Raw genomic sequence first — 48,613 nt, 5'->3', positions numbered from 1 at the left:
CGGCCAGTCACTGGCCGGGCGCCCCTTCCGTGTGCGTACGCGCAACCGCTACGCGGACTTCTCGTGGCGGCCGCCGTCGTTCTTGCCGATCGTGCGCGGCTCGCGCGGGACCAGCGTCGGGTTGACGTTGTTGCGGACCACATCCGCCGTGATGACGACGCGGGCCACGTCCTTGCGGGACGGCACCTCGTACATCACGGACTGGAGGACCTCTTCCATGATGGCGCGCAGACCGCGCGCGCCGGTGCCGCGCAGGATCGCCTGGTCGGCGATGGCCTCCAGCGCCGGGCGGTCGAAGTCCAGCTCCACACCATCGAGTTCGAAGAGGCGCTGGTACTGCTTCACCAGCGCGTTGCGCGGCTCGACGAGGATCTGCAGCAGCGCCTCGCGGTCCAGGTTGTGCACCGAGGTCAGCACGGGGAGGCGGCCGATGAACTCGGGAATCATCCCGAACTTCACCAGATCCTCCGGCATGACCTCCTGGAACTGGTCGCTTGCCTCGATCTCGCGCTTGGAACGGATCGTCGCGCCGAAGCCGATGCCCTTGGCGCCCGCCCGCGATTCGATGATCCGCTCCAGACCGGCAAAGGCGCCGCCCACGATGAACAGCACGTTCGTCGTGTCGATCTGGATGAACTCCTGGTGCGGGTGCTTCCTGCCGCCCTGCGGCGGTACGGAGGCGGTGGTGCCCTCCAGGATCTTCAGCAGGGCCTGCTGGACACCCTCGCCCGAGACATCGCGGGTGATCGACGGGTTCTCGCTCTTGCGGGCGACCTTGTCGATCTCGTCGATGTAGATGATCCCGGTCTCGGCCTTCTTGACGTCGTAGTCCGCGGCCTGGATCAGCTTCAGCAGAATGTTCTCGACGTCCTCGCCGACATACCCGGCCTCCGTCAGCGCCGTCGCGTCGGCGATGGCGAACGGAACGTTGAGCATGCGGGCCAGCGTCTGCGCGAGGAGCGTCTTGCCGGAGCCCGTGGGGCCCAGCAGCAGGATGTTGGACTTGGCCAGCTCGATGGCGTCGTCGCGGCCCTGCGCGCCGCCGTTCTCGCCCGCCTGGACCCGCTTGTAGTGGTTGTACACAGCGACCGAGAGGGCCTTCTTCGCGGGCTCCTGCCCGACGACGTACCCCTCGAGGAACTCGTAGATCTCGCGCGGCTTGGGGAGTTCCTCCCACCGCACCTCGGAGGTCTCCGCGAGCTCCTCCTCGATGATCTCGTTGCAGAGATCGATGCACTCGTCGCAGATGTACACACCGGGTCCCGCAATGAGCTTCTTCACCTGCTTCTGGCTCTTTCCGCAGAACGAGCACTTGAGCAGGTCGCCGCCATCACCGATGCGTGCCACGAGGTGCTTCCCCTTCGCCTGGGAGCAGCTTGGTGCAGCGGCTCCTGGTGCCTCTATCCGACGGTACCTTGCCTGGCCCCCCGTTCGGGCCCCCCTTGGCACGGTTCACACGGCCACGACCGCGTGAAACCACCGCACCAAGGGGTAAAGGCCGACGTCAGGCCATCGCTCCGGCCGCACTCTTGCGAGTGGAGACGATCTGGTCGACGAGACCGTAGGCGAGGGCGTCCTCGGCGGTCAGGATCTTGTCGCGCTCGATGTCGTCGCGGATCTTCTCCAGCGGCGTGGTGGAGTGCTTGGCCAGCATCTCCTCCAGCTGGGTGCGCATCCGCAGGATCTCGTTGGCCGCGATCTCCAGGTCGGAGAGCTGCTCACGGCCGGTCTGCGAGGACGGCTGGTGGATCAGCACACGGGCGTTGGGCAGAGCCATGCGCTTGCCGGGCGTGCCGGCGGCGAGCAGGACCGCGGCGGCGGAGGCCGCCTGGCCCATGCAGACCGTCTGGATGTCCGGCTTCACGAACTGCATCGTGTCGTAGATCGCGGTGAGCGCGGTGAACGAGCCGCCGGGGCTGTTGATGTAGATCGAGATGTCACGGTCCGGGTCCATCGACTCCAGGCACAGCAGCTGCGCCATGACGTCGTTGGCGGACGCGTCGTCGATCTGCACGCCGAGGAAGATCACGCGCTCCTCGAAGAGCTTCGCATACGGGTCGTACTCCCGCACACCCTGCGAGGTGCGCTCCACGAAGCGCGGAACGATGTAGCGGTTGTCCACCTGCGGGCCGGTGTAGAGGCCGCTGGCGGATGCGCCGGGGAGGCCGGGGTAGTTGCTCATGTCGGTGTTCACCATCCTGGTGGCGTTCTGAGGGCTGAGGGCTGTGGGCTGGGCGGGCAGAGGGGCTCAGGCCCCGGTGCCGCCGCCACCCGGAACGCCCGATGCGGCGGAGATGATCTCGTCGATCAGCCCGTACTCCACGGCCTCCTCCGCCGTGTACCAGCGGTCGCGGTCGCCGTCGCGGATGATCGTCTCCACGGTCTGACCGGAGTGACGGGCGGTGATCTCCGCCATCCGCTGCTTCGTACGGAGCAGGTACTGCGCCTGGATCTTGATGTCCGAGGCGGTGCCGCCGAGGCCGGCCGAACCCTGGTGCATGAGGATGTCGGTGTTCGGGAGCGCGAAGCGCTTGCCCGCGGTGCCACCGGTCAGCAGGAACTGGCCCATCGAGGCCGCCATGCCCATACCGATGGTGACCACGTCGTTCGGGATGTACTGCATGGTGTCGTAGACCGCCATGCCTGCCGTCACCGAGCCGCCGGGGCTGTTGATGTAGAGGTAGATGTCCTTGTCGGGTTCGGCGGCAAGGAGAAGCAGCTGCGCCGTGATCTTGTTGGCGATGTCATCGTCGACCTGCTGACCGAGGAAGATGATGCGCTCGCCGAGCAGTCGGCTGTAGACCTGGTCGCCGAGGCCACCACCGAGGGACGGCTCTCCGGCGACGTAAGGCATCAGATTCGTCACGTATCCACCTGCTCGTCTCTGACGGCTCCGGCCGTCTCAGCGTCTTCGTACCGGGCGGGCGGGGACTCCCCTGCCCTTCCTATTCATGGACCCTAACGCGCAGGTAGGACAACGCCATCCCGCTTCCGCAACTGTTCGCTGGGAGCGCAAGCTGGGCAGTGCGCACAAGGGTTCCGCGGCACCGGGCGGGGACTCGGGGCCGGCTGCGCGGGACTCTGCCGCGAGACGACGACGGGCTCCGGACGCTCAGCGTCCGGAGCCCGTCGCACGGGTTCAGTGCGAGGCTCAGGCCTCGTTCTTCTCCTCGGCAGCGGCCTCGGTGGTGCCCTCGGTGGCCTCGACCGTCTCGATGGCCTCCTCGAGCTCCTCCTCGTCCTCCAGCTCGACGACCTCACCGTTGGTGTCGACGACCTTGGCGGCCTCGACGACCACGGCCAGCGCCTTGCCGCGGGCGACCTCGCCGACGAGCATCGGCACCTGGCCGCCCTCGACGACGGCCTGGGCGAACTGGTCGGGGCTCATGCCGGAGGAAGCAGCACGCCGCATGAGGTGCTCGGTGAGCTCCTCCTGGTTGACGTTCAGCTTCTCCTTGTTGACGAGCTCGTCAAGGATGAACTGGGTCTTGATGCCCTTGATGGCCTGCTCGGAGGTCTCGGCCTCGAACTCCTCGACCGTCTTGCCCTGGATCTCCAGGTACTTCTCCAGGGTCAGACCCATCTGACCGAGCTGGTGGTGCTCCAGGTTGTGCTTGCGGGTCTGGACCTCGTCCGCGAGCAGCTTCTCGGGGATCGGGACCTCGGCGAGCTTCAGCAGCTCCTCGAGGACGCGCTCCTGGGCCTGGGTGGCCTGGTCGTACTGCTTGGTGTTCTCCAGGCGCGTACGGCTGTCCGCCTTGAGCTCGTCGAGCGTGTCGAACTCGCTCGCCATCTGGGCGAACTCGTCGTCCAGCTCCGGGAGCTCACGGGCGGCGACCGCGGTGACCTTGACGGTGACCTCGGCCTCCTTGCCCTCGGCCGAGCCGCCCTTCAGCTCGGAGGTGAAGGTGGCCTCGCCACCCGCCTCCAGGCCGGTGACAGCAGCGTCGATGCCGTCGAGGAGCTCACCGGAACCGATGGTGTACGAGACACCCTCGGCCACGCCGTCCTCCAGAACCTCGCCGTCGACCTTGGCCTGCAGGTCGATCGTGACGACGTCGCCCTCGGCGGCGGCGCGCTCGACCGGGTTGGTGGAGGCGAAGCGCTCGCGGAGCTGCTCGACGGCCTTCTCGACCTCTTCGTCGGTGACCTCGAGGGCGTCCACGGTGACCTCGATGCCGGAGTAGTCCGGGATCTCGATCGTGGGGCGCACGTCGACCTCGGCGGTGAAGGCCAGCAGCTCGCCGTCCTTCAGCTCGGTGATGTCGACCTCGGGCTGGCCCAGGACGTTGAGCTCACCCTCGTTGACAGCCTCGGTGTAGAACTTCGGGAGGGCGTCGTTGACGGCCTCCTCCAGCACAGCACCACGGCCGAACCGCTGGTCGATGACCCGGTTGGGGATCTTGCCCTTACGGAAGCCCTTCACCGTGACCTGCTGGTTGATCTTCTTGTACGCCGCGTCGAGGCTGTCCTTGAGCTCCTCGAAGGGCACCTCGATGCTGAGCCGAACCCGAGTCGGGTTCAGGGTCTCCACGGCGCTCTTCACGGTTCGGTCTCCTTGGTGGCTGACTTCTTGGGGTTCTGCTCGGCCACCGGACAGCGGCTCCGCGGATCGAGCCCGGTACATCAGACACACGGGCACGCATTTTGCATAGTAACGGCAAGGGGGATGACTCCCACAATGCGATCTTGCTGGTGGTCGGGGTGGCCGGATTCGAACCGACGACCTTCCGCTCCCAAAGCGGACGCGCTACCAAGCTGCGCCACACCCCGTCGGTGCGACACGTAGGGTACATGCCGACAGGCGGTGCACAGGCCCTTTTCGGGGGAGGCGCGGATCGCGGCACCCGGTGCCGCAACCATGTGTGCGCAGACCGTCCGCGACCCGCTACGATGCTCTTCGTGCCGCGGTCCCCGTGACCTGTGGTGCGGCGTTTGCGGGCGTAGCTCAATGGTAGAGCCCTAGTCTTCCAAACTAGCTACGCGGGTTCGATTCCCGTCGCCCGCTCCATGCCACTCAGGGCCAGGTCAGAGGTTCATCCTCCAGCCTGGCCCTGATGCGTTTCCGATCTTCGTTCCGACCTATGTGCCCGCTGCGTGCCCGTTCGGGTTGGGATCTTGCTTTCGAGCCTGCTCGACGACCGCACTCACTGCCTGACCGATCAGCCGTTCCCGCTCGGCCGTGGCGTGCTGGTAGATCAACGCGGCACGGGCGGTGCTGTGGCCCATCCTGGTCATCAACTCACGAGTGCTGGCACCGGTCGCGGCGGCGAGAGTGTTTCCGGTATGGCGAAGATCATGAAAATGCAGGCCCTTGATCCCGACCTGATCGCACGCCTTGCGCCACAGCTCGCCGAAATGGTTCCGGCGAGGTGTCGCCTTCTTGGCCCCGATGAAGACCCGGCCGTCCGGCCCCAGCTCGGCGAACACGGCGAGATGCGTGGCCAGATCGCTGACGATCACGGCTGGGATCGCGACCGTGCGCTTGCCTGCCGTGCTCTTGGGCTCCTTCACCAGCTGCTTGCCGCTGTGAAGTTCGGCCACATTCCGGCGCACCCGAAGGGTTCCCGAGTTGAGGTCGATGTCACGGCGGGACAGCCCGATCAGCTCGCCCCAGCGAAGCCCTGTGAAGGCCGCCAGGAGGACGAGGGCGCGGTAGCGAGGCTGGATCGCCCCCGCAAGGTCATAGACCTCCTGGACGGTCGCTGTGGGCCGCTCAGGGGTGGGGGCGACGCTCGCTCCCCTGACGCGGCAGGGGTTGCGTCGGATGAGTCGGTCTTCCACGGCGGTCATGAGCACGGCCCGCAGGAGCGCGTACGACTTGGCCACCGAGGAAGCGCCAGCACCTGCGTCCAGTCGAGCGACGCGCCAGGCCCGGACCATTGCGGGAGTGATGTCGGCCAACGCGACACGGTCGAAAGTCGGCGCGAGGTGGTTCCGGAGGAGCGACCGATACAGGTCAGTGGTCGACGCACTGATGCCCCGCTCTGTGATCCAGGTCGAGGCGTACGAGCCGAAGGGCACCCTGGAGGCGTCCGGGTCGGTCCAGTCCCCCGCACGCAGCTCAGCTTGGCGCTCGGCGAGCCAGTCATCTGCATCACGCTTTGTGCGGAAGGTGTGCGGCGCCGGGCGATCGATGCCGTCCGTTGCCAGGTATCGAGCTTGGTAGCGGCCCGAAGGCAGCTTGCGGACACGGCCGAAGGACCGCTTCTTGGCTGCCATCAGGCCACGCTCCGCAGCTGTCGGGCGGACGGCGCAACGGTGTTGGCCTCGACGTACTCCACGATCGCCCTCTCGGGGATGCGGACGTGTCGGCCTATCTTCACGAAGGTGATTCGGCGTTCCTCGATGAGCCGCCGGGGGAACCGGACGGTGGTGCCGAGAAGTTCGGCGACCTGGTCAACAGTGAGCAGCCGTTCCATGGTCACCACTCCCCCACGGTGTCGAAGGCTTCCAGTTCGGTGCGGTTCTCTCGGGCGAGTTCGCGGTTTTGCCTGATCTCGTTGGCGATGGACTGGGCGAGCCAGGATTCGCCGGGGGTGTGGCCCTGTCCGGCGTACTCCCAGTGGGCGATGACCAGCGTCGTGTCCTCTCCCGAGCCCTCTGTCTGGTCGTCGTCCTGGTCGAGGGGTTCGAGGCCGCGCTCCCGGCGTTCTTGCTGGGCCCGCCAGTCGGCCCGTGCGCCACGCAGGGCCCCGAGGGTCGTCGAGTAGCGGGGTGTCTTGGTGGAGAAGTGACCGCGGAAGCCGAGCATGTGGGACCAGTGGGCGAGCAGCCGTTCCGGGTAGGCGGCGTCCAGCTCCCAGCAGGCCTCGATGAGGCGTCGGGTGTGGTCGGGCAGGCCGGGGTGGAGGTCGAGTTCGCGGAGTTCGCCGATGCGGCGGTCGAGGGTGCCGGTGGTCTCTGCCGCCTTGGTGGCGTACTTGGCGACGTAGGCGCCCACGGCCTGTTCGCTGACGTCGGTCTGGCCTTCAAGGGCGCCGATGGGCTGCACGTCGATCTGTGTTCCCCAGCACAGCGTTCGGGCGGGGAATCGGCCGGCAGAAGGGACGGGAACCGTGGCGCGTGCTGCGGCTGCCCGGATCGCGCCGTCGAGGAGTTCGACGGTGGCCCAGGCCGGGGCCGGGGTGTCGGGCCCGTCCGGTCCGTCGATGCGGATGACCGCGTGGAAGTGGACCGCGCCGCGCTTTTGGAACTCGGCGACCTTCCCGAACGAGACCCTCGCCTCTTCCTTGCAGGCCGCCTGCGTCAGACCGGCCCGGGCGGCGACCTCACGGCGGAGGTAGATGGTGAAGCGCTGCCACAGCTGCCCCGCGTGGTTGTTCCACAGCACAGCCCCGGCGTAGTCGTAGCGCTCCGGATTGATGGCGGTACCGAGGGCGGGATCGTCCACGGCGTGGGCGGCGCCGCAGCGGCAGCGGCCGGAGTCGGGGCGGTTGTGGACCGGGCCGAAGGACGGGGCGGTGAGGGTGGCGAAGACACGGGGGCGTTCGGCCACGGTGTCGGGGATGCCCTTTCCGCCGACCAGTCCGGCCATGATCAGGTGGTAGGTGTCCCCCGCGTAGGTCCATGCGCAGGACGGGCAGCGCGAGGCACGGCGGTTGCCGCAGGCGATCCGCAGCCGTCCGCCCGGTTCGCTGCTGGTCGAGTACTCGAAGAACTCGCCCGTGCGCGTGTCCACGGTTTGGGAGTGGCCGCTCAGGTGGATGGGTTGGGCGCAGCCGCCGGTCCGCCGCACCTGTTCTTTCCAGCGTTCGAAGCGCGGGGAGTTGGCGACGCGCAGCATGTCGACCAAGGTCATGGGATCAACGCCCACGGCAGCCGCGGTGTCAGCCACGGCCGCCGAGGACAGCACGGGGAGGGTCACGCAGCCACCGCCCCGAGTCGCTCGGTGAGGCCCTCGATCACCGATTCCAGAGCCGCCAGCCGCTCATTGAGCGTGGACACGGCGGCGGGGCGGGTGAAGCCCAGCTCGGCCGGGGTGGCACGGAAGATCGCGCAGAGCAGGACCTGATACGTCTGCCCCGGGCGGTGGGTGTCGTTCTCCCAGCGGGAGACGAAGACCTTGAGCGAGTTCTCGGCCGCGATGTCCCAGCCCCAGTGTTCAGCCAGGAGCATCAGCGCCCGCACCACCTTGACCTGCGACCAGCCCCGAGCCAGCCGGGCACGGCCCAACGGCGTATCCGGAGCCCGCAACGCAGGCGGCTGAACCGGACGCCCGGACGGCTGAACCGGAGCCGGACCGGCGACGAGAGGAACGATCGAGGCGTTCACGCTGCCACCGCCTCAGCCGGTGCGGTGAGCGGCTTGCCGGTCTCCCAGTTGAAGGGCACGGCCACCGGGCAGAGCTCCCGGCCACGGGCGTTGTGGACCAGGACGCCGGTGCCGTCCACCTTGATCCAGTGCGCACCACCAGCAACCCCGCACGCCTGACACGGCGACGGGACGACCTGAGCGTCCTCGGTGCGGGACAGCGGAGCGGTTAACGGTGCAGGGTGCAAGACGACGAGCGTCGCGGGCATGATGGAAGCTCCCTTCAAGGGACGAAGGAGGGCGGCGAATCTGCTTGGCGGTAGGAGCGCCGTCCTCCGGTTCGTATTGCGTGTCCTAGGTGTCACAGTACACCTCTGTTAGCTAGTAGCAAGAGTCTTGGGTGCCCTAGGACGGAAATCGGCGATAGTCTCGGAGAATGAGCCTGAGCCCCGACGATTCCGAGCCCGCTTCCCGCCAGGTAGCCAGCGCCATCCGGGCCGAGATCAACTCCGGAGAGTTGGGCGCAGGCGCGAAGATTCCGTCTGTACGGAAACTCGCGGAGCGCTTCGGCGTCGCAGTGATGACCGCTCAGAGTGCGGTCGAGATCCTTCGTTCGGAGGGACTGATCTACACGAGCCCCGGCCGCGGAAGCTTCGTTCGCTCGGGATCCCCCGCCCAAGAGCCCGAGGGATCAGCGGAGTTCGTTGAGATCACGAAGCACCTCAGCGCCTTGCAGGCCACTGTCAAGGATCTGGCGGATCGCGTCGCTCAGCTTGAGGAAGCGGCCGGTCGCCAGTCGTCGTAGTCAGCGCATCCACCCTCTGACTCAATTCGGCGACGTCTGCTACAAGGTTCGCCAACGTCCTTACGACCTTGGCTAGTTCGTCCGGAGTCACTTCGCCGACCGCCTTTCGTTCCGGTAGCTTCCGTCCTGGTGAAGCCAGCAAAACGCAGGTCATGACGTTGATTACAGGCTGAGAGTCGATCACTCACAGATCACTCACAGGCACAGCCAGCGGAGGCGAGATGTCCCAGGAGAAGCCGGGAGCTGAGCCGTTCATCGCAGAGCTCAAGCGATGGCGAGACGTCCGGGGGGTTTCGCAGTCCGCCTTGGCGAAGGCCGTCGGCTACACACCCTCTTACGTGTCCAAGGTCGAGGGCGGACAGCAAAGGCCGGCGCGAGGATTCGCCGAGCAGGCCGACCGCGTCCTTCATGCTGGTGGAGCACTCCGGCGGACGTTCAACGAGATCGAGCCCCAGGCCCGCGGCGAGGCAATTCCACACCAGCAGGCTCCCGACAGTTCCGGCGCGGACAGCCAACCGGCGAGTGTGATCGTCCAACACGACGACGCCGAGCTGTACTACGACGGCACGACCTATCGAGCAACGCAGCGTCGACAGCTCTACAACGCCAGCCCGGACCCCATCGCGCGCTACCTGATCCGAATCTCCGTTGATCGCTACCCCGGCAGCCCGGAGCAGTCGAACCGGCTCTACCGCGAAAACCCGCTCACGTGGGAAGAGATCAGCCTCACGGCGAAGGTGGGAAACGAGCCGATCGGATGGCGAGTTCAGCACGACCGGGACGCGTTCAAGGAACTGTGGCTCCTCTTCGAGAACGACTACGGCCGCTACCCGCTCTACCCGGGCGAGACGACATGGATCGAGTACTCCTACACGGTGCAGGACGACAAGTGGGGCACCTGGTTCCAGCGCGCAGTGCGGCTCCCTACCGAGCGGCTGAGCGTCCGCCTGAACTTCCCCGCCGAATTGGACCCCGCTGTCTGGGGGACAGAGACCACGATGACCGCGGCCGCCTTTCCCTTCCGCACCGCGATCCATCAAGATGCGTCCGACAACCGGCGCATCTACTCGTGGACCACGGACGATCCGCCGCTTCATGCCCGGTACCGGTTGGAGTGGAAGTTCCGCGCCCGACCTGAGCACGAGGAGACCGCCCCGACCATGCCCACCAGCGCCAGCGACAAGATGCGGTCCATCGGGGTCGTCCAGGCGGGCGACCCGATCCTCACCGGAACGGCGCGAGCGTTCGATCTGCCCAGCGAGGCCGAGGACGCACGGCGAGTCGTGGCAGAGCTGAACTCAGCAGCCGAGCGGGCAGCAGGCATCCACCAGTTCAGCAAGGGCATGGGAGTCGCCGCACCTCAGCTCGGCATCGACCGAGCAGCGGCCATCGTCCGCACTGCCCAGGGGGAAATGATCACCCTCCTAAACCCCAGGGTCATCGAGCAGTCCAGCGAGACCGACGAGCAATACGAGGGATGCTGGAGCTTCTTCGACGTACGAGGCATGGTGCCCCGACCGCTCAGCATCAGCGTGGAGCACCAGGACATCGACGGGAATCGCGGCATCACGATCTTCGAATATGCAGTCGCCCGACTCGTAGCCCATGAAATCGACCACCTGGAGGGCGTTCTCTACACGTCCCGCATGCGTCCCGACGCCGAGCCCATCCCAGTCTCTGAGTACCGCGGCACTGGACACACCTGGGCCTATCAATCGAACGGGGCGAAGCCCTGACGTCTGTCAGCGCAGCCCAGCTCGGCCCCTAGAAGGCGTCCTACGGGCGCCATTCCTGGTTGTATGCGGGGTGTGCCGCGTACGCCTGAGCAAGGACGCGAAGGGCGTGTGTGAGGCCATGCGTGCGTCCGTCCCAGGGATCCGGCATCCTTCTGTAATCGTTCGCCAGCACCTCAATCGAGTCGAGTAGGGAGAGGTAGCCAGCAAGAAGGGCTTCGCTGCCGATGATGTCGGCTACGCGGTGTCTGTCCTCGCTGATGCATGCGGCAAGGAACTTCAGTAGATCGTCCATGCGCTCATCGTCGCGCGCCGCCTGAGAGACATTGCCTAGTCCATAGGGCCTGTTACAGGTTTCTCTACCTCATCAAGGCACCCGGCTGCGCTCTGCTCCGCCGGGCGCGCTTTCCGGCTCCGCTCCGCGCAACGCTCCTGCCTTCGGCCCGCTCTGCGCGCGCTGCGCCGACGCGCGCCCACAGTGGATAGGCCCGGGGGCATAAGACGAGAACCAAGCCCGCGGCTTCAAGACACGCCTCCGGCGGGGGCGCTCAGACTCCGGGATGGACGGGGCGCCGTTCGCGGGTGCCGGCCGGATCGTGGCGAGCGTCGTGGGGCTCCCATCCCGACCACCTTCGACCCAGGCAGAGCCGAGCAGTCGCGGCCCAGGGCGTCAAGGTCGTTCGTACAGTGGCGCGCTCCACCTTGACGCCCTGAACCACGCCCGCTCCACCGTGTGTGGGCCGAAGGCGGACGGGATGGAAGCTGGGGACGGTGGTAGGCAAGGTGAAGAGGGTACGCGCGGCTTGATCGAGCTAGTGGGTGAACAGCCACGTAACGAACGAGCCCATACCCGCGAGGAGGAAGATCAATGGAAGCTTCCGTCTCCACCGTCGCTCCGCCTCACGCAGCTCGGCTTCATCGTCCACCGCTCCTCCAACAGGTCGAAGATGAATCCCCCAGCCATGTGGCTGGGCCGTCGCTGGGCCGTGCAAGGGCACTCAACAATGACAGACCACGACAGCGGCTAACAGGTGACCCACAGTTCAGCGTGTTGGCTACTCTGCGGTAATGGCGAAGAAGACGGAGACGGAGTTGGTCGTTGACGGACTGGTCGTGCATCAACTGCCCTGAGAACGTTCGTCGCGTGCGCCCTGTGCCAGGCGAACCGTCAAGTGATGCACTGATGTCTGACATCAACGGCTGACAGCAACAGCGGTGGACAAAGGCGTATCCACGCGGACCTCGGCGACCGGTCCTATGCCGTACATCAGCTGGCTTCCAGTGCCGGGAGTCCGCAATGATCGACCTGATAAGGCCGAGCTCACAGATCAAAGCGTGCCTTGGCAGCGAGGGCCCCTCATTCGGATCAAGGGGTGGGAGCCAGGTCGATGGACAAGGAGGGAGCGTCTGACTGCAGATTGATCTCGCCCCAGTCGCCCAAGATCTGATAACTGTCATCGCCTCTGGTCATGGAGTCGACTGATCCGAAATCGAGAGTGCCGCTCGCGTCGATCGCGGGCTTGATGACGTTCTGGCCCGTCCAGTGCAGGTCACATACGGATGAGAAGACGACAGTGGCCGGCCGGAAGCAGGCACGTTCCCCCGGTAGCGGAGCCCGGTGTTCAGGGTGACCCGGCAAGAGCAGCAGATCGAGCTTGATGACCAGGACAGCAGGATGGACCTCGATGTCCAGTACGTAGCTGTCCTCCAAACTGACCTCTTCGAACCCAGGGAAACTCAGGTAGTTGTCGCGCATGGCTTACCCCTCAAACTGGTCGCAAGATGCTGATCACGATGCTGACCAGAGGAAGATGCCAGCGACGGATGCCTCGTCGTCACCGGCCAGCAGCCGCACCAACAGATGCCGTTCCATAGTCACCCGCGCCGGGATCCTGCTGTACAGCAGCGAAGTACCGCAACCGCAGCAACCGTCCCCGTCCGGTAGCGCTCCTCCAGGACCGTATAGCGACCGGAATGGCCCTCGCTGACCGACCCGGCTAGAGCTACGGATCAGAAGATGCCCGTGCCCCTGTCGTGCCCGATAGAACGGGAAGTGACGGGGAACCACAGCGATTGACGGGCAGCGTGCACGAGAACGGCCCCCGACCGATTCACCCGGTCAGGGGCCGTTCAACTGCGGTGGGTGTGGGATTTGAACCCACGGTGACGTCGCCGCCACGACGGTTTTCAAGGTCGTGGACTAGGTCTGGGGCGGAGCTGGACGCTCATACCCGAGGATGTCGTGAACCCAACGATCGAAGTACCGGGCCTCGGCCCCTCGGTCACCCTCGATGGCCAGCCACTCACGGGCAGCAGTGATCATGTTTGTCTCGGCCTGTTCTGTTTCCGCAGGCCGCACCTCGACCCAATCGGTCAGCGCGCCCCAGATGAGCTGGAGCGAACAACACGTTTCGTCCCCGTCATCCTCTGGCCACTCACCACTAGCGAGGCCCCAGATGTCCAACGCCGCGTCGTACGGCGAAGCATCGCCACTCAGCATGGCCGCTGTATGCGCTCTGACCGCTGCGCGGAAGTCCGCCGAGTCCTCCATGATCTAGAGAATAGGCGACGCGATCCGCATAGCTCGGGTCATGGCGTGGGGCTTCCGTACGGATAGCGGCGTGCCACAGCCGTGCCAGATCGAGCGGGGAATCACGGGGAACACCGAGGATCAGCAGGCACCGCCGAGCAGATCAGCGCAGAGCGGGAACCGGCAGTTCAGCCGCCACATGATGCAACCTCGCTCCTAAAGCGGTGATGACTCGCCCGCCTGCCGTACGCCAGCGCAGGCCACCAGTACGCTGCCGTCTTCGGTGGGTTGAGGTGGGGGGAGGTGTGGGGCGTCCACACCCACAAGTGCGCTACGATCCCACCTAGTTTGAAACTCAACCCAAATATGCCGTGCGGGCACTCTCCGGCAAGAGAACGCGTGCCCCACGGCATCCGAGTGAAGGAGCCTCATGCCAGATGAGGAGCAGTCACCCATAACCCATGGCGTGCACAATGGGTTATGGGAAGCACGGTACACCAGTGATATCACTCAGCACAACGAGCAGCGAGCCCTGACCGTCACCAACATCACATCCCTGGTCACGGCCGCAGCTAGCGTCATCACAGCCCTCACGCCCCTGATCATCAAGCTGATGTAAGCGTGCCCGCCGCGTGCCCGAACCAGAGGAACGCAGCGGGGAACCACGGGGACTTGCGGGGGCCTGGCAACTCAGCCGCAGGTCAGCGTCTCCGCAGGTCAGGCCGCGTCCGCATACGGGGTCTTCCAAACTAGCTACGCGGGTTCGATTCCCGTCGCCCGCTCCATGCCACTCAGGGCCAGGTCGGAGGACATCCTCCGACCTGGCCCTGATGCGTTCGGGGACCCGCCCCCACGGGGGCGGCCGACGGCGCGTCAGAAGGAGATGTTGCCGATCGTCTCCGCTATCGAATTCATGAACCTTTGGATCGACGGCGCCATGCCGGTCGATGCCAGGAAGAAGCCGAAGAGCACCGCGACGACCGCGGGTCCGGCCTTGATGGAGCCGCTGCGGATCAGGACCACCAGGATGATCGCCAACATCAGCACCACAGACAGTGAAATGGCCACGACTGATCACACCCTTGGTCGGTCCGCCTTGCCGGCCCGGAGGCGTACGTCCCCGCACTCCTCCGTTACGCCCATCGTGCCACCAACTCCCCCGTGGTTGCTGCCAGGTGACGCATCGGACTGTCCGGATCTCGCCATCCTCACGCCCCGCGTGCGCGAGGGGCGCACAACCCTCACGGCGCACCTGCCGGCGCTCCACCGGAACCGCACCGGGGCCGCACCGGGGCCGTGCGGGGACCGACTCGAATGGCGCGCGGATGTGACGATTTCCATATCCACACACATCATTCACATGCATTTCATCGACCTTGATGCGATGAAATTCACTCCCCGCAACTGCCTGCCGATATGCCCCGTTTAAGGCGGATCAATCAGGTCATAGCAGGCATTTTTCGGGTGGTTTCACTTTCGAATGGGTGGGAACACGCGATATCCGATGGCCGTTTTACGAATTGCATTCGAGACGTCTAAGGTGCTTTAGATGTTCCACGCTCCGAACGTATTTCAGAGGGACCCGATCTCCCCGGCGACCCGGGAGCCGGAGCCCAGACCGGACGGAGGCAGGACCACCACCGCGACAGCCCCCGCACCGGTGGCGAACAAGCCTCCTGCGGCCGAGCCCGCGAAGCGGCGTGACGCCTACTTCGACAACGTCAAATACCTGGCGATCGTGCTGGTCGCCGTGGCGCACGCATGGGAACCCGTGATGGACGGGAGCCGGACCACCCGTGCGCTGTACATGGTCGCGTACACCTTTCACATGCCGGCCTTCATCATCGTCTCCGGCTATTTCTCCCGCTCGTTCGACCTGAGCGCCAAGAAGGTGAAGCGCCTGGTCACCGGCGTCGCCGTGCCCTATGTGGTGTTCGAGACGGCGTACTCGCTCTTCAAGCGGTACGCGGACGACTCGCCGGACCATCCGATCAGCCTGCTCGACCCCTGGTATCTCACCTGGTTCCTGTGCGCGCTGTTCATCTGGCGGATCACCACGCCCCTGTGGCAGGCGCTGCGCCATCCGCTGCCCGTCGCGCTCGTCATCGCCGTACTCGCCTCGTTCTCCCCCACGATCGGCAACGATCTCGATCTCCAGCGGGTCCTGCAGTTCCTGCCGTTCTTCGTGCTCGGCCTCCAACTGAAGCCCGAACACTTCCAGTTGGTGCGCCGACGTGAGGTGCGACTGCTGGCGCTGCCGCTGTTCGCGGGGGCGATCCTGTTCGCGTACTGGGCGGCGCCGCGGATGCAGTTGGGCTGGTTCTACCGCAGCAACAGCGCCCCGGAGATGGGCGCTCCGTGGTGGTCGGGTGCGGTGATGACGCTGGCGATGTTCGGGTGTGCGCTGCTGCTCACCATCGGGTTCCTGGCCTGGGTGCCGCGCCGCCGCATGTGGTTCACGGTGCTGGGCGCCGGAACGATCTGCGGCTATCTGCTGCACGGGTTCCTGATCAAGGGCGTCGGCTACGCCGGGGTGTTCGACCGGTACACGTGGCTCTCCGAGCCGGCCGGCCTGGTCCTCGTCTCCCTGGCCGCGGCCGCCGCGGTGACGCTGATGTGTACGCCGCCCGTACGGCGGGTGCTGCGTTTCGCGACCGAACCGGACATGCACTGGGCCTTCCGGCGGGACGCCGCCAGGCTCTGAGTGGATCAGTCGCCCGCGGTGTTGGCCGGATCCGGACGGTCCGCGGGCGGTTCACCGGGGGTGAGCCCGAGCAGCGCGCGTACCTGCGCGTATTTCGCGGTCAACCGGGTACGCGTCGCCGGGTCCAGTACCGCGAGGCGGTCCGGATCGGCGTTGTGCGCGAGGTCGGACTCCTTGATCAGCAGGGCGCCCGGGGTGGCGAGGATGCGCCGGGTGTACGAGGCGAGGTCCTCGCCGTCCCGTTTGGTGACGGCGAGGACCATGTCCTTGACCTGTTGCGGCAGGGCCGCGCGGGCCAGCCACTCCTCGGACAGCACCTCGTCCTCGACGGCGTCGTGCAGCCAGGCCGCCGCGATCTGTTCGTCGCTGCCGCCCCTCGCCCGTACGCCCTCCGCGACGGCGGCGAGGTGTTCGGCGTACGGGCGGCCGGCCTTGTCCTTCTGATCCGCGTGGGCCGTGCGCGCGATCGCCTCGACTTCGGCCAGGGTCGGATTGCTGCGGGGTGCGGTCATGGGCCGACTCTACGGACGTGCGGCCGTCCGGCGCAGGGCGGCACGGGCCGGAAGCGTGGCGGCGGCGAGGCCGAGAGCGACGGTCGCGGCGACGAACGACCCGTACAGCGCGGGTGGGATGTACGGGGCTTCGCCCGTCAGGCCCTTCATCATCGGGTTGAGCGTGGCCAGCGCGATGCCGGTGCCGAGTGCGGTGCCGGCCACCGTGACGAGCAGCGCCTCCCAGCGGATCATGCCCATGACCTGGCGGCGGGTGGAACCGACGAGGCGGAGCATGCCGAGTTCGCGGCGGCGGTCGAGGACGGTCATGACCAGCGTGTTGACGGCGGCGACTGCGGCGAATCCGCCGAGAACGGCGGCCATGGTGGTGTTGGCCCAGGCGTTGAGCTCACGGTCCTGGCTCCGCGCGGCGGCGTAGCCGGACGCGTCGGTGACGGTGCCGAGCGCGGTGAGCCTCTGTGCGGCGGCCGGGGTGGACCGTACGAGGACGTCGGAGGCGTACGGCGAGGTGACATGAGTCCGCAGGTCGGCGACGGGCAGGGTGACGAGCGAGACACCGAGGCCACGGCCGTAGACGGCGACGATCCGTGGGGATGCTCTCGTGCCGTCCGGCAGCCGCAGCGCGAGCCGGTCGCCCGTGGCGACATGCGCGGATTCGGCGAGTGTGGTGTCGATGGCGACTGTGCCGGGGCGCAGTCGGGTGAGCGATCCCGTACGGACGTCGAGGTCCTGGACCTCGGTGAGGTCGTGTCCCGATCCGATGACGCCCTGGGCGGACGCGCTCTGCAGATACCGGTCGCCGCCGCTGCCCACGGGGACCAGGACGGAGGCGCGGAGCAGTCCGACGGACGTGGAGACGCCGGGCGTGGCGGCGGCGCGGGCGGTCGCGTCGGAGGCGTGCCCCGTCGGGGCGGAGACGATGTGGTCGGCGGTGATGCCGTCGCGCTGCTGGTGTGCGATCACGCGGTCCTCGCTGGTCTGCATGAAGACGAGGGTCGAGGCGAAGGCCATGGCGAGCACGATCGGGGTGATCGCGGAGGCCAGCCGACGGGAGTTCGTCAGGGAGTTGGCGGCGGCCAGCGAACCTGATGCCCCTGCGGCACGCAGCGGGACACCGAGGACGGCGGCGCAGAGGCGGGCGAGCAGCGGGCCGAGCAGTCCGACCGCGAGCATGAAGAGCATGACGACGCCGAGTGCGGCGTTGGCCGCGTCCTCGCCGGTCTCGGAGGCGGCGAAGCCCGCGAAGACCGCACCGCCGACGAGGGCGGCGATGCCGAGCGGTGTACGGATCCAGCCGAACGGGGCGCGTTCCACGGCGGACTCGGCGAGGGCGAGGCCCGGTCTGGTCTTCGAGGGGCGGCGGGCGGCGGCGTAGCCGGCGCACAGCGCGGTCACCATGGTGGTGGCCGTGGCGACGGTGAGCGGCAGCCAGGAGATGTGCAGGCCGACGGCGTCCGGGACGGCGCCCTTCGCCCGGAGTTGGCCGAACCACCAGTGGGCCAGGACGATTCCGGGCAGGCAGCCGAGGGCTCCGGCGAGCGGGGCGATCAGCAGCGACTCGGTGGCGATGGTGCGGCGCAGTTGGCGCGGAGTGGCGCCGATGGCGCGCAGCAGGGCGAATTCGCGGCTGCGCTGGCCGACGGAGAGGGCGACGGTACCCGCTGCGGTGAACACGGCGACCATGGTTGCGACCCCGCCGAAGGAGCCGCCGATTCCGGTGAGGAGCTCCTTGGCTCCGGCCAGCCCGGTGTTCTCCGCGGCGCCGCGGTCGTCGCCGGTGTGCACCTGGGCGGCCGCGGTGCGGCCGACGGCCCGGGTGACCTGGTCGGCGAGGGTGGCGGTGGGGGTGCCGGGGGCGGCGAGCACGGCGATGGCGTCGACGCGGCCGGGGTGTCCGGAGAGGGCGACGGCCTGCTGGTCGGTGAACCAGGCAGTGCCTGCCGCGCCGTCGGTCGTGCCCGAGATGCGGAAGTCCCGTAGGCCTGCCGGGGTGTCCAGGGCGATGCGGTCTCCGACGCGGCCCTCGGCGCCGGTGGGAACGACCACGTCGCCGGCTTCCGGTGCGTCGCCGGTGAGCAGCCGTGTCCCGGTGAGGGCGGCGGATCCCCAGCCGTGTGCGGTCAGTGGTGTGCGGCCCAGGTGCACGGGAAAGGTGACGTCCCCGATCGCGGTTGCCGCACCCGGGACCGAGGCGGCCTTCCGTACCAGGGATTCGGGCAGCCGTGCGGTGTCGGGGAGCGGGGCGGTCGCGTCGTATGCGCCCTCGCCGCTGCCGGCCCTCAGATGTGCCTGCTGGTCCGCGGCGACGAGCACCGGCGCCTTCGCATAGCGCTCGGCGGGTACGGAGGCACGGATTCCGGTCTCCAGGAGGATGCCGCAGGCGGAGACGATCGCAGCTGCCATCAGGAGCGCGACAAAGGTCCCCACGAACGAGGAGGGCTTGAAGCGGATGGCCGCGCGGGCGAGTCCGTTCGGGAGGTGCGGGGCGAACATCAGGCTGCAGCTCCCGCGTGCGCGGGGGCCGTCAGTGCGGTCATCCGGGCGGCGATCTCCTCGGCGCGGGCACGCGGCAGGCTGTCCGCGATCGAACCGTCGGCGAGAAACAGCACACGGTCGGCGTAGGCGGCGGCCGCGGGGTCGTGGGTGACCATCACGACGGTCGCGCCGAGGCTGTCCACCGCGTGTCGCAACAGGACGAGGATCTCGGCCGCGGTCGTGGTGTCCAGCGCGCCGGTCGGTTCGTCGGCGAAGACCACGTCGGGGCGGGTGACCAGGGCGCGGGCGATGGCGACGCGCTGCTGCTGACCGCCGGAGAGCTGGCCGGGGCGACGGTTCCCCTTGCCGCCGAGCCCGACCCGGCCGAGCATCTCGGCGGCCTCGCGGCGGCTGCGGGCCGAGCCGGTGCGCTGCCCGGCGAGCCTCATCGGCAGTACGACGTTCTGCTCGACGGTCAGCGACGGGAGCAGGTTGAACGCCTGGAAGACGAAGCCGAGGCGGGTACGGCGCAATTCGGTGAGCTTGTTCTCGCTCATACCGGTGATCTCGGTGCCGCCGAGGCGTACGGAGCCCTCGGTGGGGCGGTCGAGCCCGGCTGCGCACTGCAGGAAGGTCGACTTTCCGGAGCCGGAGGGTCCCATCACTGCGGTGAACGTGGCGCGCGGCAGGGCGAGGTCGATGCCGCGCAGGGCGTGGACGGCGGATGCGCCGCGACCGTACCGCCGACGGACACCGCGCAGTTCGACGGCCATGTCCGATGAGCCGTGCCCCTCGTCGGCGTGCGCCGTGTGCTGCCCATCCTGCGCGCCCTGTCCGGTGCGTCGCAGTCCCATGGTGTCCGCCTTCCGTAGCCGTTCGCGAGCGGGTGTCGCTCGGTTCCTCTGAACCTACGGATCACGGGTGGGCCAAGGACATGGCGGCTGCTGGCGGATCAGGGGTGGGGCAAACCCCACCGGGGCACTCCGGCCCTTCCGAAGTCGTTCGGTAAACTAATTACTGACGATTTCTTGACGTTCTCTTGACCTACTGAAGGATCAGGCTCATCGGACACGCAGACACGCTCATAGCCATGGGCGGCGCCTTCCTCGCCGCCGCTGTTCTCGCCCGGGTCGGCGGCCGGATCGGCCTCCCGACCATCCCCCTGTTCATCCTGGCCGGGATCCTGCTCGGCCCGCACACCCCCGGCATCGTCCTCGTGGCCGACCCGCACGACCTGGAGATGCTCTCCGCACTCGGGCTCGTGCTGCTGCTCTTCTACCTCGGCCTCGAATTCCACCTCGACGACCTCAAAGCGGGCGGGCGCAAGATGGCGCTGGCCGGAGGCACATATCTCGCGCTGAACGTGGGGGCCGGGCTCGGCTTCGGCTTCGCGCTCGGCTGGGGTACGTCGGAGGCACTCGTCCTCGCCGGGGTGCTCGGCATCTCGTCGTCGGCCATCGTCACCAAGGTCCTGGTGGACCTGGGGCGCATCGGCAACCCTGAGACCAAGCCGATCCTCGGCATCATCGTCGTCGAGGACGTCTTCCTCGCCCTCTATCTGGCCGCTCTCCAGCCCATCCTCTCCGGCGCGGACGACCTCGCCGCGGCGGTGGTCGACGGCGGCAAGGCGTTCGGTTTCCTGTTGCTGCTCGCCCTGGTGGCCCGTTTCGGCACGAAAGCCATCGGCAAGCTGATCAACACCGGCGACGACGAACTGCTCGTCATCTCGTTCCTCGGCGCCGCGGTCTTCGTGGCGGGTGTCTCGGAGTGGTTCGGGGTGGCGGACGCGATCGGCGCGTTCATGGTCGGCCTGATGCTCGGCAGCACCACGTCGGGCGCCCGCATCCTCAAACTCGTCCACCCGCTGCGGGACGCCTTCGGCGCGATCTTCTTCTTCGCGTTCGGACTCTCGATCAACCCGGGCGACCTGCCGAACGTGCTCTGGCCGGTGCTGGCCGCCGCCGCGGTGACGCTCGCCATGAACGTGTTCGCCGGGACGGCCATCGCCAAGGTGTACGCCTTCGGCCCGAAGGCCACCGCGAACATCTCCACCACGCTGCTGGCCCGCGGCGAGTTCGCGCTCATCCTCGCCACGATGGCCGCGGGCGCGGGGCTCGACCAACGGCTCTCCCCGTTCATCGCCGGCTATGTCCTGGTCCTCGCCGTCCTCGCGCCACTGGCCGCCGGACGGTCCCACTGGCTGGCCCGGATCCTGCCGGGGACCTGAGCGGGACAGGCCCTCTCCGGGTGCGGACCTCCGTGTCCCGCACCCGGAGAGCGGCCGTTGCCCCACGTTCGGGTGACGGGCCGACTTCCCTTGACGGAAGCCCGGTTCGGGGCGACGGCAAACGGTTCAGGGACGGCGGGACAGGAGCAGCAGCGCCCGGTCGTCGTTGACATCCTTCGCGCAGGCCTCGATCAGATGCCAGGCCGCACCTTCGAAGCCGGTGACGACATAGCGGTCCGCCTCGCCGGTCAGCCGGTCGATACCGTCCGCGATGTCCCGGTCGGACGCCTCCACCAGGCCGTCCGTGAACAGCATCAGGACGTCGCCAGGGGCGAGCGAACCCTTCACCGCGTCGAACTGCGCCCCGTCGTACACCCCGAGCAGCGGGCCCTCCGCGGCCATCTCCTCCCAGTGGCCGCTTCCCGCGTGCAGCTGCAGGGCGGGCGGGTGACCCGCGGAGAGGAGCTCGTAGTCACCCGATTCGAGGTCCAGCACCAGGTGGATCGAGGTGGCGAAGCCCTCGTCCCAGTCCTGTCGGAGCAGATAGCCGTTGGCCGCGGGCAGGAAGCCGTGCGGCGGCAGTGAGCCGAGGAGACCGCCGAAGGCGCCGGACAGCAGCAGGGCGCGGGACCCCGCGTCCATGCCCTTGCCGGACACATCGGTGAGGACGACCTCCAGGGTCCGGCCGCCGTTGGTGCGGGCCGCGACGACGAAGTCGCCGGAGAACGACTGGCCACCCGCGGGGCGCAGCGCCATCTCCCGGTGCCAGCCCTGCGGCAGGCGTGGCAGGGCGCTCTGGACCCGGATGCGTTCGCGCAGGTCGAAGAGCATGGTGCCGCCGCGCCGCCAGGGCACGCCGACCCTGGCCCGGAACTGGGCGACGATCAGACCGAAGAAGCCGCAGGCCGCGACAACCAGGACGGTGCCCGGGGTGACCCGGGCCGCCCCCTGTCCGTACGGGCCGAGCGCGACGGACTCCACGATCAGGGCCGCGGCGGCGGTCGCGTACAGCCCCAGCAGACTGGCCGGCCGCAGCAGCAGACCTCCCGCGACGATCGGCAGCACCAGCGCGGCCGGGGCGCACCACACCGCGTTCAGCAGCGTGCCGCAGGTGATCGCCGGGATGGTGAGCAGCAGTCCGGCCAGAGCGATCCAGTCGGAGCCGTCGCCCCGGAAGTAGTCGACCCCGGATTTGCGCAGCGCGATACGCGCCCGGTGCGCCGATTTCCGCAATCGGGCCGGGTACGAGTCTGTTCTTGCGCGACGGGCCATTGCGGGGACCTTATCCACCCGGGCGCCTCCGGTGCAGAGGGACCCCTGTGACAATGCGTTCGAAATCGGGTCGCCCGTCTGCCGCACCCCTGGTAGGCATGGCATATGACTACAGAGTTGCGGGTGCTGCATCCGTCCGAATGGAACGAATGGTTCGGGAGTCTCGAACTCGCCTTCGGCGGACTCGCCGAGTCTCCGGAGGAACGCGAACTCTGGGAGGCGCTGACCGAGCACAAGCGGTCGATCGGCATCTGGGACGGCTCGGACGTGGTCGGTACGGCGGGTGCGTTCAGCTTCCGGCTGGCCGTCCCGGGCGGGGCGATGGTGCCGGCGGCAGGGGTGACGATGGTGAGCGTCGCAGCCACACACCGCAGGCGCGGACTGCTGACCACGATGATGCGGCGCCAGCTCGACGACGTGCGGGCCCTGGGTGAACCGCTCGCCGTGCTGACGGCTTCGGAGCCCGCGATCTACGGCCGGTTCGGGTACGGGGCGGCCACGAAGCAGATGTCGTTGGAGATCGACACCGCCCGGGTACGGCTGACGATGCCGGACGGCACGGACGGGATCCGCCTGCGGTACGCGAAGCCGGACGAGGCGCTCACCACGATCGAGGGCGTCTACGAGCAGCTGGTGGCTGGACGGCCGGGCGCACCGGCGCACGGTCCCGGCTGGGAGCGGAAGGCTGTGCTCGACCCGGAGAGTGCGCGGCGGGGGGCGTCGCCGCTGCAGTGCGTGCTGGCGGAACGGGACGGCGGGGTGGTCGGGTACGCGACCTTCCGCAACAAGCCGGAATGGGACGCGGCGGGTCCCAAGGGCCGGATCGTGGCGGACGATGTGTCGGCCCTCGACCCGGCGGCGTACGCGGCGCTCTGGCGGTTCCTCTTCGAGATCGACCTGACGTCGACGGTCGAGGCACGGAACCGGCCGGTCGATGATGCCCTCCTCCACCTCGTCTCGGACGTGCGACGGTGCAACATCACGGTGCGCGACTCTCTGTACGTTCGGCTGGTGGAACTGGGCGCGGCGCTGGAGGCGCGGGCGTACCGGGCACCGGTGGACGTGGTGTTCGAGGTGACCGACGCGTTCTGCCCCTGGAACGAGGGGCGTTGGCGGCTGACGGCCGACGCGAAGGGCGGAGCGTCGTGCAAGCGGACGGACGGCCCTGCGGATCTGGCCCTTTCGGTGCGGGAGTTGGGGGCGGCGTACCTGGGCGGCACGTCGGTGGACTCGCTGGCGCGGGCGGGCCGGGTACGGGAATTGCGGGCGGGGGCGGTCGACGAGGCCTCGCTGGCGTTCTCGTCGGCGGTGGAGCCGTGGCTGCCACGGGGGTTCTAGTGCCTTGACCGGCAATGTTTGCCCCATGAGGAGCGGCGTCCGGTGCGTGCGATCGCACGGCAGAGGCGAGCCCGGCAAGCAGCGAGCGTGCGCGCCGGGCGTCGCCGGGCAGGCGGGACTTCCGACAGCGCTAGTGCCGCTGGCAGTCGGGGCACCAGAAGAGGTTGCGGGCTGCCAGGTCCGCCGTGCGGACCTCCGTGCCGCAGATGTGGCACGGCTGGTGCGTCCGGCGGTACACGTACACCTCGCCCCCGTGGTCGTCCACTCGCGGCGCGCGGCCCATCGCCTCGGGAAGGTGCTCGGGGCGGACCGTGTCGATGCGGTTGTTCCGTACCCCCTCGCGCATCAGCATCACCAGGTCGTCCCACATCGCGTCCCACTCGGCGCGGGTGAGGTCCCTGCCCGGCCGGTACGGGTCGATGCCGTGGCGGAAGAGGACCTCGGCGCGGTAGACGTTGCCGACGCCCGCGATGACCTTCTGGTCCATCAGCAGGGCGGCGACGCTGATGCGGCTGCGCGAGATCCGCTGCCAGGCGCGTTCGCCGTCCTCGTCGGTCCGTAGCGGGTCCGGGCCCAGCCGGTCGTGTATCGCGCGTTTCTCGGGTTCCGTGATCAGGGCGCAGGTGGTCGGACCGCGCAGATCCGCGTGGTGTTCCTCGTTGACCAGGCGCAGGCGGACCGTGTCGGTGGGCGGCGGTACCGGTGTCGTACCGAAGTGGAGCTTGCCGAACAGTCCCAGGTGGATGTGGACCCAGCCGAAGTCCTCGAAACCGAGGAACAGGTGCTTGCCGTGCGCGTCGACGTCGGTGAACGCACGGCCGTCGAGGAGCGCCGCGCTGTCCGAGAACCTGCCCTGCGGGCTGCTCACCCGCACCGGCCCGCCCAGGAACCGGTCGCGGTGGTCCGCCGCCAGACGGTGGATCGTGTGTCCCTCGGGCACGGTGGTGGCTCTCCTCGGTCGGGTGGGGAAATGGCTGTGCCGCCGGGCGGGCCGGCGGCACGGGGTGTGTGGGGCGGTCAGCCCTGCTGCGGGTGGTGGGCGGGGATCGGGGGAAGCTCGCCCGTCGTCTCGTACGCCGTCAGCATCTCAATACGACGGGTGTGACGCTCCTCGCCGGAGTACGGCGTGGCGAGGAAGACCTCGACGAACTTCGTCGACTCCTCCACGGTGTGCATCCGGCCACCGATGGCCACCACGTTGGCGTTGTTGTGCTCGCGGCCGAGCGCGGCGGTCTGCTCGCTCCAGGCGAGTGCGGCGCGCACGCCCTTCACCTTGTTGGCAGCGATCTGCTCGCCGTTGCCGGAGCCGCCGATCACGATGCCGAGGCTGTCCGCGTCCGCGGCCGTCCTCTCGGCGGCGCGGAGGCAGAACGGCGGGTAGTCGTCCTGGGCGTCGTAGATGTGGGGGCCACAGTCGACGGCTTCGTGGCCATGGGCCGTGAGCCACTCGACGAGGTGGTTCTTGAGTTCGAAGCCGGCATGGTCTGAGCCGAGGTACACGCGCATGTTCCGAGTGTGGCATGCGCGGCGCGGGGTAGCCGTCATCGGGGTCGGGACCCTCCGGGCCGGCCGGAGCCGCGCAGCCCTCGTGCGGGGTGTGTGGGAAATGCCACTCAACGATCCGGCCGACGATCCGGAAGAGGGGGTTCCGCTTCCGGGGTTCCGCAGGCTTCAATGCTGAGACTCCGCCGCCACACCCCTGTGCAGCGGCACAGCCACGGAACTGAGTGATCCAGAACGTAAGGATTCGATCCATGACGCAGACGACTCTGGCAGGACCGGGCCACCAGCCCGGCAAGCCGGACCGGGCGGACAAGCCGGGCTCCGGCGACGGGCTCCAGGCCGGTCTCAAGAATCGTCACCTCTCGATGATCGCCATCGGCGGGGTGATCGGCGCCGGCCTCTTCGTGGGCTCCGGCGCCGGTATCGCCGCCGCGGGTCCCGCCATCCTGCTGTCGTACGCACTGGTCGGCCTCATGGTCGTCTTCGTGATGCGGATGCTCGGCGAGATGGCCGCGGCCCGTCCGAGCTCGGGCTCCTTCTCCGCATACGCCGACCAGGCCCTCGGCCGCTGGGCCGGCTTCTCGATCGGCTGGCTGTACTGGTTCTTCTGGGTCGTGGTGCTCGCCGTCGAAGCCACGGCGGGTGCCAAGATCCTGGAGGGCTGGGTGCCGGGCGTCCCGCAGTGGGCGTGGGCGCTGATCGTGATGGTCGTGCTCACCGCGACGAACCTGGTCTCGGTCGGTTCGTACGGAGAATTCGAGTTCTGGTTCGCCGGGATCAAGGTCGTGGCGATCGGCGCGTTCGTCGTCGTCGGGCTGCTCGCCGTCTTCGGGCTGCTGCCCGGCTCGGACAACCCCGGCGCGGGGCTCGCGCATCTCACGGACACCGGCGGGTTCTTCCCCAAGGGGCCGGGCGCCATCCTCACCGGTGTGCTGATGGTCGTCTTCTCGTTCATGGGCAGCGAGATCGTGACGCTGGCGGCCGGCGAGTCGGAGAACCCGCAGCGCGCCGTCCAGAAGGCCACCAACAGCGTGATCTGGCGGATCGCCGTCTTCTACCTGGGCTCGATCTTCATCGTGCTGACGCTGCTGCCGTGGAACGACGCGTCGATCCTCAAGGACGGCAGCTATGTCGCCGCACTGAACTCGATCGGCATCCCGCACGCAGGCCAGGTGATGGACGTCATCGTGCTGACGGCCGTGCTGTCCTGCCTCAACTCCGGCCTCTACACGGCCTCGCGGATGGCGTTCTCGCTCGGCGGCCGCGGTGACGCGCCGAAGGCGTTCGCCCGGACGAACAAACGGGGCGTGCCGCAGGCGGCCATCCTGTCCTCCGTCGTCTTCGGCTTCGTCGCCGTGTTCTTCAACTACCAGTGGCCGGACACCGTCTTCCAGTTCCTGCTGAACTCGTCCGGTGCGGTCGCCCTGTTCGTCTGGCTGGTCATCTGCTTCACCCAGCTGCGCATGCGGGGCATCATCCTGCGCGAGTCGCCGGAGAAGCTGGTCGTACGGATGTGGCTCTTCCCGTATCTGACCTGGGCGACCATCGCGATGATCTCCTTCGTGCTGGTCTACATGCTGACCGACGACAGCGGCCGTCAGCAGGTGCTGCTCTCGCTGCTCGTCGCGGCTCTCGTGGTGGCGATCTCGCTGGTACGTGAGGTCCGTCAGCGCAAGAGCGGAGCGGTCACGGCGGACGCGTCCGCCGACGCCTGACCGAGCCCGTCCATACCTGACGGCGGATGTCAGGTATACCGGGGAGGCTCTCTCCTGCCGCAGTTTTCACCTGGCGAACGGAGAGCCTCCCCATGATCGACCAGTTGCCTGCCCAGTTCACCTTCCGCCCCGGCGACCCCGGATACGCGGAGGAACTGGCCGGCTTCCAGACCGGTTTCACGCTCCGGCCCGGACTGATCGTCGGTGTCACCGATGCCGACGAGGTCCGGGCCGCCGTCGTGTTCGCCGCCGCTCGCGGACTGCCTGTCGCCGTCCAGGCCACCGGGCACGGTCTGGCCGGCGCCGCCGAGGACGGGGCACTGATCAGTACGCGCCGGATGGACGACGTACGCATCGACGCCGCCGCCGGGACCGCCCGGATCGGGGCGGGGGTGCGCTGGGGCCAGGTCGTCGAGGCCGCAGCCGCGCACGGCCTCGCCCCGCTGAACGGCTCCGCGCCGAGCGTCGGCGCCGTCTCGTACACGCTGGGCGGCGGGCTCGGGGTGCTGGGCCGTACGTTCGGCTACGCCGCCGACCGGGTGCGCTCGCTGGATGTGGTGACGGCCGACGCCCGGCTGCGTCATGTCACCCCCGAAAGGGAACCCGAGCTGTTCTGGGCGCTGCTGGGCGGCGGGCACCGGCTCGGGGTGGTGACCGCGCTGGAGATCGGGCTGGTTCCGGTGGCGCGGGTGTACGGCGGTTCGATCGCCTTCGACGGCGCGGACGGGGAAGCGGCGTCCGCGGTGCTGCGGACCTATCTGGAGTGGACGCGGACCGTGCCGGACGCGTTGACCTCGTCCGTGGCGGCACTCCCGTACCCGGACATCCCCCAGCTGCCGGAGGCGCTGCGCGGGAGGTATGTCATCTCGGTGCGGGTCGCGTACACCGGCAGTGCCGCCGAGGGCGAGCAGCTGGTCGCCCCGCTGCGGGCGATCGGGCCCTCGCTCGCGGATTCGCTGCGGGAGATGCCGTACACCGACAGCCACACCATTCACAGCGACCCGCCGTTCCCGCATGCCTATTACGGCGACAGCGCGATGCTGAGCGGGCTGGACGCGGAACGTGCGCTGCGGGCCCTGGAGCTGACCGGGCCCAAGGCGCCGATGATGACCGTGGTGCAGATCAACCATCTGGGCGGGGCACTGGCCGCGGAGCCCCCGGTGCCCACTGCCGTGCCGTACCGCGACGCCGCCTTCCTGCTGCGGCTGCTCTCGCCGCTCGACGGGACCGGTGTGGCGGCGGTACGGGCCCTGTACGCACAGGTGTCCTCCGTGCTGGAGCCGCTGGCCGTGGGGCGCTCGCTGAACTTCTCGTTCGGTGGCGGCGACCGCACCGGGGGGCTCCACGACGAGCGGACGCGGAAGAGGCTCGCCGGTCTGGTGTCGCAGTACGACCCGGCGAGCCTCTTCGGAGGGGTTTACGAGGGCGAGTAGCCCCCTGTGTCAGCCGCGGCGGCCGACGAGCTTCCAGGCGGTGGGCAGCGCGCCCATCGCCAGGACCGCCTTCAGCGCGTCACCGAGCAGGAACGGCACCAGACCCGCCGCGATCGCGGCGCTCGCCGACATCCCCGTGGAGAGCGCCAGGTACGGGACACCGATCGCGTAGATGATCGCGGAACCAAGCACCATCGTGCCCGCGGTGCGCAGCACCGACCGGTCGCCGCCGCGGCGGGCGAGGCCGCCGACCACGGTGGCGGCGAGCAGCATGCCGAGGACGTAACCGAACGAGGCACCGCCCGCGCCGGAGCTGCCGCCCGCGAACCACGGTATGCCCGCCATGCCGACGAGCGCGTACACAGCCAGGGAGAGGAAGCCGCGGCGGGCGCCGAGGGCCGTGCCGACGAGGAGCGCGGCGAAGGTCTGGCCGGTGACGGGGACCGGGGAGCCGGGGACCGGGACGGCGATCTGGGCGGCGATACCGGTGAGCGCGGCGCCGCCGACGACCAGGGCCGTGTCGACGGCGTAGCGGTGCCGGGCTGCGGGCAGCAGGTCGGCGAGGACCGCTCCGGTACGGACGGGGGCAGCGGCAGCAGTGCTCATCGGGACTCCGCGGTGGTGAGGGCAGGTGGGACAGGCTGAGGCTGACGTTAGCCCACGGGTTAACGCTCGATCACCATCAGCCACCCACAAAGCGGCGCTCGGCGACTTGGTGGGGTTCACACAAAGGCCGGTGGGCAATCACGCGACGGCGTGATGCTCGTCACTGAGGTGGGGGCGGGAGGGGGCTGTCCGCCGGGCGGGGTCGCGCAACGTGAGACTGTAGGTTCCCCATAAATGATCCGAGAGTGATCCGCACCCCATGCACGACACCCCTCCCCCCACGGAGCCCAGGCAGCCGGAACCGCTGGCGCACGGGCTGAAACAGCGCCATCTGACGATGCTCGGACTGGGTGGGGTGATCGGCGCCGGCCTCTTCGTGGGTTCGGGCGCCGGGATCGTCGTCGCGGGCCCGGCCATCGTCGTCTCGTATCTGATCGCCGGCACCCTCGCGATGCTGGTGATGCGGATGCTCGGCGAGATGTCGGCCGCGATGCCCGCCTCCGGTTCGTTCTCCGTCCATGCGGAGCGGGCGCTCGGCCGGTGGGCCGGGTTCAGTGTGGGCTGGCTCTACTGGTTCCTGCTGGTGGTGGTACTCGCCGTGGAGGCGACCGCTGCCGCGACGATCGCCCATGGCTGGGTGCCGGCCGTGGCCCAGTGGGCCTGGGTGCTGGTGTTCATGGTGGTGTTCACCGTCGCCAATCTGACCGCGGTGAAGAACTTCGGCGAGTTCGAGTTCTGGTTCGCCGCGCTCAAGGTCGTCGCGATCGTGCTCTTCCTCGTGCTCGGGCTGCTGGCCGTCTTCGGTCTGCTCCCGGAAACGGATCCGGTAGGACTGACCAACCTGACCGGCCAGGGCGGTTTCCTGCCGAGCGGCTGGGCCGGGGTCGTGTCCGGTGTCCTGACCGTCGTCTTCGCGTTCGGCGGACTGGAGGTCGTGACCATCGCGGCGGCCGAGACCGACGATCCGGCACGCGCGGTGGGACGCGCCGTGCGCAGCGCGGTCGTGCGCATCCTCTTCTTCTACGTCGGGTCGATGCTGGTGATCGTGACGGTGCTGCCGTGGACCGCGCAGCAGGCCGGGCTGAGCCCGTACGTCAAGGTCCTGGACGCGATCGGGGTGCCATCGGCCGGGCAGATCATGAACATCGTGGTGTTCGTGGCGCTGCTCTCCGCGCTGAACGCCAATCTCTACGGCTCGTCCCGGATGATCTTCTCGCTGGCCGAGCGCGGCGAGGGGCCGCGCGGACTGCTCAAGGTGTCGGGCGGCAGCGACGGCGAGGTCGAGGGCGGGGTGCCGCGGCGGGCGGTGCTCGCCTCGGTCGCCTTCGGCTTCGTCTCCGTACTGCTCAATCTGAAGTGGCCCGACTCGGTCTTCCTCTATCTGCTCAACTCGGTCGGCGCTGTGCTGCTGTTCGTATGGGGGCTGATCGCCGCGTCCCAGCTGCGGCTGCGCCGCCGTATCGAACGTGAGGCGCCCGAGGCCCTGACCCTGCGGATGTGGTTCTTCCCCTGGCTGACCTGGCTGACCCTGGTGGCGCTGGTGGCCGTGCTCGTGCTGATGCTGACCGATGACGTGGCGCGGCCGCAGGTGCTGTGGTCGGCGGGGGCGACCGGTCTGGTGCTGGTCGTGGCGCTGGCGCGGGAGGTGCGGGACCGGCGCCGGGGCTGACGGGGGCGGAGCCGTCGCGGGTGCGTACGCGCGTGTGCACCATGTGTGAGCCCGGTGCCCGTATAGCGGACAGCTGTTCCCTGTGGGCGGGGGGCGCGGGAAGACTGTGGCCTCGTCCACCGTCTCGCCTACCGAACAGAGCACGTCCATGTCTCGGACTTCCGCGTCTCCCCCCACCGCCGGCTCCGAAGTCTCCGCCGCCCCGGTCGACTCCGCCCTCACCCATGGACTCAAGCAGCGTCATCTGTCGATGATCGCCCTCGGCGGCGTCATCGGTGCTGGACTGTTCGTCGGTTCCGGCGCCGGTATCGCCTCCGCCGGACCCTCGATCGTCCTCGCCTACGCCATCTCCGGACTGCTGGTCATGTTCGTGATGCGCATGCTCGGCGAGATGTCCGCCGCCAATCCGGCGTCCGGCTCGTTCTCCGTCCATGCGGAGCGGGCGATCGGTCCGTGGGCCGGATTCACCGCAGGGTGGGCGTTCTGGGTGCTGCTCTGTGTCGCCGTCGGTCTCGAGGGGATCGGCGCCGCGAAGATCGTCACCGGCTGGCTGCCCGGCACCCCGGAGTGGGCCTGGGTCGCGCTGTTCATGGCGGTCTTCCTCGGCACGAACCTGGCCGCCGTGAAGAACTTCGGCGAGTTCGAGTTCTGGTTCGCCGCGCTCAAGGTCGCCGCGATCACGCTCTTCCTGGTGCTGGGTGTGCTGGCGATCCTCGGCGTGCTGCCCGGGACGGACGCCCCCGGCGGCGCCAATCTCACCGGTGACGGCGGGTTCCTGCCGAACGGCTCCAACGGCTTCATCATCGGGCTGCTGGCCTCGGTCTTCGCGTACGGCGGCCTGGAGACGGTCACCATCGCCGCGGCCGAGTCCGAGAACCCGGTTCGGGGTGTCGCGAAGGCGGTGCGGACGGCGATGTGGCGGATCGCGCTGTTCTACGTCGGTTCGATGGCGGTCATCGTCACGCTCGTGCCGTGGGACGACCCGCAGGTCGCCACGGTCGGCCCGTTCTACGCGACCCTCGACCACCTCGGCATCAGCGGCGCCGCGGAGATCATGAATGTGGTCATCCTGGTCGCGTTGCTCTCCGCGATGAACGCGAACATCTACGGCGCCTCGCGCATGGCCTGCTCACTGGTCGCCCGCGGCCAGGGCCCGCAGCGGCTCGGCAGGATCACGTCCGGGGTGCCTCGTAACGCGGTTCTCGTCTCGTCCGTCTTCGGTTTCCTCTGCGTGCTGCTCAGCTACTGGCGCCCGGACGACGTCTTCCCCTGGCTGCTCAACATGATCGGCGCGGTGATCCTGGTCGTCTGGATCTTCATCGCGGTCTCGCAGCTGATGCTGCGCACCCGGCTGGAGCGCGAGGCGCCCGAGAAGCTGGTGGTGCGGATGTGGCTGTTCCCGGTGGGGACGGTGCTGGCACTGCTGGCCATGGCCGGCATCTTCCTGCTGATGCTGCGCCAGCCCGACACGCGTGACCAGCTGCTGGCGACCGGTCTGCTGACCGCCGTACTCATCGTGGTCGGTGTCGTGCGGCAGCGGCGGGCCACGGCCGTCAAGGGCTGACGTCCGGTGCGCACGGCACATTGAGGGAGAGCAGCGCGCCACCCTCCTCCCCCAGCCGCACCTCGCTCACCGCCGCGTTCCGCAGCTGCGGAAAGACGCGGCGGTAGGCGCCGAGCGGGATCGACAGCAGTTCGCACAGCACCAGCCGCAGCAGCGTGTTGTGCGCGACGACGAGGACCCGCTGCCCCGGATGGCCGCCCGCGATCCGGCGCAGCGCCGTCGTCCCCCGGGCCGCCGCCACGCGCGGGTCCTCGGCCCCGGGGAAGGCGTTGATCACCGGGTCGGCCCGGAACGCCTCCGCCCGTTCCGGGTCCTCGGCCGCGAACTCGGCGAGGGTGCGCCCCTCCACCGTCCCGAAGTCGCACTCCCGCAGATCGGGTTCGCGTCCGGGTACGAGGCCGAGCGTCCAGCAGGCGGGTTCGGCGGTCTCGATGGCGCGGGTGAGGGTCGACGTCCAGATCGCGTCGATCCGGTGGCGGGACGCCCACTGCGCCAACTGTTCGGCCTGGTGGCGCCCCTCGTCGGTGAGGGCGACGTCACTGACCCCGGCGTAGCGGTTCTCGGCGTGCCACGCGGTCTGTCCGTGCCGGGCGAGGAACAAGGTGGTCGGGCTCTTGGTCATCGGCTCTCCGTTCGGGACCGGGCGTGGGTGGCGAGCGCTCCGGACAGCCGGCCCCGCCGTTCCGGTTCGTCCACCAGCTTGAGGTACGGCTCCGTGCGGCGGGCGGTGCGCGCCGGGTCGGGGCGCAGGACCTGCCGGATTCCGGCCATGTGGCCCGCGGTCTCCTGCAGGGTGGCGGTGACCCGTGTCCCGTGAGCGGCGAGGACCGCCCCGCCGAAGGCGGGTTCGCTGTACAGCGGGATGTGGACGGGCCGGCCCAGGATGTCGGCGCGCAACCGGTTCCGGTGACCGCTGCGGACCGCGCCGCGCCGTCCCCCTGTTCATACGCGCGGCCGCGCCGGAACGGGACGCGTTCCTGTGCCTGTGCCGGACGCAGACGTACGCGGTGCTTCCACCGGCGCCCTGCACCGACACCGGCGTCCCCGCACTCGCACACCCTCTTCCTCCTGCTAGCCTGCATTTGCATATAGGTTGCAATAACAACAGGAAAGCAGCTGGAGGGTTCGCCCCATGGCCACGTACACGCTCCCGGAACTCCCCTACGACTACGCGGCGCTCGAACCGGTCATCAACCCGCAGATCATCGAGCTCCACCACGACAAGCACCACGCCGCCTACGTCAAGGGCGCCAACGACACCCTGGAGCAACTGGAGGAGGCGCGCGACAAGGAGGCCTGGGGGGCGGTCAACGGCCTGCAGAAGAACCTCGCGTTCCACCTGTCCGGCCACATCCTGCACTCCATCTACTGGCACAACATGAGCGGCGACGGCGGCGGCGAGCCCCTCGCGGCGGACGGCGTCGGCGACCTCGCGGACGCGATCGCCGACTCCTTCGGCTCCTACGCCGGCTTCAAGTCCCAGCTGACGAAGGCCGCGGCCACCACGCAGGGATCCGGCTGGGGCGTTCTCGCGTACGAGCCGGTCAGCGGCAAGCTGATCGTCGAGCAGATCTACGACCACCAGGGCAACGTCGGCCAGGGCTCGGTCCCGATCCTTGTCTTCGACGCCTGGGAGCACGCCTTCTACCTGCAGTACAAGAACCAGAAGGTCGACTTCATCGAGGCGATGTGGCGCGTCGTCAACTGGCAGGACGTGGCGAAGCGGTACGCGGCCGCCAAGGAGCGCGCGGACGTACTGCTGCTCGCCCCCTGACCCGGGCACACAGGCGACCTGCCTCGTGATCGTCTTCTCAACCTTCACCGGGCAGGCGGATGAACGGGGAGCCCCCGCGAGGACGTGACTCGCGGGGGTTCTTCGCCAACCCTGCTTGCATGGTTGGCTATTTAGCTCATGTGCTAAACATGCGTCATGGGAAAGACCGATGCAGAGGCGAGCGCCTTCCGCGCCCTCGCCGACCCGACGAGGCGCCAGATCCTGGAGGACCTGCGGGGCGGTGAACTGGCGGCCGGGGAGATCGCGGGCCGGTTCGCGATCAGCGCGCCGTCCATCTCCCGCCACCTCGGCGTGCTGAAGGGCGCCGGGCTGGTCACCGAACGGCGCGACGGCAACCGCATCCTCTACTCCCTGGCCGAGGACCGGCTGGCGACCAGCATCGGACGGTTCCTCAGCGCCGTCTGCCCCGAGCAGATCGTCCTGCGCCACACCGCGTGGCGGTCCGCCACGGAAACAGAAGGCGGCCCGTCATGAAGCAGCCCCGGATCTCCAGCGTCATCGAACGCCGTCTGCTCGTGAACTACCGGGTCGACCCGGCCGCAGCGGCCCGCCAACTGCCGGGCCGTCTGCGCCCCCAGCTGGTACGCGGCCACGCCGTCGCCGGCATCTGCCTCCTCCGCCTCGGCTCCACCCGCCCCTCCTGGGCACCCCAGGCGGTGGGCCTGCGCAGCGAGAACGCCGCGCACCGCATCTCCGTCGAGTGGGACGGCCCCGACGGCATCGAGACCGGCGTCTACATCACGCGCCGTGACACCGCCTCACTGCTCAACTCCCTTGCGGGCGGCCGCATCTTCCCCGGCGAGCACGGCCGCGCCGACTTCGCGGTCCGCGAGACGCCGGACGAGGTGCGGGTGGCGCTCGCCTCCCGGGATGGCGAGGTGCGGGTGGATGTCACCGCCGAGGTCACCGACGAGCTGCGGGGCAGCGCGCTCTTCGCCGACCTCCAGGAAGCCTCGGACTTCTTCCGCGCAGGGACCAGGGGACTCTCCCCGGCGGACTCGGGCCGCCGCCTCGAGGCCATGGAACTGGACACGGATGCCTGGCGGGTGGAGGCAGGACGGGTCCGTGCGGCACAGTCGTCGTTCTTCGACGACCCGGGCCACTTCCCGCCCGGCACCGCGACGCTGGACAGCGTCCTGGTCATGCGGAACGTCACCGCCCGCTGGCGCCCGCTCCCGGCCCCGGCTGCCGCCCGTAGGTGATGAGCAGCACCATCGGCCCGCCGCGCCCCTCTCGACAGCGCGGGAGTTCCCAAAAGGAACTCAAATCGTGGGAGGTGAGTGCGATGATCGATGCCATGAGTTCCGTTCCCGCCGATCCCACCGTGCTGCACCCGATGCCCGGCCTGCCCCGGGTGGTGCAGCTGAAGCCCCTGGTGAAGTCCGAACTGATCGAGGTCGGCGACTACTCGTACTACGACGACCCCGACGACGCGACCGCCTTCGAGACCCGCAACGTGCTGTACCACTACGGCCCCGAGAAGCTCGTCATCGGGAAGTTCTGCGCACTGGGGACCGGAGTGCGGTTCCTCATGAACGGCGCCAACCACCGGATGGACGGCCCCTCCACCTTCCCGTTCCCCACCATGGGTGGCTCCTGGGCCGAACACTTCGATCTGCTGACCGGGCTGCCGAGCCGGGGTGACACGGTCGTCGGCAACGACGTCTGGTTCGGCTACAACTCCATGGTGATGCCGGGCGTACGGATCGGGCACGGCGCGATCATCGGCGCCGGCGCGGTCGTCACCGGTGACGTACCCGACTACGGCATCGTCGGCGGCAACCCGGCCAGGCTGGTCCGTACCCGGTACGACGAAGAAACCATTGCCCGGCTTCTCGCCGTCGCCTGGTGGGACTGGCCCACCGAGCACCTCACCCGACACATCCGCACCATCATGTCCGGCAGCGTCGACGACCTCGAAGCGGCTGCCCCGGAGGGGACATCGTGACGATCACCGTTCGAGAGCTCACCTACTACCCGGTCAAGGGCTGCGCCGGTACCACGGTCGATTCCGTGCAGGTCCTGGGTACCGGCCTCGAACACGACCGGACGTTCATGGTGGTGGACGCGGCGGACGGCGCCTTCCGCAGCCAGCGCACTCATTCCTCCATGGCCTCGATCGGGGTCGAAGTACGGGAAGACGGGGCGGTGTTGGCGCTGTCCGCCCAGGGCGTCGAACCGCTCCGTCTGAAGGTCGACCGAGACGGCCCGCGCCGCGAGGTCAGCATGTTCGACCGCCCGCTCGGCGCGGCCGCCGACCAGGGGGACGAGGTCGCGGAATGGTTCTCCGACGCACTCGGAGCCAAGTCCCGCCTGGTACGGGTGGCCCCCGACTTCGACCGGGACGGCTGGGGCGAGACCCCCGGCAAGGTCAACTTCGCCGACGCCCACGCGGTGCTGGTCGCCTCGACGGCCTCCCTGGACGGCCTCAACGCCCGTATCACCGCGCGGGGCGACGCCGCACCCGTCCCGATGGACCGCTTCCGCGCCAACATCGTCCTGGCCGGCGACGACGAACCGCACTTCGAGGACCGGGCACGCCGGATGATCCTCGGTTCCGTGGAGCTCGCCCATTCGGTACGGGCGATGCGGTGCAACGTCCCGCTCGTCGACCAGCGCACCGGCCGCCGCGCAGGCCCGGAACCGGTCCGGACCCTTGCGACGTACCGCCGCGAGCCGGAGTACAGGAACAAGGTGAGCTTCGGCGCGAAGAACGCGGTGGTCCGCGAGGGCCTGGTGACCGTCGGGGACACGGTCGAGGTCACGGAGTGGCTCAGCCGGTGAAGGCCCCGGCCTTCACCCCGTCGATGAACGCGGCCGCCCCGTGCGGACCTTGCCCACCGGCTCCGGCACCGGCGCCGTCACCGCGATCCCGTGTCGAGGGACTCGGCGATGTGGGACATGACGGCCCGGATGATCGCCTTCCGGCAGTGGCTCAAACCCTTCGTTCTTCACCGCGTGGCTCCGATGTTCCGCCCCGCAGCTCATGCCTGCCCCGGGCCGGGAGAACGTTCGCACCTCTCTCCCCCTCCCGCTGAGCCTCCACCAGCACGTCGCCCACGTCCGTACGGAAGTACAGGACCGACCGCCCGGCCCTTCGGCGGTCGGCCAGGCCGCTGTCCAGCAACACCTTGAGGTGGCGGCCCACCGACCCCAGTCCCTGGCCGGTCAGGGCCACCAGTTGGGTGGTGCTCTTCGGGCTGGAGAGGAGGGCAAGGACCGTCGCCCGTGCGGGGCCGAGCAGGCGGCCCAGGCTGTCGGGCACCCGCGCCCGCCCCGTCTCGGCCAGGGCGCCCGAACACGGGTAGACGACGGCGTACCGCTCGGCTTCGTCGTCCCAGGAGACCCAGCCGGAGCGTTGGGTGACCGGGACGAAGAACAGGCGCACGCCGGACAGTTGCTTCGGCGGGTAGTCGTGCGCGTTGATCTGGAGCCGGCTCCCGCCGAGCCACCGCATGCCCGGGCGCAGACCGCTCAGGGCGGCGGCCCAGCCGCCGTGGCTCAGCTGTCCGGTGCGCGCGACGATGTCCGCCTCGATGATCCGGCGGCGGCGCGGCCAGTCCGGCAGCACGGTCCGGTGCCAGACCCAGTGCAGGACGTCGGCGGCACGTTGCGCCAGGTCGTCGCGGTCCAGGAGGGCCGGCAGCGGAGCACCGTCGAGAGACACCACCAGATCCGCTCGGGCCCGCTCGGACGTGGTCGCCCGGACGGGGGCCAGCTCCTCCTCGAAGGACGGCGCGCCCTCGCCCGTCGGTGTGGGGGTGATGAAGTCCGCGTTCCAGCTCCCGCCGAGAGCCGCGGGTACGAGGCGGGCGGCGACCGCATCAGCGGCCTGCCGGGCCCGGTAGTCGGGCAGATGGGCGTCGAGCCAGGCCCGTTCGCCGGGGTGCTCGGCCCGTCCCCTTTCCAGTGCGTTCAGGGCGGAGACGGCCTCGGCGAGCGGCGAGACGACGAACCGGCTCCCCGCGAGCGTGTCCGTGTTGATCTGCCACAGGCCCATGACGTTTCGCCTCCTCGCGAAACATTAACGGTCGCCGTGGGCGGCCTCTGAGACTCCCCGCATGCGCACCTACCGGGAACTCTTCCGCACGCCGCAGTTCGGACCGCTCTTCGCGACCAGTGCCTTACAGGTCGCGGGGTCGACGATGAGCGGGCTGGCCCTCGGCACCCTCGTCTACGCCGCGACCGAATCGCCGCTGCTCGCCGCCCTGTCCATGTTCGGCTCCTCGCTCGCCCAGGTGATCGGAGCGACCGTGCTGATGTCGGCGGCCGACCGGCTGCCGCCACGGGCCGCGATGACCGGCATGGCGCTCACCTTCGGGCTGGCCACCGCCACCCTGGCCGTCCCCGGGCTTCCGTTGGCGGTCGTCTTCGCGATCGTCCTGACCCAGGGTGTGGTCGCCGCCGTGGGAGGCGGGGTGCGGTACGGGCTGCTCAATGAGGTGCTGTCCAAGGACGGCTATCTGCTGGGGCGTTCGGTACTCAACATGTGCGTCGGCCTGATGCAGATCGGCGGGTTCGCGCTCGGTGGTCTGCTGGTGACGACGCTGTCGGCGCGCGGCACGCTGCTGGTCGCGGCCGCCATGTATCTGACCGGTGCGGCCGTCGCCCGGTTCGGGCTGACCCGCCGTCCGCCGCGCGCCGCGGGGCGGCCGTCGGTCGCCGAGACATGGCGGACCAACGCCGTTCTGTGGTCGTCCGGGCCCCGCCGCCGGGTCTACCTCGCGCTCTGGGTGCCGAACGGGCTGGTCGTCGGCTGCGAGTCGCTGTTCGTCCCGTACGCCCCTGACCACGCGGGGCTGCTGTTCGCCTGTGCCGCGCTCGGGATGCTCATCGGGGACACCGTGGCGGGCCGGTTCCTCGCACAGCGCCGACGGGGGCGGCTGGCCATGCCGATGTTGCTGCTCCTGGCGGTCCCGTATCTGTTCTTCGCCGCGCGTCCGGCGCTGCCGCTCGCATTCGCGCTGGCCGCGCTCGCCTCGGTCGGGTTCTCGGCGAGTCTGCTGCTCCAGGAGCGGCTGATGGCCCTGACCCCGGACGAGATCACCGGTCAGGCCCTCGGACTGCACTCCTCCGGCATGCTCACCATGCAGGGCGTCGCGGCCGCACTCGCGGGTGCCGTCGCCCAGCGGACCTCACCGGGGACGGCGATGACCGTGATGGCGGGAGCCTCGCTCGCGGTCACCCTGGCCCTGGCCGCGGCCGGGCGCCGGACCGCCGAGCCCGTCGAAGGAGGCCCCGTCCCCCGGCAAGGAGTCAGTTCGACGTGAGGACGTACTCCAGCAGCGGCAGCTCGCGGCCGGGGATGGACCCAGACGGGGTCGCCCCGATCCGTACCGCGCCCATCGCGAGGTAGAACGGCTCCGCGTGAGGGTCGGCGTCGATGGTGAGGCATACGAAGCCGAGGCGGCGGGCCGCCGTCATGGTGTGCTCGAACAGGAGCCGGCCGATGCCGCGGCCCAGCGCGTCCGGGGCGACGAACATCATGCCGAGGGCACCGTCGGGCGGGGTGCCGTCCAGAGTGGTGAAGCCCAGGACGCGGCCGTCCTCCTCGGCGACGGCGGTGCGGCGGCGGTCGATGTCGGCCGGGTGCATGGTGAGTTCGTCGCGGCAGGCGGCGAGGAACGCCTCGTCGTAACCCCAGTGGCCCTTCGATGCCAGGGCCAGCTCGGTCAGCGCCTCGGCCTCGGACCTGCGTGCCGGTCGTACGTCCATGTCCGCCCGCTCCCCTTCCCTCTTCCCGCCGCCCTCGGCAGCTCGCCGCACCCGAGACTGTCAGACGCCTCGGGCATGCTGCACCGCATGGACACCACGGACTTCTGGAATCTGATCGACGACGCCCGCGCCCGGGTCGGCGACCCGGAGGATGCGGAGGCCGTCGTCGAGCGGGCCTCCGCGCTGCTGGCCACCCGGCCACCGGGCGAGATCCTCGCCGCGCAGCAAGTGCTCTGGGATCTGATGGCCGCCTCCTACCGGGCTCCGCTCTGGGCTGCGGCGTACACGATCAACGGAGGCTGTTCCGACGACGGGTTCGACTACTTCCGGGGCTGGCTGATCGCGCAGGGGCGGGAGGTGTTCGAGCGGGTCGTTGCCGATCCGGACACACTCGCCGAGCTTCCGCCGGTCCGCGAGGCTGCGGCTGCGGGCATCGACCTCGAGTGCGAGGAGATGCTCGGGGTCGCCTGGGATGCGTACCCGGTGACGACCGGTCAGGGCATGCCCGAGCACTCGTTCACCATCGACTACCCCGCCCTGGAACCGGAGTGGGACTTCAGCTTCGACGACGCGGAGCGGGTGGCGCTGCGGCTGCCGAAGCTGGACGCGCTGTACGCGTGAAGCGGTGCGGGGTCCGGACGGCGGTCGGAGCCCGCACCGCACCGGGTGAATCAGTCGAAAATCGGGCCCTGGGTCCGGGTCCGCTTGATCTCGTAGAAGCCGGGGATCGACGCCACCAGCAGCGTGCCGTCCCACAGCTTCGCCGCGTCCTCACCCTTCGGGGCGGGAGTGACGACCGGGCCGAAGAAGGCGATCTGCTCGCCGTGGGGGCCGGGCACGGCGATGACCGGCGTGCCGACGTCCTGGCCGACCTTGTCGATGCCCTCCTTGTGGGAGGCGCGCAGCTCGGCGTCGTACGCGTCCGAGTCGGCGTAGTCCGCGAGCTCGACCGGCAGGCCGACGTCCTTGAGCGCTCCCACGATCGCCTCGCGGGTGGGACCCTCGCCCTCGTTGTGGAAGCGGGTGCCGAGCGCGGTGTACAGCGGGCCGACGATGTCGTCGCCGTGCTTCTGCTGGGCGGCGATGACGACGCGGACCGGGCCCCACGCCTTCGTCTCCAGCATGTCGCGGTACTCCTCCGGCAGCTCGTCGAGCCTGTCCTCGTTGAGGACGGCAAGGCTCATCACGTGCCAGCGGACCTCGACATCGCGGACCTTCTCCACCTCCAGCATCCAGCGGGAGGTCATCCAGGCCCAGGGGCAGAGCGGGTCGAACCAGAAATCGGCGGGGGTCCTGCCGTGCACCGCGCTGTTCTCAGACATGTCTCTCCTCACGAGGCAATCGCATCTGTGCGCGAGAACACCGCAGAACGTCCCCGTCATTCCCGGCGACCGGGGCCGGAACGCGCGTGGGAGGATCAAAGCATTCGAACGTGACACAAAGGAGTGCACCTGTGCCCGGTCAGAACCTGTCCCGCGACGAGGCCCACGAGCGGGCCGAACTGCTGACCGTCGACGGATACGACGTCGTGCTCGACGTGCGTTCCGCGATCGACGAGGCCGGCGGCGACGCCGTGGACGGCGGCGGGGAGCAGCCGGCCGATCCGCGGACCTTCCGCTCGGTGACCACGATCCGGTTCCGCTCCGCGCGGGAGGGGGCGTCGACCTTCGCCGACCTGCTGGCGCCGAGCGTGACGTCGGTGACCCTGAACGGGCAGGCACTCGACCCCGCGGTCGTCTTCGACGGGACGCGGGTGGCGCTGAATGACCTGCCGGAGGGCGAGAACGTCCTGGTGGTCGACGCGCAGTGCGCGTACAGCCGGACCGGCGAAGGCATGCACCGGTTCGTCGACCCGGAGGACGGCGAGGTCTACCTCTACACGCAGTACGAGCCCGCCGACGCGCGACGCGTCTTCGCGAACTTCGAGCAGCCCGACCTGAAGGCCCCCTTCCGCTTCGAGGTGACGGCGCCCGAGGCCTGGACGGTCTGGAGCAACGGGGCGGAGGAGTCCCGGGACGGCGGGGTCTGGCGGTTCGCCGAGACGAAGCCGATCTCCACGTACATCACGGCGGTCGTCGCCGGCCCGTACCACCACGTGACGGACTCCTACAGCCGTACGTTCGACGACGGCACGACGCTGGACATCCCGCTCGGCGCCCTCTGCCGCAAGGGGCTCGCCCGGCACTTCGACGCGGACGACATCTTCCTCGTCACCAAGCAGGGTCTGGACTTCTTCCACGACAACTTCGACTACCCGTACCCGTTCGGCAAGTACGACCAGGCGTTCGTGCCCGAGTACAACCTCGGCGCGATGGAGAACCCGGGCTGTGTCACGTTCCGCGAGGAGTACATCTTCCGCGGCAAGGTGACACAGGCCTCGTACGAGAGCCGCGCCAACGTCATCCTGCACGAGATGGCGCACATGTGGTTCGGCGACCTCGTCACCATGCAGTGGTGGGACGACCTGTGGCTGAAGGAGTCGTTCGCCGACTTCATGGGCGCGTTCTCCATGGTGGAGTCGACCCGCTTCGAGAACGGCTGGATCACCTTCGCCAACAACCGCAAGTCCTGGGCGTACCGGGCCGACCAGCTGCCGTCCACGCACCCGATCACGGCCGACATCCGTGACCTGGAGGACGCCAAGCTGAACTTCGACGGCATCACCTATGCCAAGGGCGCCTCCGTACTGAAGCAGCTGGTGGCGTACGCGGGGCGGGACGCGTTCCTGGAGGGCGCCCGGCGCTACTTCAAGAAGCACGCGTACGGGAACACACAGCTGGGCGACCTGCTGTCGGTGCTGGCCGAGACGTCCGGGCGGGACATGGTCACCTGGTCGCGGTCGTGGCTGCAGACGGCGGGCGTGAACTCGCTGACGCCGGTGGTGACGTACGACGCGGCGGACCGGGTGACGGAGCTGGCGGTGCTCCAGGAGGCGGTCGAGTCGCACCCGGAGCTGCGGCCGCACCGGGTCGCGGTCGGCCTGTACCGGCGCAGGACCGACGGCGCCCTGGTGCGGTACGCGCGCGCCGAGGTGGACGTGGCGGGGGCGCGCACGGTGGTCGAGGCGCTGGCCGGGGCCGAGCGGCCCGAGCTGATCCTGGTCAACGACGACGACCTCACGTACTGCAAGGTCCGCTTCGACGAGGCCTCCCTCGACACGCTGCGCGCACATCTCGGTGACATCACCGACCCGCTGGCGCGGGCGCTGTGCTGGTCCGCGCTGTGGAACCTGACGCGGGACGGGCTGATGCCGGCCCGCGACTTCATCTCGCTCGTGCTGGACTTCTCCGGCCGGGAGTCCGACATCGGCGTCCTGCAGATGCTGCACGCCTGGACCCGGACCGCGCTCGTCCACTATGCCGCCCCCGGGTGGCGCGAGGAGGGCGGCCGGGCGCTGGCCGCAGGCGCGCTGCGCGAGCTGCGGATCGCCGAGCCGGGGAGCGAGCACCAGCTGGCGTGGGCGCGGTTCTTCGCGACGGTCGCGGACTCGGACGCGGACTTCCAGCTGCTGTCCTCGCTGCTGGGGGCGTCCGCGCGGATCGACGGTCTCGAGGTCGACCAGGAGCTGCGGTGGGCGTTCCTGTCCCCGCTGGCCGCACACGGGGTCGCCGACGAGTCGGTGATCAATGCCGAACTGGCCCGGGACGACACGGCGTCCGGCAAGCGGCACCAGGTCCGGTGCCTGGCCTCCCGGCCCTCGGCGGCGGTCAAGGCGCAGGCGTGGGCGGCGGTGGTGGAGTCGGACGCGCTGTCCAACGCACTGGTGGAGGCGACGATCGCGGGGTTCGAGCAGCCGTCGCAGCGGGAGTTGCTGGCGCCGTACACGGCGCGGTACTTCGAGGCGATCGAGCGGGTGTGGTCCGAGCGGTCGATCCAGATCGGGATGGCTGTGGTGAAGGGGCTGTTCCCGGCACTGCAGGACGACGAGCCGACACTGGCGGCCACGGATGCGTGGCTGGAGGCGCACGCGGACGCGGCGCCCGCGCTGCGGCGGCTGGTGCTGGAGGCCCGGGACGATCTGGCTCGGGCGTTGCGGGCGCAGGCGTGTGACGCGGGGGCCGGCGGCCGGTTCTGAGCGCGCCCCGCGCCGGACGGGGGGCGGGGACATCGGGGGCGGGATCGTGCCTTTTCGGTTGTCGAACTCCCGTACTTTAGGACTGACTTGTCCTGAATCGTCGACGGGCGTGTAACAGGGGTTAGCCGCACGACCGCGTGCGGCATACCCCGGAACATGACCCAGAACGCCCCGCTCTCCTCGCACCCCATCCGTCTCCCCGCCCACGTAGAGCAACGCGTGCTCTCCATCGAGGAGTTGAAGGCTCACGGGGTATCCCCCGCCCGCGCCGCCGCGCAGTGCCGGGACGGTGGCCCGTGGCAGCAGCCGCTGCCCGGTGTCTATGTGCTGCACCCGGGGCCGCCCAACGGCGAGGAGCGACTGCGGTCCGCCCTGCTGTACGCCGGACGGCGGCGCGGCGCGACGGAGACCGGGCACGATGAAGGCATGGTCACCGGGCTCGCCGCGCTCACCCTGCACGGCTTCTCCGCCGCGCCGCCGCTGGGCTCGCTCGACCGGATCGACGTTCTGGTGCCCCGTACCCGTCGACTGCGGTCCGCCCGGTACGCGCATGTGGTGCGGACGGCCGAACCACCCAGCCCGGTCCGGCTCGCCGGGCTGCCGGTGGCCCCCGTGGCACGGGCGCTCGCGGACGCGGTCGCCGGGATCGGGGACACCTCCACCGCACGCAGCCTGCTCACCGAGGCGGTCCGCGCCGGGCATTGCGAGCCGGCTGCGGTGGTACGGGAGTTGAGCCGCGCCAAGCTCCTGGGCCGGGCCTACGTCCTGCACGCCGTGGACTCGTTGCTCGCCGAGGGGCGGACGCCGGCGGAGTGCCGGTTGTACGAGATGGTGCGGACGTACGACCTGCCGGAGCCGTTGTGGAACGTGGACCTCAGACTGCCGGGCGGGCCGCATCTGGGCGCGGTGGACGCCTACTGGCCGAACGAGGCGGTCGCCGTCGAGCTCGACACCGGGGCGCCCCGGCACAGCGCGCTCGACGACGACCGGCGCCAGGCCGAGCACGACGCGGAGTGGTCCGCGTACACCGCCAAGCGGGAGCAGCTGGAGCGGCTCGGAGTCACCGTCGTCCACCTCACACCGAAGAGGCTCCATGAAGCACCGGAGCAGCTGGCGATCGTGGTGCGTACCGCGCTGATGGCGGCCGTCGGCCGTGACCACGCAGCGCATGTGGTCATCCTGCCCCGGTGATACGGGAGTTATCGCCGGGTTCGTCCCTCATGACGCATCAGCCCCATTGGCGGATGTACGCCACGGCGGCAACTCGCCCACGCCAACCCTCCACAAACCCCTGCCATTTGCGAAAGGCTGAGCGGTCATCCGGTACCGAATTCCGGATTTTCTCTTTCACATACAGGGATGCTGATGACCTCCGAATCCCCCAGTTCCATATCCGGGGCGAGACGCGTGGCCCGAGTCGCGGCCGCTGCCGGTCTGGTGGCCGCACTGGCCGCCTCCGGTGCCGCACCGGTCTTCGCCGCCGACGACCCGGCCACCGCCCCCGTGAAGACAGCCGCCGACAGCGACAAGCTCGGTGCGGCCGATGCCGATCTTCTGACCAAGGCGCAGGCCAAGGGCGAGAAGAACATCACCATGATGGTCGCCACCGCCCCCGGTGCGACCGAGCAGGTCACCGAGAAGTTGGACGCCGTCAAGGGGTCCGTGGTGGAGCGTACGTACGACAAGCTCGGCTACGTCCGCGCGACCGTGCCGACTGCCACCGCCGAGGCGACCATCAAGGCTGCCTCGAAGCTGACATCCGTCCAGGGCATCGATCTCAAGCAGGAGATCATGCTCGACGACCCGACGCCCTCGGGCGACCGGGCCGCCGGGGCGAGGACGGCGTCCACGGGCACCTACCCGGCGCCCAGCAGCAAAACGCCGGCGAAGAACCCGTACAACCCGTCCTTCGAGACGGGTGCGGTCGACTTCGTGAAGGACCACCCGAAGGCCGACGGCCGCGGCGTGACCATCGGCATCCTGGACTCGGGTGTCGACCTCGGTCACCCGGCGCTCCAGAAGACCACCACCGGCGAGCGCAAGATCGTCGACTGGGTGACGGCCACCGACCCGGTCAGGGACGGCGACGGTACCTGGCTGCGGATGACGGACGCCGTGTCCGGCCCGACGTTCACCTACGGGGGCCGTACCTACTCGGCGCCCGAGGGCTCGTACAGGATCAAGGTGTTCGCCGAGTCCGCCACCCGCGGCGGCGACATGGCGGGTGACCTCAACCGTGACGGTGACACCACCGACACCTGGGCCGTGCTCTACGACCCGGTCGCCGGCACCGTCCGCGTCGACCTGAACAACGACGCTGACTTCTCCAACGACGCCGTCATGAAGCCGTACAAGGAGAAGCACCAGGTCTCCTACTTCGGCACGGACGACCCGCGGACCGAGGTCGTCGAGCGCATCCCGTTCGTCGTCGAGACCCGCAAGAACGTGGTCTACAACGCGGCCGGCAACACGTCCGACTACGTCAACATCGGTGTCATCGAGAGCGAGCACGGCACCCACGTCGCCGGCATCACCGCCGCCAACGGGCTGTTCGGCGGCAAGATGAACGGCGCCGCGCCCGGCGCGAAGATCGTCTCCTCGCGCGCCTGCACGTGGTCCGGCGGCTGCACCAACATCGCGCTCATGGAGGGCATGACCGACCTCGTCGTGAACCGCGGTGTCGATGTCGTCAACATGTCGATCGGTGGCCTGCCGCCGCTCAACGACGGCAGCAACGCCCGCGCGGTGCTGTACAAGCGGCTCATCGACACGTACGGCGTCCAGCTGGTCATCTCGGCCGGCAACGACGGCCCGGGTGTGAACACCATCGGTGACCCCGGCCTCGCCGACCACGTCATCTCCGTCGGCGCGTCCGTCTCCAAGGAGACCTGGGCCGCCAACTACGGCTCGAACGTCACCAAGAAGTACGACATGATGCCGTTCTCCTCGCGCGGTCCGCGTGAGGACGGCGGCTTCACGCCGACCCTGAGTGCGCCCGGCGCCTCCATCAACTCCACCCAGACCTGGCTGCCCGGTGGCCCGGTCAAGGAGGCGGGCTACTCGCTCCCGGCCGGATACTCCATGCTGCAGGGCACCTCGATGGCCTCGCCGCAGGCCGCCGGTGCGACCGCGCTGCTGCTGTCCGCCGCGAAGCAGAAGCACATCGAGCTGCCCCCGGCCGACCTGCGCACCGCGCTGACCACCAGCGCCACGCACATCGAGGGTGTGCCCGCGCACGCCCAGGGTGCCGGTCTGATCAACATCGTCGACGCCTGGAAGCTGATCGCGAAGCAGGGCGCCCCGGCGCACGAGTACTCCGTGAAGGCCCCGGTCGACACGGCGATCGACTTCGCGCTGCAGACCCCCGGCTTCGGTACCGGCCTGTACGACCGCGAGGGTGGCCTGAAGGCCGGCCAGACGAAGTCGTACGACGTCACGGTCACCCGCACCACGGGCCCGGACAAGGCCGTCGCGCACAAGCTGTCCTGGAAGAACAACGACGGCACCTTCACCCTGACCGGCAGCAGCAACGTCTCCCTGCCGCTGGGCAAGCCGGTGACCGTCAAGGTCCAGGCGAAGCCGGGCACCGCGGGCGTGCACAGCGCGATCCTGCAGGTCGATGACGCGAAGACCTCCGGTGTGGACCAGCAGATCCTCGCCACCGTCGTCGTCGCCAAGGACCTGGTGAAGCCCGCCTATGCCTTCACGACATCCGGCTCGGTGCAGCGCAACGGCACCACGTCGTACTTCGTGAACGTGCCGGAGGGCGCCAAGACCCTTGAGGTCGCGATGAGCGCCCTGCGCTCGGGCAGCCAGACCCGGTTCATCTCCATCCACCCGTACGGGGTGCAGATGGAGAACAGCGGAACGCCGTTCTGCTACCCGAACTACGACAACCCGAACAACACCTGCCGCCCCGACGTGCGCTCGTACGCCGACCCGCAGCCCGGTGTCTGGGAGATCGAGGTCGAGTCACGGCGTACGTCGCCGCTGCTGGACAACCCGTTCAAGCTCGACGTCTCCCTGCTCGGCGCCTCCTTCGACCCGGCCGTCCAGACGCTGCCGGAGGCGAAGATCGGCACGCCGACCGCGGTGAACTGGACCGTCACCAACGGTGCGGGCGACCTGGAGGGCAAGCTCAAGGGCGGCTCGCTGGGCTCGGCCAAGGTCGCAACCCCGTCGATCAAGACGCATGACCAGCAGGTCACCACGGTCACCATCGGTGCGGGCGTCGAGAAGCTGGACGTCGCCATCGGCGGCACCTCGGACGCCAACGCCGACCTGGACCTGTACGTCCTCGACGCGGCCGGCAACGAGGTCGGCGCCTCCACGAGCGCGGGCTCGGAAGAGGCGGTGAGCCTGGCGAAGCCCGCCGCGGGTACGTACACGGTCGTCGTCGACGGCTACTCGGTCCCGGCCGGGACCACCACGTACAACTACCGCGACGTGTACTACACGCCGTCGCTCGGCACGCTCAAGGTCGACGAGTCGAAGGCCGTGAACCTGGCCAACGGCGCCTCGGCACAGATCGGCGCCGAGGTCGTGGTCGCCGGTGCGGCTCCCGAGGGACGTCAGTTCTTCGGCGAGGTCCAGCTGGTGAACAGCCGCGGCACCGCTGCGGGCACCGGTAGCGTCGTGATCGAGAAGGTCACGCCGTAACGGTTGCTGTGCGGTGATACCGAGAGAGGG

45 protein-coding genes and 2 tRNA genes are annotated in these 48,613 nt (G+C 69.2%); 21 read left to right on the top strand and 26 right to left on the bottom strand.

Annotated features, from left to right (window positions below; translation table 11 throughout):
* Nucleotides 1-48: 48 nt before the first annotated feature.
* From clpX to ACFU6I_RS28965, 5 genes are all read right to left on the bottom strand, one after another.
* Nucleotides 49-1,347 (bottom strand): ATP-dependent Clp protease ATP-binding subunit ClpX, encoded by a 1,299-nt coding sequence (gene clpX / locus ACFU6I_RS28985; RefSeq protein WP_030921263.1) that lies wholly within the window; start codon nucleotides 1,345-1,347, stop codon nucleotides 49-51.
* A gap of 157 nt (nucleotides 1,348-1,504) precedes the next feature.
* Nucleotides 1,505-2,197, bottom strand: coding sequence for an ATP-dependent Clp protease proteolytic subunit (locus tag ACFU6I_RS28980; RefSeq protein ID WP_266985683.1), 693 nt, complete (start codon nucleotides 2,195-2,197; stop codon nucleotides 1,505-1,507).
* A gap of 51 nt (nucleotides 2,198-2,248) precedes the next feature.
* Nucleotides 2,249-2,854, bottom strand: coding sequence for an ATP-dependent Clp protease proteolytic subunit (locus ACFU6I_RS28975; RefSeq protein ID WP_345518495.1), 606 nt, complete (start codon nucleotides 2,852-2,854; stop codon nucleotides 2,249-2,251).
* Nucleotides 2,855-3,151: 297 nt separating this feature from the next.
* Nucleotides 3,152-4,546 carry a trigger factor gene (gene tig / locus ACFU6I_RS28970; RefSeq protein WP_345518272.1) on the bottom strand — a complete coding sequence of 465 codons (1,395 nt, stop codon included), beginning with the start codon at nucleotides 4,544-4,546 and terminating at the stop codon, nucleotides 3,152-3,154.
* Between the two features lie 150 nt (nucleotides 4,547-4,696).
* A tRNA-Pro gene (locus ACFU6I_RS28965) sits at nucleotides 4,697-4,773 on the bottom strand.
* A gap of 164 nt (nucleotides 4,774-4,937) precedes the next feature.
* On the opposite strand from ACFU6I_RS28965, the gene ACFU6I_RS28960 reads away from it, so the two are divergent.
* Nucleotides 4,938-5,011 (top strand) — tRNA-Gly (locus ACFU6I_RS28960).
* A gap of 71 nt (nucleotides 5,012-5,082) precedes the next feature.
* Here ACFU6I_RS28960 and ACFU6I_RS28955 read toward each other — a convergent pair.
* From ACFU6I_RS28955 to ACFU6I_RS28935, 5 genes are all read right to left on the bottom strand, one after another.
* Complete coding sequence (locus tag ACFU6I_RS28955; RefSeq protein ID WP_384371991.1) at nucleotides 5,083-6,222, bottom strand: tyrosine-type recombinase/integrase; 1,140 nt, start codon at nucleotides 6,220-6,222, stop codon at nucleotides 5,083-5,085.
* A complete protein-coding gene (locus tag ACFU6I_RS28950; RefSeq protein WP_384133908.1) occupies nucleotides 6,222-6,422 on the bottom strand; it encodes an excisionase family DNA-binding protein in 201 nt (66 codons plus the stop codon). Before ACFU6I_RS28950 ends, ACFU6I_RS28955 begins: the two co-directional genes overlap by 1 nt.
* Before the next feature lie 2 nt (nucleotides 6,423-6,424).
* Nucleotides 6,425-7,837: a replication initiator protein RepSA gene (gene repSA, locus ACFU6I_RS28945; RefSeq protein WP_384371993.1), complete on the bottom strand. Its 1,413-nt coding sequence runs from the start codon at nucleotides 7,835-7,837 to the stop codon at nucleotides 6,425-6,427.
* Nucleotides 7,838-7,863: 26 nt separating this feature from the next.
* On the bottom strand, nucleotides 7,864-8,118 hold the full coding sequence (locus ACFU6I_RS28940) for a hypothetical protein (protein ID WP_384371989.1): 255 nt from the start codon (nucleotides 8,116-8,118) through the stop codon (nucleotides 7,864-7,866).
* Nucleotides 8,119-8,270: 152 nt separating this feature from the next.
* The gene (locus ACFU6I_RS28935; RefSeq protein WP_384133902.1) at nucleotides 8,271-8,522 is read right to left on the bottom strand and encodes a hypothetical protein; all 252 of its coding nucleotides are present in this window, start codon (nucleotides 8,520-8,522) and stop codon (nucleotides 8,271-8,273) included.
* A 167-nt stretch (nucleotides 8,523-8,689) separates the two neighbouring features.
* On the opposite strand from ACFU6I_RS28935, the gene ACFU6I_RS28930 reads away from it, so the two are divergent.
* Together ACFU6I_RS28930 and ACFU6I_RS28925 are read left to right on the top strand one after the other, a co-directional pair.
* Nucleotides 8,690-9,058 (top strand): GntR family transcriptional regulator, encoded by a 369-nt coding sequence (locus ACFU6I_RS28930; RefSeq protein WP_384133899.1) that lies wholly within the window; start codon nucleotides 8,690-8,692, stop codon nucleotides 9,056-9,058.
* Nucleotides 9,059-9,279: 221 nt separating this feature from the next.
* Entirely contained in the window at nucleotides 9,280-10,794 is a 1,515-nt protein-coding gene (locus tag ACFU6I_RS28925) for a peptide deformylase (protein ID WP_384133896.1), read from the top strand.
* A gap of 40 nt (nucleotides 10,795-10,834) precedes the next feature.
* Here the strand turns inward: ACFU6I_RS28925 and ACFU6I_RS28920 are convergent, their stop codons facing one another.
* The 3 genes from ACFU6I_RS28920 to ACFU6I_RS28910 all read right to left on the bottom strand — a co-directional run bounded on the left by ACFU6I_RS28920 (nucleotide 10,835) and on the right by ACFU6I_RS28910 (nucleotide 13,342).
* The gene (locus tag ACFU6I_RS28920; RefSeq protein WP_384371987.1) at nucleotides 10,835-11,086 is read right to left on the bottom strand and encodes a DUF6221 family protein; all 252 of its coding nucleotides are present in this window, start codon (nucleotides 11,084-11,086) and stop codon (nucleotides 10,835-10,837) included.
* A gap of 1,071 nt (nucleotides 11,087-12,157) precedes the next feature.
* On the bottom strand, nucleotides 12,158-12,547 hold the full coding sequence (locus ACFU6I_RS28915) for a hypothetical protein (protein ID WP_384371985.1): 390 nt from the start codon (nucleotides 12,545-12,547) through the stop codon (nucleotides 12,158-12,160).
* Nucleotides 12,548-12,991: 444 nt separating this feature from the next.
* The gene (locus tag ACFU6I_RS28910; RefSeq protein WP_384371983.1) at nucleotides 12,992-13,342 is read right to left on the bottom strand and encodes a hypothetical protein; all 351 of its coding nucleotides are present in this window, start codon (nucleotides 13,340-13,342) and stop codon (nucleotides 12,992-12,994) included.
* 409 nt (nucleotides 13,343-13,751) lie between these two features.
* On the opposite strand from ACFU6I_RS28910, the gene ACFU6I_RS28905 reads away from it, so the two are divergent.
* The gene (locus ACFU6I_RS28905; RefSeq protein ID WP_384371981.1) at nucleotides 13,752-13,940 is read left to right on the top strand and encodes a hypothetical protein; all 189 of its coding nucleotides are present in this window, start codon (nucleotides 13,752-13,754) and stop codon (nucleotides 13,938-13,940) included.
* 254 nt (nucleotides 13,941-14,194) lie between these two features.
* Here the strand turns inward: ACFU6I_RS28905 and ACFU6I_RS28900 are convergent, their stop codons facing one another.
* Nucleotides 14,195-14,389 carry a hypothetical protein gene (locus ACFU6I_RS28900; RefSeq protein WP_384371979.1) on the bottom strand — a complete coding sequence of 65 codons (195 nt, stop codon included), beginning with the start codon at nucleotides 14,387-14,389 and terminating at the stop codon, nucleotides 14,195-14,197.
* Nucleotides 14,390-14,870: 481 nt separating this feature from the next.
* Between ACFU6I_RS28900 and ACFU6I_RS28895 the strand changes: the two genes are divergently transcribed.
* Nucleotides 14,871-16,025 (top strand): acyltransferase family protein, encoded by a 1,155-nt coding sequence (locus ACFU6I_RS28895; protein WP_384371977.1) that lies wholly within the window; start codon nucleotides 14,871-14,873, stop codon nucleotides 16,023-16,025.
* A 5-nt stretch (nucleotides 16,026-16,030) separates the two neighbouring features.
* Here the strand turns inward: ACFU6I_RS28895 and ACFU6I_RS28890 are convergent, their stop codons facing one another.
* From ACFU6I_RS28890 to ACFU6I_RS28880, 3 genes are read right to left on the bottom strand one after another with little or no spacing between them, the layout of a single operon-like run.
* A complete protein-coding gene (locus tag ACFU6I_RS28890; RefSeq protein ID WP_384371975.1) occupies nucleotides 16,031-16,537 on the bottom strand; it encodes an HD domain-containing protein in 507 nt (168 codons plus the stop codon).
* A gap of 9 nt (nucleotides 16,538-16,546) precedes the next feature.
* Nucleotides 16,547-19,030, bottom strand: a complete 2,484-nt coding sequence (locus ACFU6I_RS28885) for an ABC transporter permease (protein WP_384371973.1) — start codon at nucleotides 19,028-19,030, stop codon at nucleotides 16,547-16,549.
* Nucleotides 19,030-19,866 carry an ABC transporter ATP-binding protein gene (locus ACFU6I_RS28880; RefSeq protein ID WP_384371971.1) on the bottom strand — a complete coding sequence of 279 codons (837 nt, stop codon included), beginning with the start codon at nucleotides 19,864-19,866 and terminating at the stop codon, nucleotides 19,030-19,032. The genes ACFU6I_RS28885 and ACFU6I_RS28880 overlap by 1 nt, the downstream gene beginning before the upstream one ends.
* A 236-nt stretch (nucleotides 19,867-20,102) precedes the next feature.
* Between ACFU6I_RS28880 and ACFU6I_RS28875 the strand changes: the two genes are divergently transcribed.
* Nucleotides 20,103-21,239: a cation:proton antiporter gene (locus tag ACFU6I_RS28875; protein WP_384371969.1), complete on the top strand. Its 1,137-nt coding sequence runs from the start codon at nucleotides 20,103-20,105 to the stop codon at nucleotides 21,237-21,239.
* Nucleotides 21,240-21,365: 126 nt separating this feature from the next.
* Here ACFU6I_RS28875 and ACFU6I_RS28870 read toward each other — a convergent pair whose 3' ends face one another.
* A complete protein-coding gene (locus ACFU6I_RS28870; RefSeq protein ID WP_384371967.1) occupies nucleotides 21,366-22,511 on the bottom strand; it encodes a PP2C family protein-serine/threonine phosphatase in 1,146 nt (381 codons plus the stop codon).
* A 105-nt stretch (nucleotides 22,512-22,616) separates the two neighbouring features.
* On the opposite strand from ACFU6I_RS28870, the gene ACFU6I_RS28865 reads away from it, so the two are divergent.
* Complete coding sequence (locus tag ACFU6I_RS28865; protein ID WP_384371965.1) at nucleotides 22,617-23,849, top strand: GNAT family N-acetyltransferase; 1,233 nt, start codon at nucleotides 22,617-22,619, stop codon at nucleotides 23,847-23,849.
* 130 nt (nucleotides 23,850-23,979) lie between these two features.
* Here the strand turns inward: ACFU6I_RS28865 and ACFU6I_RS28860 are convergent, their stop codons facing one another.
* Together ACFU6I_RS28860 and ACFU6I_RS28855 are read right to left on the bottom strand one after the other, a co-directional pair.
* The gene (locus ACFU6I_RS28860) at nucleotides 23,980-24,789 is read right to left on the bottom strand and encodes an Fpg/Nei family DNA glycosylase (RefSeq protein WP_384371963.1); all 810 of its coding nucleotides are present in this window, start codon (nucleotides 24,787-24,789) and stop codon (nucleotides 23,980-23,982) included.
* 77 nt (nucleotides 24,790-24,866) lie between these two features.
* Nucleotides 24,867-25,355 carry a ribose-5-phosphate isomerase gene (locus ACFU6I_RS28855; protein WP_384371961.1) on the bottom strand — a complete coding sequence of 163 codons (489 nt, stop codon included), beginning with the start codon at nucleotides 25,353-25,355 and terminating at the stop codon, nucleotides 24,867-24,869.
* Nucleotides 25,356-25,603: 248 nt separating this feature from the next.
* On the opposite strand from ACFU6I_RS28855, the gene ACFU6I_RS28850 reads away from it, so the two are divergent.
* Complete coding sequence (locus tag ACFU6I_RS28850; RefSeq protein WP_384371959.1) at nucleotides 25,604-27,067, top strand: amino acid permease; 1,464 nt, start codon at nucleotides 25,604-25,606, stop codon at nucleotides 27,065-27,067.
* Between the two features lie 92 nt (nucleotides 27,068-27,159).
* Nucleotides 27,160-28,500 carry an FAD-binding oxidoreductase gene (locus ACFU6I_RS28845; protein ID WP_384371957.1) on the top strand — a complete coding sequence of 447 codons (1,341 nt, stop codon included), beginning with the start codon at nucleotides 27,160-27,162 and terminating at the stop codon, nucleotides 28,498-28,500.
* A 9-nt stretch (nucleotides 28,501-28,509) separates the two neighbouring features.
* On the opposite strand, the gene ACFU6I_RS28840 is transcribed toward ACFU6I_RS28845, so the two are convergent.
* On the bottom strand, nucleotides 28,510-29,106 hold the full coding sequence (locus tag ACFU6I_RS28840) for a biotin transporter BioY (protein WP_384371955.1): 597 nt from the start codon (nucleotides 29,104-29,106) through the stop codon (nucleotides 28,510-28,512).
* Nucleotides 29,107-29,365: 259 nt separating this feature from the next.
* Here ACFU6I_RS28840 and ACFU6I_RS28835 point away from each other — a divergent pair, with 259 nt between their 5' ends.
* Nucleotides 29,366-30,775: an amino acid permease gene (locus ACFU6I_RS28835; protein ID WP_384371953.1), complete on the top strand. Its 1,410-nt coding sequence runs from the start codon at nucleotides 29,366-29,368 to the stop codon at nucleotides 30,773-30,775.
* A 148-nt stretch (nucleotides 30,776-30,923) separates the two neighbouring features.
* Complete coding sequence (locus tag ACFU6I_RS28830) at nucleotides 30,924-32,339, top strand: amino acid permease (RefSeq protein WP_384371951.1); 1,416 nt, start codon at nucleotides 30,924-30,926, stop codon at nucleotides 32,337-32,339.
* On the opposite strand, the gene ACFU6I_RS28825 is transcribed toward ACFU6I_RS28830, so the two are convergent.
* Nucleotides 32,329-32,961, bottom strand: a complete 633-nt coding sequence (locus tag ACFU6I_RS28825) for a histidine phosphatase family protein (RefSeq protein WP_384371949.1) — start codon at nucleotides 32,959-32,961, stop codon at nucleotides 32,329-32,331. The genes ACFU6I_RS28830 and ACFU6I_RS28825 overlap by 11 nt on opposite strands.
* Nucleotides 32,958-33,236, bottom strand: coding sequence for a hypothetical protein (locus tag ACFU6I_RS28820; protein WP_384371947.1), 279 nt, complete (start codon nucleotides 33,234-33,236; stop codon nucleotides 32,958-32,960). The genes ACFU6I_RS28825 and ACFU6I_RS28820 overlap by 4 nt, the downstream gene beginning before the upstream one ends.
* Before the next feature lie 235 nt (nucleotides 33,237-33,471).
* On the opposite strand from ACFU6I_RS28820, the gene ACFU6I_RS28815 reads away from it, so the two are divergent.
* The 5 genes from ACFU6I_RS28815 to ACFU6I_RS28795 all read left to right on the top strand — a co-directional run bounded on the left by ACFU6I_RS28815 (nucleotide 33,472) and on the right by ACFU6I_RS28795 (nucleotide 36,918).
* Nucleotides 33,472-34,113, top strand: coding sequence for a superoxide dismutase (locus ACFU6I_RS28815; protein ID WP_384371945.1), 642 nt, complete (start codon nucleotides 33,472-33,474; stop codon nucleotides 34,111-34,113).
* Between the two features lie 156 nt (nucleotides 34,114-34,269).
* Nucleotides 34,270-34,608: a metalloregulator ArsR/SmtB family transcription factor gene (locus ACFU6I_RS28810; RefSeq protein WP_384371943.1), complete on the top strand. Its 339-nt coding sequence runs from the start codon at nucleotides 34,270-34,272 to the stop codon at nucleotides 34,606-34,608.
* Complete coding sequence (locus tag ACFU6I_RS28805; RefSeq protein WP_384371941.1) at nucleotides 34,605-35,336, top strand: DUF2071 domain-containing protein; 732 nt, start codon at nucleotides 34,605-34,607, stop codon at nucleotides 35,334-35,336. The genes ACFU6I_RS28810 and ACFU6I_RS28805 overlap by 4 nt, the downstream gene beginning before the upstream one ends.
* A gap of 95 nt (nucleotides 35,337-35,431) precedes the next feature.
* Entirely contained in the window at nucleotides 35,432-36,082 is a 651-nt protein-coding gene (locus ACFU6I_RS28800; RefSeq protein WP_384371939.1) for a CatB-related O-acetyltransferase, read from the top strand.
* Entirely contained in the window at nucleotides 36,079-36,918 is an 840-nt protein-coding gene (locus ACFU6I_RS28795; protein WP_384371937.1) for an MOSC domain-containing protein, read from the top strand. The genes ACFU6I_RS28800 and ACFU6I_RS28795 overlap by 4 nt, the downstream gene beginning before the upstream one ends.
* A gap of 151 nt (nucleotides 36,919-37,069) precedes the next feature.
* Here ACFU6I_RS28795 and ACFU6I_RS28790 read toward each other — a convergent pair whose 3' ends face one another.
* Nucleotides 37,070-38,134, bottom strand: coding sequence for an ArsR/SmtB family transcription factor (locus ACFU6I_RS28790; protein ID WP_384371935.1), 1,065 nt, complete (start codon nucleotides 38,132-38,134; stop codon nucleotides 37,070-37,072).
* A 61-nt stretch (nucleotides 38,135-38,195) separates the two neighbouring features.
* Here ACFU6I_RS28790 and ACFU6I_RS28785 point away from each other — a divergent pair, with 61 nt between their 5' ends.
* Complete coding sequence (locus tag ACFU6I_RS28785) at nucleotides 38,196-39,404, top strand: MFS transporter (RefSeq protein WP_384371933.1); 1,209 nt, start codon at nucleotides 38,196-38,198, stop codon at nucleotides 39,402-39,404.
* Here the strand turns inward: ACFU6I_RS28785 and ACFU6I_RS28780 are convergent.
* Complete coding sequence (locus ACFU6I_RS28780) at nucleotides 39,391-39,849, bottom strand: GNAT family N-acetyltransferase (RefSeq protein WP_384371931.1); 459 nt, start codon at nucleotides 39,847-39,849, stop codon at nucleotides 39,391-39,393. The genes ACFU6I_RS28785 and ACFU6I_RS28780 overlap by 14 nt on opposite strands.
* A gap of 87 nt (nucleotides 39,850-39,936) precedes the next feature.
* Between ACFU6I_RS28780 and ACFU6I_RS28775 the strand changes: the two genes are divergently transcribed.
* Nucleotides 39,937-40,470, top strand: a complete 534-nt coding sequence (locus ACFU6I_RS28775) for a DUF4240 domain-containing protein (RefSeq protein WP_384371929.1) — start codon at nucleotides 39,937-39,939, stop codon at nucleotides 40,468-40,470.
* Nucleotides 40,471-40,520: 50 nt separating this feature from the next.
* Here the strand turns inward: ACFU6I_RS28775 and ACFU6I_RS28770 are convergent, their stop codons facing one another.
* Complete coding sequence (locus ACFU6I_RS28770; protein ID WP_384371927.1) at nucleotides 40,521-41,171, bottom strand: DsbA family protein; 651 nt, start codon at nucleotides 41,169-41,171, stop codon at nucleotides 40,521-40,523.
* 131 nt (nucleotides 41,172-41,302) lie between these two features.
* Here ACFU6I_RS28770 and pepN point away from each other — a divergent pair, with 131 nt between their 5' ends.
* The 3 genes from pepN (at nucleotide 41,303) to ACFU6I_RS28755 (ending at nucleotide 48,583) form a co-directional block, all read left to right on the top strand.
* The gene (pepN, locus tag ACFU6I_RS28765; RefSeq protein WP_384371924.1) at nucleotides 41,303-43,924 is read left to right on the top strand and encodes an aminopeptidase N; all 2,622 of its coding nucleotides are present in this window, start codon (nucleotides 41,303-41,305) and stop codon (nucleotides 43,922-43,924) included.
* A gap of 156 nt (nucleotides 43,925-44,080) precedes the next feature.
* Nucleotides 44,081-45,115, top strand: a complete 1,035-nt coding sequence (locus ACFU6I_RS28760) for a hypothetical protein (protein WP_384371922.1) — start codon at nucleotides 44,081-44,083, stop codon at nucleotides 45,113-45,115.
* Nucleotides 45,116-45,283: 168 nt separating this feature from the next.
* Nucleotides 45,284-48,583: a S8 family serine peptidase gene (locus ACFU6I_RS28755; protein ID WP_384371920.1), complete on the top strand. Its 3,300-nt coding sequence runs from the start codon at nucleotides 45,284-45,286 to the stop codon at nucleotides 48,581-48,583.
* Nucleotides 48,584-48,613 lie beyond the last annotated feature (30 nt).

The organism is Streptomyces sp. NPDC057486, from assembly GCF_042802415.1.
In the GTDB taxonomy this organism is placed as follows: Bacteria; Actinomycetota; Actinomycetes; order Streptomycetales; family Streptomycetaceae; genus Streptomyces; species Streptomyces yanii.
Note: the sequence above shows the minus strand (reverse complement) of the source record. Positions and strands in the feature narration are given on the sequence as shown.

Excerpts from the sequence above, each read along its gene's own strand:
- ACFU6I_RS28815 (WP_384371945.1), top strand. The coding sequence starts at position 33,472 with ATGGCCACGTACACGCTCCCGGAACTCCCCTACGACTACGCGGCGCTC.
- ACFU6I_RS28975 (WP_345518495.1), bottom strand. The coding sequence starts at position 2,854 with ATGCCTTACGTCGCCGGAGAGCCGTCCCTCGGTGGTGGCCTCGGCGAC.
- ACFU6I_RS28760 (WP_384371922.1), top strand. The coding sequence starts at position 44,081 with ATGACCCAGAACGCCCCGCTCTCCTCGCACCCCATCCGTCTCCCCGCC.
- ACFU6I_RS28805 (WP_384371941.1), top strand. The coding sequence starts at position 34,605 with ATGAAGCAGCCCCGGATCTCCAGCGTCATCGAACGCCGTCTGCTCGTG.
- ACFU6I_RS28955 (WP_384371991.1), bottom strand. The coding sequence starts at position 6,222 with ATGGCAGCCAAGAAGCGGTCCTTCGGCCGTGTCCGCAAGCTGCCTTCG.
- ACFU6I_RS28890 (WP_384371975.1), bottom strand. The coding sequence starts at position 16,537 with ATGACCGCACCCCGCAGCAATCCGACCCTGGCCGAAGTCGAGGCGATC.
- ACFU6I_RS28850 (WP_384371959.1), top strand. The coding sequence starts at position 25,604 with ATGACGCAGACGACTCTGGCAGGACCGGGCCACCAGCCCGGCAAGCCG.
- ACFU6I_RS28925 (WP_384133896.1), top strand. The coding sequence starts at position 9,280 with ATGTCCCAGGAGAAGCCGGGAGCTGAGCCGTTCATCGCAGAGCTCAAG.
- ACFU6I_RS28775 (WP_384371929.1), top strand. The coding sequence starts at position 39,937 with ATGGACACCACGGACTTCTGGAATCTGATCGACGACGCCCGCGCCCGG.
- ACFU6I_RS28905 (WP_384371981.1), top strand. The coding sequence starts at position 13,752 with ATGCCAGATGAGGAGCAGTCACCCATAACCCATGGCGTGCACAATGGG.
- ACFU6I_RS28835 (WP_384371953.1), top strand. The coding sequence starts at position 29,366 with ATGCACGACACCCCTCCCCCCACGGAGCCCAGGCAGCCGGAACCGCTG.
- ACFU6I_RS28910 (WP_384371983.1), bottom strand. The coding sequence starts at position 13,342 with ATGGAGGACTCGGCGGACTTCCGCGCAGCGGTCAGAGCGCATACAGCG.
- ACFU6I_RS28920 (WP_384371987.1), bottom strand. The coding sequence starts at position 11,086 with ATGGACGATCTACTGAAGTTCCTTGCCGCATGCATCAGCGAGGACAGA.
- ACFU6I_RS28870 (WP_384371967.1), bottom strand. The coding sequence starts at position 22,511 with ATGGCCCGTCGCGCAAGAACAGACTCGTACCCGGCCCGATTGCGGAAA.
- ACFU6I_RS28895 (WP_384371977.1), top strand. The coding sequence starts at position 14,871 with ATGTTCCACGCTCCGAACGTATTTCAGAGGGACCCGATCTCCCCGGCG.
- ACFU6I_RS28930 (WP_384133899.1), top strand. The coding sequence starts at position 8,690 with ATGAGCCTGAGCCCCGACGATTCCGAGCCCGCTTCCCGCCAGGTAGCC.
- ACFU6I_RS28880 (WP_384371971.1), bottom strand. The coding sequence starts at position 19,866 with ATGGGACTGCGACGCACCGGACAGGGCGCGCAGGATGGGCAGCACACG.
- ACFU6I_RS28780 (WP_384371931.1), bottom strand. The coding sequence starts at position 39,849 with ATGGACGTACGACCGGCACGCAGGTCCGAGGCCGAGGCGCTGACCGAG.
- ACFU6I_RS28935 (WP_384133902.1), bottom strand. The coding sequence starts at position 8,522 with ATGCCCGCGACGCTCGTCGTCTTGCACCCTGCACCGTTAACCGCTCCG.
- ACFU6I_RS28855 (WP_384371961.1), bottom strand. The coding sequence starts at position 25,355 with ATGCGCGTGTACCTCGGCTCAGACCATGCCGGCTTCGAACTCAAGAAC.
- ACFU6I_RS28915 (WP_384371985.1), bottom strand. The coding sequence starts at position 12,547 with ATGCGCGACAACTACCTGAGTTTCCCTGGGTTCGAAGAGGTCAGTTTG.
- ACFU6I_RS28885 (WP_384371973.1), bottom strand. The coding sequence starts at position 19,030 with ATGTTCGCCCCGCACCTCCCGAACGGACTCGCCCGCGCGGCCATCCGC.
- ACFU6I_RS28825 (WP_384371949.1), bottom strand. The coding sequence starts at position 32,961 with ATGACCAAGAGCCCGACCACCTTGTTCCTCGCCCGGCACGGACAGACC.
- ACFU6I_RS28785 (WP_384371933.1), top strand. The coding sequence starts at position 38,196 with ATGCGCACCTACCGGGAACTCTTCCGCACGCCGCAGTTCGGACCGCTC.
- ACFU6I_RS28810 (WP_384371943.1), top strand. The coding sequence starts at position 34,270 with ATGGGAAAGACCGATGCAGAGGCGAGCGCCTTCCGCGCCCTCGCCGAC.
- ACFU6I_RS28950 (WP_384133908.1), bottom strand. The coding sequence starts at position 6,422 with ATGGAACGGCTGCTCACTGTTGACCAGGTCGCCGAACTTCTCGGCACC.
- ACFU6I_RS28980 (WP_266985683.1), bottom strand. The coding sequence starts at position 2,197 with ATGGTGAACACCGACATGAGCAACTACCCCGGCCTCCCCGGCGCATCC.
- ACFU6I_RS28755 (WP_384371920.1), top strand. The coding sequence starts at position 45,284 with ATGCTGATGACCTCCGAATCCCCCAGTTCCATATCCGGGGCGAGACGC.
- ACFU6I_RS28800 (WP_384371939.1), top strand. The coding sequence starts at position 35,432 with ATGAGTTCCGTTCCCGCCGATCCCACCGTGCTGCACCCGATGCCCGGC.
- ACFU6I_RS28865 (WP_384371965.1), top strand. The coding sequence starts at position 22,617 with ATGACTACAGAGTTGCGGGTGCTGCATCCGTCCGAATGGAACGAATGG.
- ACFU6I_RS28790 (WP_384371935.1), bottom strand. The coding sequence starts at position 38,134 with ATGGGCCTGTGGCAGATCAACACGGACACGCTCGCGGGGAGCCGGTTC.
- ACFU6I_RS28770 (WP_384371927.1), bottom strand. The coding sequence starts at position 41,171 with ATGTCTGAGAACAGCGCGGTGCACGGCAGGACCCCCGCCGATTTCTGG.
- ACFU6I_RS28940 (WP_384371989.1), bottom strand. The coding sequence starts at position 8,118 with ATGCTCCTGGCTGAACACTGGGGCTGGGACATCGCGGCCGAGAACTCG.
- ACFU6I_RS28840 (WP_384371955.1), bottom strand. The coding sequence starts at position 29,106 with ATGAGCACTGCTGCCGCTGCCCCCGTCCGTACCGGAGCGGTCCTCGCC.
- ACFU6I_RS28845 (WP_384371957.1), top strand. The coding sequence starts at position 27,160 with ATGATCGACCAGTTGCCTGCCCAGTTCACCTTCCGCCCCGGCGACCCC.
- ACFU6I_RS28830 (WP_384371951.1), top strand. The coding sequence starts at position 30,924 with ATGTCTCGGACTTCCGCGTCTCCCCCCACCGCCGGCTCCGAAGTCTCC.
- ACFU6I_RS28875 (WP_384371969.1), top strand. The coding sequence starts at position 20,103 with ATGGGCGGCGCCTTCCTCGCCGCCGCTGTTCTCGCCCGGGTCGGCGGC.